This is a genomic window from Bacillus manliponensis (genome assembly GCF_000712595.1).
Taxonomy (GTDB): domain Bacteria; phylum Bacillota; class Bacilli; order Bacillales; family Bacillaceae_G; genus Bacillus_A; species Bacillus_A manliponensis.
The window spans coordinates 1-57671 of the sequence record NZ_JOTN01000004.1 but is presented as its reverse complement, the minus strand read 5'-3'; the positions used below and the strand labels follow the sequence as shown (position 1 = coordinate 57671).

At 35.4% G+C, this 57671-nt stretch carries 56 protein-coding genes and 2 pseudogenes (1 of these 58 running past the window's edge); 17 read left to right on the top strand and 41 right to left on the bottom strand.

Annotated features, from left to right (window positions below; all coding sequences use genetic code 11):
* On the top strand, positions 1 to 133 hold the final stretch of the coding sequence (locus BAMA_RS06295; protein WP_034637317.1) for a hypothetical protein. 248 nt of this gene lie to the left of the window's left edge; only the last 133 of its 381 coding nucleotides appear in the window; its start codon lies beyond the left edge, outside the window; its stop codon occupies positions 131 to 133.
* A 463-nt stretch (positions 134 to 596) separates the two neighbouring features.
* On the opposite strand, the gene BAMA_RS06290 is transcribed toward BAMA_RS06295, so the two are convergent.
* The 7 genes and pseudogenes from BAMA_RS06290 to BAMA_RS06260 form a co-directional block, all read right to left on the bottom strand.
* Positions 597 to 1835 carry an MFS transporter gene (locus BAMA_RS06290; RefSeq protein ID WP_034637316.1) on the bottom strand — a complete coding sequence of 413 codons (1239 nt, stop codon included), beginning with the start codon at positions 1833 to 1835 and terminating at the stop codon, positions 597 to 599.
* A gap of 13 nt (positions 1836 to 1848) precedes the next feature.
* Positions 1849 to 4104 carry a YcaO-like family protein gene (locus BAMA_RS06285; protein WP_034637315.1) on the bottom strand — a complete coding sequence of 752 codons (2256 nt, stop codon included), beginning with the start codon at positions 4102 to 4104 and terminating at the stop codon, positions 1849 to 1851.
* Between the two features lie 883 nt (positions 4105 to 4987).
* Positions 4988 to 5317 (bottom strand): annotated as a pseudogene (locus BAMA_RS06280) (IS4 family transposase); the annotation flags it as partial.
* A gap of 763 nt (positions 5318 to 6080) precedes the next feature.
* Positions 6081 to 6449, bottom strand: coding sequence for a DUF4180 domain-containing protein (locus BAMA_RS06275; protein ID WP_034637312.1), 369 nt, complete (start codon positions 6447 to 6449; stop codon positions 6081 to 6083).
* Positions 6450 to 6895: 446 nt separating this feature from the next.
* Positions 6896 to 7573, bottom strand: coding sequence for a DUF2711 family protein (locus BAMA_RS06270; RefSeq protein ID WP_034637311.1), 678 nt, complete (start codon positions 7571 to 7573; stop codon positions 6896 to 6898).
* Between the two features lie 351 nt (positions 7574 to 7924).
* Positions 7925 to 8893 carry a hypothetical protein gene (locus BAMA_RS06265; RefSeq protein ID WP_034637309.1) on the bottom strand — a complete coding sequence of 323 codons (969 nt, stop codon included), beginning with the start codon at positions 8891 to 8893 and terminating at the stop codon, positions 7925 to 7927.
* A gap of 112 nt (positions 8894 to 9005) precedes the next feature.
* Positions 9006 to 9941, bottom strand: a complete 936-nt coding sequence (locus tag BAMA_RS06260; RefSeq protein ID WP_034637308.1) for a helix-turn-helix transcriptional regulator — start codon at positions 9939 to 9941, stop codon at positions 9006 to 9008.
* A 105-nt stretch (positions 9942 to 10046) separates the two neighbouring features.
* On the opposite strand from BAMA_RS06260, the gene BAMA_RS06255 reads away from it, so the two are divergent.
* Entirely contained in the window at positions 10047 to 10571 is a 525-nt protein-coding gene (locus BAMA_RS06255) for a dihydrofolate reductase family protein (protein WP_034637307.1), read from the top strand.
* 80 nt (positions 10572 to 10651) lie between these two features.
* Here BAMA_RS06255 and BAMA_RS06250 read toward each other — a convergent pair whose 3' ends face one another.
* Entirely contained in the window at positions 10652 to 11959 is a 1308-nt protein-coding gene (locus BAMA_RS06250; RefSeq protein WP_034637301.1) for a PepSY-associated TM helix domain-containing protein, read from the bottom strand.
* A gap of 216 nt (positions 11960 to 12175) precedes the next feature.
* Here BAMA_RS06250 and edeQ point away from each other — a divergent pair, with 216 nt between their 5' ends.
* Positions 12176 to 12613 carry an edeine self-resistance N-acetyltransferase EdeQ gene (edeQ, locus tag BAMA_RS06245; RefSeq protein WP_034637299.1) on the top strand — a complete coding sequence of 146 codons (438 nt, stop codon included), beginning with the start codon at positions 12176 to 12178 and terminating at the stop codon, positions 12611 to 12613.
* 285 nt (positions 12614 to 12898) lie between these two features.
* On the opposite strand, the pseudogene BAMA_RS06240 reads toward edeQ, so the two are convergent.
* Positions 12899 to 13842, bottom strand: a pseudogene (locus BAMA_RS06240) (phosphotransferase enzyme family protein).
* Positions 13843 to 13955: 113 nt separating this feature from the next.
* Positions 13956 to 14243, bottom strand: coding sequence for a YfzA family protein (locus BAMA_RS06235; RefSeq protein ID WP_034637297.1), 288 nt, complete (start codon positions 14241 to 14243; stop codon positions 13956 to 13958).
* A gap of 263 nt (positions 14244 to 14506) precedes the next feature.
* Between BAMA_RS06235 and BAMA_RS06230 the strand changes: the two genes are divergently transcribed.
* Positions 14507 to 14689 (top strand): hypothetical protein, encoded by a 183-nt coding sequence (locus BAMA_RS06230; RefSeq protein ID WP_034637294.1) that lies wholly within the window; start codon positions 14507 to 14509, stop codon positions 14687 to 14689.
* A gap of 74 nt (positions 14690 to 14763) precedes the next feature.
* Complete coding sequence (locus BAMA_RS06225) at positions 14764 to 15105, top strand: hypothetical protein (protein ID WP_034637292.1); 342 nt, start codon at positions 14764 to 14766, stop codon at positions 15103 to 15105.
* A gap of 456 nt (positions 15106 to 15561) precedes the next feature.
* On the opposite strand, the gene BAMA_RS06220 is transcribed toward BAMA_RS06225, so the two are convergent.
* Complete coding sequence (locus BAMA_RS06220; RefSeq protein ID WP_034637290.1) at positions 15562 to 16269, bottom strand: DNA alkylation repair protein; 708 nt, start codon at positions 16267 to 16269, stop codon at positions 15562 to 15564.
* 511 nt (positions 16270 to 16780) lie between these two features.
* On the opposite strand from BAMA_RS06220, the gene helD reads away from it, so the two are divergent.
* Entirely contained in the window at positions 16781 to 19108 is a 2328-nt protein-coding gene (helD, locus tag BAMA_RS06215) for an RNA polymerase recycling motor HelD (protein ID WP_034637288.1), read from the top strand.
* A gap of 142 nt (positions 19109 to 19250) precedes the next feature.
* Here helD and BAMA_RS06210 read toward each other — a convergent pair whose 3' ends face one another.
* The 18 genes from BAMA_RS06210 to BAMA_RS06125 form a co-directional block, all read right to left on the bottom strand.
* Complete coding sequence (locus tag BAMA_RS06210; protein ID WP_034637286.1) at positions 19251 to 20933, bottom strand: glycerol-3-phosphate dehydrogenase/oxidase; 1683 nt, start codon at positions 20931 to 20933, stop codon at positions 19251 to 19253.
* Between the two features lie 131 nt (positions 20934 to 21064).
* Positions 21065 to 22555 (bottom strand): glycerol kinase GlpK, encoded by a 1491-nt coding sequence (glpK, locus tag BAMA_RS06205; protein ID WP_034637283.1) that lies wholly within the window; start codon positions 22553 to 22555, stop codon positions 21065 to 21067.
* A gap of 13 nt (positions 22556 to 22568) precedes the next feature.
* Entirely contained in the window at positions 22569 to 23390 is an 822-nt protein-coding gene (locus tag BAMA_RS06200) for an MIP/aquaporin family protein (RefSeq protein WP_034637282.1), read from the bottom strand.
* Positions 23391 to 23611: 221 nt separating this feature from the next.
* Positions 23612 to 24172 (bottom strand): glycerol-3-phosphate responsive antiterminator, encoded by a 561-nt coding sequence (locus tag BAMA_RS06195; protein WP_034637281.1) that lies wholly within the window; start codon positions 24170 to 24172, stop codon positions 23612 to 23614.
* A gap of 152 nt (positions 24173 to 24324) precedes the next feature.
* Entirely contained in the window at positions 24325 to 25323 is a 999-nt protein-coding gene (locus BAMA_RS06190; RefSeq protein ID WP_034637280.1) for an LLM class flavin-dependent oxidoreductase, read from the bottom strand.
* A 22-nt stretch (positions 25324 to 25345) separates the two neighbouring features.
* Positions 25346 to 25834: an RrF2 family transcriptional regulator gene (locus BAMA_RS06185; RefSeq protein ID WP_034637278.1), complete on the bottom strand. Its 489-nt coding sequence runs from the start codon at positions 25832 to 25834 to the stop codon at positions 25346 to 25348.
* Between the two features lie 170 nt (positions 25835 to 26004).
* Entirely contained in the window at positions 26005 to 26862 is an 858-nt protein-coding gene (locus BAMA_RS06180; RefSeq protein ID WP_034637276.1) for a YHYH domain-containing protein, read from the bottom strand.
* A 365-nt stretch (positions 26863 to 27227) separates the two neighbouring features.
* Positions 27228 to 27434: a sporulation YhaL family protein gene (locus tag BAMA_RS06175; RefSeq protein WP_034637274.1), complete on the bottom strand. Its 207-nt coding sequence runs from the start codon at positions 27432 to 27434 to the stop codon at positions 27228 to 27230.
* Between the two features lie 426 nt (positions 27435 to 27860).
* Complete coding sequence (locus BAMA_RS06170; RefSeq protein ID WP_051758880.1) at positions 27861 to 28583, bottom strand: LytR/AlgR family response regulator transcription factor; 723 nt, start codon at positions 28581 to 28583, stop codon at positions 27861 to 27863.
* Between the two features lie 3 nt (positions 28584 to 28586).
* Positions 28587 to 29873 carry a sensor histidine kinase gene (locus BAMA_RS06165; RefSeq protein ID WP_034637260.1) on the bottom strand — a complete coding sequence of 429 codons (1287 nt, stop codon included), beginning with the start codon at positions 29871 to 29873 and terminating at the stop codon, positions 28587 to 28589.
* Positions 29874 to 30112: 239 nt separating this feature from the next.
* Entirely contained in the window at positions 30113 to 30748 is a 636-nt protein-coding gene (locus tag BAMA_RS06160) for an ABC-2 transporter permease (RefSeq protein WP_034637258.1), read from the bottom strand.
* Positions 30745 to 31599: an ABC transporter ATP-binding protein gene (locus BAMA_RS06155; protein WP_034637256.1), complete on the bottom strand. Its 855-nt coding sequence runs from the start codon at positions 31597 to 31599 to the stop codon at positions 30745 to 30747. The genes BAMA_RS06160 and BAMA_RS06155 overlap by 4 nt, the downstream gene beginning before the upstream one ends.
* 206 nt (positions 31600 to 31805) lie before the next feature.
* Positions 31806 to 32711 carry a sigma factor regulator N-terminal domain-containing protein gene (locus BAMA_RS06150; RefSeq protein WP_034637253.1) on the bottom strand — a complete coding sequence of 302 codons (906 nt, stop codon included), beginning with the start codon at positions 32709 to 32711 and terminating at the stop codon, positions 31806 to 31808.
* A complete protein-coding gene (locus tag BAMA_RS06145; protein WP_034637252.1) occupies positions 32708 to 33202 on the bottom strand; it encodes an RNA polymerase sigma factor in 495 nt (164 codons plus the stop codon). The genes BAMA_RS06150 and BAMA_RS06145 overlap by 4 nt, the downstream gene beginning before the upstream one ends.
* Positions 33203 to 33307: 105 nt before the next feature.
* Positions 33308 to 34252 (bottom strand): 3'-5' exoribonuclease YhaM, encoded by a 945-nt coding sequence (gene yhaM / locus BAMA_RS06140; protein WP_034637249.1) that lies wholly within the window; start codon positions 34250 to 34252, stop codon positions 33308 to 33310.
* A 293-nt stretch (positions 34253 to 34545) separates the two neighbouring features.
* Entirely contained in the window at positions 34546 to 37395 is a 2850-nt protein-coding gene (locus BAMA_RS06135) for an ATP-binding protein (protein WP_034637248.1), read from the bottom strand.
* Positions 37392 to 38630 carry a DNA repair exonuclease gene (locus BAMA_RS06130; RefSeq protein ID WP_034637825.1) on the bottom strand — a complete coding sequence of 413 codons (1239 nt, stop codon included), beginning with the start codon at positions 38628 to 38630 and terminating at the stop codon, positions 37392 to 37394. The genes BAMA_RS06135 and BAMA_RS06130 overlap by 4 nt, the downstream gene beginning before the upstream one ends.
* 137 nt (positions 38631 to 38767) lie before the next feature.
* Entirely contained in the window at positions 38768 to 39064 is a 297-nt protein-coding gene (locus tag BAMA_RS06125) for a contact-dependent growth inhibition system immunity protein (protein ID WP_034637247.1), read from the bottom strand.
* Between the two features lie 450 nt (positions 39065 to 39514).
* On the opposite strand from BAMA_RS06125, the gene BAMA_RS06120 reads away from it, so the two are divergent.
* Positions 39515 to 39715 carry a hypothetical protein gene (locus BAMA_RS06120; RefSeq protein WP_235184430.1) on the top strand — a complete coding sequence of 67 codons (201 nt, stop codon included), beginning with the start codon at positions 39515 to 39517 and terminating at the stop codon, positions 39713 to 39715.
* A 172-nt stretch (positions 39716 to 39887) separates the two neighbouring features.
* On the opposite strand, the gene BAMA_RS24720 is transcribed toward BAMA_RS06120, so the two are convergent.
* Positions 39888 to 40019: a hypothetical protein gene (locus BAMA_RS24720; RefSeq protein WP_162176056.1), complete on the bottom strand. Its 132-nt coding sequence runs from the start codon at positions 40017 to 40019 to the stop codon at positions 39888 to 39890.
* A 225-nt stretch (positions 40020 to 40244) separates the two neighbouring features.
* Positions 40245 to 40532 (bottom strand): hypothetical protein, encoded by a 288-nt coding sequence (locus tag BAMA_RS06115; protein WP_034637246.1) that lies wholly within the window; start codon positions 40530 to 40532, stop codon positions 40245 to 40247.
* A 454-nt stretch (positions 40533 to 40986) separates the two neighbouring features.
* Between BAMA_RS06115 and BAMA_RS06110 the strand changes: the two genes are divergently transcribed.
* Both BAMA_RS06110 and BAMA_RS06105 read left to right on the top strand, forming a co-directional pair.
* Positions 40987 to 41463, top strand: a complete 477-nt coding sequence (locus tag BAMA_RS06110) for a GNAT family N-acetyltransferase (RefSeq protein WP_034637245.1) — start codon at positions 40987 to 40989, stop codon at positions 41461 to 41463.
* A 129-nt stretch (positions 41464 to 41592) separates the two neighbouring features.
* A complete protein-coding gene (locus tag BAMA_RS06105; RefSeq protein ID WP_034637244.1) occupies positions 41593 to 42009 on the top strand; it encodes a VOC family protein in 417 nt (138 codons plus the stop codon).
* A gap of 625 nt (positions 42010 to 42634) precedes the next feature.
* On the opposite strand, the gene BAMA_RS06100 is transcribed toward BAMA_RS06105, so the two are convergent.
* Both BAMA_RS06100 and BAMA_RS06095 read right to left on the bottom strand, forming a co-directional pair.
* Positions 42635 to 43093 carry a VOC family protein gene (locus BAMA_RS06100; protein WP_034637236.1) on the bottom strand — a complete coding sequence of 153 codons (459 nt, stop codon included), beginning with the start codon at positions 43091 to 43093 and terminating at the stop codon, positions 42635 to 42637.
* 449 nt (positions 43094 to 43542) lie between these two features.
* Complete coding sequence (locus BAMA_RS06095) at positions 43543 to 44580, bottom strand: SDR family oxidoreductase (protein WP_034637234.1); 1038 nt, start codon at positions 44578 to 44580, stop codon at positions 43543 to 43545.
* A gap of 435 nt (positions 44581 to 45015) precedes the next feature.
* Between BAMA_RS06095 and BAMA_RS06090 the strand changes: the two genes are divergently transcribed.
* Positions 45016 to 45216: a hypothetical protein gene (locus BAMA_RS06090; protein WP_034637231.1), complete on the top strand. Its 201-nt coding sequence runs from the start codon at positions 45016 to 45018 to the stop codon at positions 45214 to 45216.
* A 360-nt stretch (positions 45217 to 45576) separates the two neighbouring features.
* Here BAMA_RS06090 and BAMA_RS06085 read toward each other — a convergent pair whose 3' ends face one another.
* On the bottom strand, positions 45577 to 46038 hold the full coding sequence (locus tag BAMA_RS06085) for a hypothetical protein (protein ID WP_034637229.1): 462 nt from the start codon (positions 46036 to 46038) through the stop codon (positions 45577 to 45579).
* A 658-nt stretch (positions 46039 to 46696) separates the two neighbouring features.
* Here BAMA_RS06085 and BAMA_RS06080 point away from each other — a divergent pair.
* Complete coding sequence (locus tag BAMA_RS06080; RefSeq protein ID WP_235184422.1) at positions 46697 to 46900, top strand: hypothetical protein; 204 nt, start codon at positions 46697 to 46699, stop codon at positions 46898 to 46900.
* 18 nt (positions 46901 to 46918) lie between these two features.
* Positions 46919 to 46999 (top strand): LCI fold-containing protein, encoded by an 81-nt coding sequence (locus tag BAMA_RS25605; protein ID WP_415782869.1) that lies wholly within the window; start codon positions 46919 to 46921, stop codon positions 46997 to 46999.
* A 129-nt stretch (positions 47000 to 47128) separates the two neighbouring features.
* Here the strand turns inward: BAMA_RS25605 and BAMA_RS06075 are convergent, their stop codons facing one another.
* The 5 genes from BAMA_RS06075 to BAMA_RS23830 all read right to left on the bottom strand — a co-directional run bounded on the left by BAMA_RS06075 (position 47129) and on the right by BAMA_RS23830 (position 52269).
* Positions 47129 to 47425: a hypothetical protein gene (locus BAMA_RS06075; RefSeq protein WP_034637227.1), complete on the bottom strand. Its 297-nt coding sequence runs from the start codon at positions 47423 to 47425 to the stop codon at positions 47129 to 47131.
* Positions 47426 to 47749: 324 nt separating this feature from the next.
* Complete coding sequence (gene plsY / locus BAMA_RS06070; protein WP_034637224.1) at positions 47750 to 48322, bottom strand: glycerol-3-phosphate 1-O-acyltransferase PlsY; 573 nt, start codon at positions 48320 to 48322, stop codon at positions 47750 to 47752.
* Positions 48323 to 49217: 895 nt separating this feature from the next.
* Positions 49218 to 49889 carry a 5'-methylthioadenosine/S-adenosylhomocysteine nucleosidase family protein gene (locus BAMA_RS06065; RefSeq protein ID WP_034637222.1) on the bottom strand — a complete coding sequence of 224 codons (672 nt, stop codon included), beginning with the start codon at positions 49887 to 49889 and terminating at the stop codon, positions 49218 to 49220.
* A gap of 621 nt (positions 49890 to 50510) precedes the next feature.
* Positions 50511 to 50777, bottom strand: coding sequence for a hypothetical protein (locus BAMA_RS06060; protein WP_034637220.1), 267 nt, complete (start codon positions 50775 to 50777; stop codon positions 50511 to 50513).
* Between the two features lie 10 nt (positions 50778 to 50787).
* Positions 50788 to 52269, bottom strand: coding sequence for a T7SS effector LXG polymorphic toxin (locus BAMA_RS23830; protein ID WP_034637218.1), 1482 nt, complete (start codon positions 52267 to 52269; stop codon positions 50788 to 50790).
* A gap of 206 nt (positions 52270 to 52475) precedes the next feature.
* On the opposite strand from BAMA_RS23830, the gene BAMA_RS06050 reads away from it, so the two are divergent.
* On the top strand, positions 52476 to 52661 hold the full coding sequence (locus tag BAMA_RS06050) for a YhzD family protein (RefSeq protein ID WP_034637217.1): 186 nt from the start codon (positions 52476 to 52478) through the stop codon (positions 52659 to 52661).
* A 25-nt stretch (positions 52662 to 52686) separates the two neighbouring features.
* Here the strand turns inward: BAMA_RS06050 and BAMA_RS06045 are convergent, their stop codons facing one another.
* On the bottom strand, positions 52687 to 53046 hold the full coding sequence (locus tag BAMA_RS06045; RefSeq protein ID WP_034637216.1) for a hypothetical protein: 360 nt from the start codon (positions 53044 to 53046) through the stop codon (positions 52687 to 52689).
* 128 nt (positions 53047 to 53174) lie between these two features.
* Here BAMA_RS06045 and BAMA_RS23825 point away from each other — a divergent pair, with 128 nt between their 5' ends.
* The 4 genes from BAMA_RS23825 to BAMA_RS23440 all read left to right on the top strand — a co-directional run bounded on the left by BAMA_RS23825 (position 53175) and on the right by BAMA_RS23440 (position 55800).
* The gene (locus BAMA_RS23825; RefSeq protein WP_084157906.1) at positions 53175 to 53315 is read left to right on the top strand and encodes a YflJ family protein; all 141 of its coding nucleotides are present in this window, start codon (positions 53175 to 53177) and stop codon (positions 53313 to 53315) included.
* A gap of 74 nt (positions 53316 to 53389) precedes the next feature.
* The gene (locus BAMA_RS06040) at positions 53390 to 54280 is read left to right on the top strand and encodes an ABC transporter permease subunit (protein ID WP_034637214.1); all 891 of its coding nucleotides are present in this window, start codon (positions 53390 to 53392) and stop codon (positions 54278 to 54280) included.
* Entirely contained in the window at positions 54277 to 55320 is a 1044-nt protein-coding gene (locus tag BAMA_RS06035; RefSeq protein ID WP_034637212.1) for an ABC transporter permease subunit, read from the top strand. The genes BAMA_RS06040 and BAMA_RS06035 overlap by 4 nt, the downstream gene beginning before the upstream one ends.
* Before the next feature lie 123 nt (positions 55321 to 55443).
* The gene (locus BAMA_RS23440; RefSeq protein WP_051758879.1) at positions 55444 to 55800 is read left to right on the top strand and encodes a hypothetical protein; all 357 of its coding nucleotides are present in this window, start codon (positions 55444 to 55446) and stop codon (positions 55798 to 55800) included.
* A 231-nt stretch (positions 55801 to 56031) separates the two neighbouring features.
* Here BAMA_RS23440 and BAMA_RS06025 read toward each other — a convergent pair.
* On the bottom strand, positions 56032 to 57671 hold a 1640-nt coding region (locus BAMA_RS06025; RefSeq protein ID WP_034637211.1), incomplete at its 5' end, for a copper-translocating P-type ATPase.

Sequence of the window (57671 nt, the reverse complement as noted above, 5' to 3'; positions counted from 1 at the left end):
TATCTATGTATTTACACCCTCTATTTTTACTGGATCATCTCCTTTTTGGGGTTTTGTTGATTTTGTTAATTTTGTTACACCTGTTATTATGGGTTCTTTAGCTTTTTATTTAGTACGTAGAAAAATTAATTAATTTCCAATAACGATAATTATGTAAATGAGTTGTCCATATGGGTAGCTCATTGTATTTTTTGCTTAGCGTGGGTTTTTACACGTTATCTTAACTACGAAAATTAATAAACGAATTTATAAGGGCCCTTACGTTGAGTACATGTACTCAACGTAAGAGGAGATTATATAAAATGACATCTAAAACAAATAAATGGGTAACTTGTGCTTTTTACCATCTTCTGTTGACCGAATAGGAGCTTTTTTGTTTTTTCTTGGTTCTCGGTATAGGTGTTATGTTAAGTTGAATTTTAACTTTTTTTAATTTGTAGCAAAAGTTAAAGTATATTTTATAAATTGACATAGTATAAAAAAAGCACCTCCCTTAAATTAATACATTTATAGTACCAGGAGGCGCTGCCTGTTTAGATACATTGTTTGATTGAGGGCTTACTGTTAATCTCTATCTTTCTTCTAACACTGTATTTTCAATGTTTGTTTTGTGATTTAGTATTTTGAAAGAGCAATAAAAAGAAAAATGCACTTAATACTGCGGAAAAAGCTGCAATTAGAAAGGCTCCCTCATAGCTTACAAATGGTACAAGTACTAATAGCTGAGGGGCAAAGATTTTACTAATGGAATATCGCATATTGGCTGCAGCAAAATATTGCGCTTTTTGATTACTAGTAGCAATTCCCGCAATATATGCATCCTGTGTACTCACAACAAGTAGCTCAGCTACTGTAAAAACTATTATTCCTATAAAAAAAATGATATAACTTTGCGAAAATGAAAAGATAATCATAGAGAGAGCATACATTAAACTTGATCCTACGAAGCTAAACCTTGTACTATATTTAGATAAAAGCCTTCCTATAATACTCCCAAAGATGACTACTAAAATACCATTTGTCATTAATAAGGATGCGTAGTATTGAGAAGCGTTTATTGAAATACCCAACATGGATACTCCTTGAGTTAAGTCCTCAATTACTTTGGAAGGAAGCAATATTTCCAATTGCATGAAAGCCTGAGCTGCAAAGATACTGGCTAGTACAAAAATGAATAGTCGCTTATCTTTACCTATAAGAGCTAAAGTGGATAGGAAATTACTTTTATTAGATTTTTTTTCTATATTCAAGTTTTTATTACCTCTAAATTCCGGAGTTCCCCATAAAGAGATAAAAAGAAGCAAAAAAGCCGAAATTAAAGATATCCAAACAAACCATATCGGCATAGAATCAAATATAAAACTACCTATAAGTGGCCCGATGGTTACTGAAACACTAAATATTTGATAGGATAATATATAAGTTTTTTTCTGTTCTTTTTCATCAAGCCAATCCGAAATATAGGCTTTCCCTACTGGTAAATATGCGGCATATGTAAGACTCATTAAAGCGAAACTCATATAAATTATTAAATTACTTAATACTAATCTTCCAATAATAAACAATGCAGTAGCAACTAGAAATCCTATGCTTGTTATTATAATTAAAGGCTTCCTACCTAACCTATCAGCAAGAATCCCTCCCCAAATTCCAGAAAACATTCCTAAAACTGCAATAGTTGCTAAAGCAATAGAAACAATACCCGCATCCCATGCTTTGGTTAAATATAAAGTCATGAAAGGGAAAAGCATATAAAATAATATATTTTGAATACCTTCAGAAATAAGGCGTAAACGAATATGATTTTTTTTCATTGTTATTTGATTTGTAGACATGCTGATTACCTCTTTAATGCGGATAGTCTCCAAGATATAATTCTCTATATGTTGCTGGTGTATTAGAATACCCCATATTGATACCAAAATTAAGTGTTCTTGGGCTTACTGAAATAAGAGGATGGTTAAGTCTTTGTATATCACCAGTGACAATAACTCTAACAGTAGGTATATTAATTGAATCCTTTGTCAAATCGACATATAAAACATCACAACCAGGTATTTTTTTCTTCAGTTGTTTAATGATATGTTTAATCGCTTGGTTAACACTTTGTATTTTTAGGTTAGGTTTATCTAGCATTGAAATACTTGATGCTTTTCCCGCAATGTCTTTTTTATATAAATATGAGAGAGAATATATAGAGTTGACTCTTGATAACAACTTAGCTCCAGAAATGCTATTATTCAATGGATTATTGGGATCAACCAGTGCATCGCTTTGCATGGCTTCAGTAACGGAACGTTCCAATGCGATTTCAGGTGAAATTGAAGCACCAAAACCACTGAAAGCAAAATGCGTATCATTGTTAGGATTAACAATCCAAGTTCTGAATACAGGAATTTCTAAATCGTTTGTGTAATCTCTACTTATTACTTGATACCCCATATCCTTCACCATGTCTATACGCTCTTTCAATACTTTGTTTGTTGAAGTCATATAGTCTAAACGAGGCAGAACATGTTGATTGGCTTGTCCAATCATCCAAGCATCATGCTCAATAATCTCAAGCAGTGCATGAAGAATGGCATCCTCAATAGTAGTTGCAGAAGCGAGTCCAGTGGAGGATCCTCCATAGAAGCGACCTTTTGTATTTACATCATCCATAAACACCATTAAAGCTGGTACAAGTTTGTAATCATCCTTCACTAATGATTTCGCCCAAACCCAGTCAATTGCTGTATTAGGATTAAATTTATCATAACTTGTATTTTTATTTTGTATTGATTCGGCAATTGTATTCATTTCTATTGCGTTTTGCTCGACATCTTTATAAGATGCTTCTACAATGGGTATATCACCAACATATTGACGTCCAATATGCTCAAACATCTCAAAAGATGCAGAGAAGTATGACTGCATCTCAGTTAGACCTTTACCCCACGCTTTAGTTTTTCGGAAGGAATAAGGTGTTTTGTTACTATGGGAAGTATCCAATATAGCATTATAGCAAGGTACTACACGATTAAAAGGATTGCTTACAGCACGCTTGACATCAATTTTTAACCCGATTCGTTCAAGCGTCTCATCAATCAACTGCTTTGTTTCTTTTTCAGTTTTAGAACGCAATCCACCAGTAGTATAACAAATTTCTCTTTCTAAAGAATTTTTTGTATCTTTGAAATTCGGGAGAAGACCCTCTCTCCACTTCGTATAAGAATTATTCATAGCACGACAGCACTTACATTCTGTTGTCGGATAATAGGTATAGCTATTATCAAATGTAAGCGAATTCGCTTTGTAACACTTTCTAACATCTGCAAATTCCATATTCCCTTTTTGTAAATAACTAATTATGTCCTGACATATTAAATCAGCGACATATAATAATTGTGAATCTTTATAGGCATAAGGGAATTCATGTGAAAAATATAGCGATTTGATATCTTCTGTATCTATCAATTGTCCATTAAAAATTTTATTGTTAATATTTTTAATATGATACATGGTTTGGCATTCTAAGCATGCGGTTTTACCTGGAATAAAAAATGGACCGAGTCCTAGTTCACGACCATCAAAGTAACACTGTATAAATGGTTTATTTTTAGAAAGCATTTTTTTATTCAAACACAGTATATCTTCATAAGTACATTGATCTGGTGCAAACACGGCAACATCAAAATCAATCATAGACTGCCCTAACAAAAACTCATCTATAGTGAACGTTATCGTTTTAAACTCTTTATGATGGCTTAACCCTATTGCTTTATTCATTACAGATGCTAGTCGCCCTTTTCCGATAATACAAACAGTGGCACCCTCTAAAGTCTCATTACTTTCCGGAGTTGGATAAATGATTCTCTCATTTACCAAAGCGGATAAAAAATTTCTTATCTCATCTAAAGGATATAATTCTTCTAATTCATTCTCGATTTTTTCAAATGTTCGAGTCCCATTTATTAAAGATAGAACTTTTTCTAAAACTTCGTGTGAACATTGCAAAATCTTTATTTCTCCATCAACAGTAGAAATAACTTGCCCATTTCCTTTTGGTGTTTCATTGTATGTTTTGTTAATTACGGGTATGTCATTTAAATTGTAATTCATCATTATACATAGCCAATCTAAAGTAAATTAGCTTCCTCCTTCTTAAAAATTAGTTTTTAAACAGAAAAATAGAAAATACAGTATACAGAGAACTATCTGATAAATAGCTTTACTTTATGGTTTATCTCTATCGATTTATAAGTCACTCACATGCAAAAGACAGAACATTAGATAAACTCTTAAATATGTAACATATGAATCTTGCGATATTTAACTTCTTTCTCGAATTATTTATTGTTAATTAAGGTACATTTAAACTCATGCAAAGAAGGATACATAAGCACAGAAGTTCTTCTTTGAAGGAATTTTCAGAAAACCCATCTTGTGCTTATGCAATCAACATAGAAACAGCTTAATATTCAATTCCTATGGAGTAACCCCTTTGCTTTTACCTAGATTATGTAGCTTTGCACAATGCTACACTTCAAATGGGTATTGTTGCATGTTATTTTCAACTTCAACAACTGTGTTTGCTTCACTAATAATTTCCATTTTCATCCTTTGTCACCTCCTCTCATATAATCTTACTTTGCACAATACTACACTTCAAATGGGTATTGTTGCATGTTATTTTCAACTTCAACAACTGTGTTTGCTTCACTAATAATTTCCATTTTCATTGTTTTATCCCCCTTAAATGTATTTTTCTAACAATTTAAGTATAAAATGTATGTATTGAAAATGTAAATATTAAGAAAACTTTATAAAAATTTATTAGAATATTCTAATAAAAATATAAACTTTATTCTATATGGGTATCGCCACATCGCCATCAAGCTAAGATTATATAAGTTTAATTTCACGTGAGGTTTTTTCTATAGATCCAGTGTAAGTTCTTTAAAGATTTGCATACCAAATAAACCATATCGGGTTTCATTTTTTTGGATTACGCTACATGTTTGTGAGACATAGAAAAGTTGTATACGATGCCTAAGATATCAAAGACTGTTTTCTTCTCATATCTATGGGATTCTCGCCCATTTCTCTGTAGAAGATTAAACAAACGAAGTAGTATCTTTGATATCTCTGGGGTGTCTTTTTGTAAAGCTTGATAAAGAAGTGGAAAATAATCTTTGATAATATAAATCGCTTTATATTCACTCAACTCTCGTTTCTTCTTGGCGAGGAGTAATTGGCGCATTTGAAACATAGTGGAGGAACAAAGGAGGATACTAATTAACTGTCCGTATAAATGACACTCTAATCGTTCTAATTTTTTTGCCACGATTTCTATTTCTTTCATTGCTTTTTTTCCATAACCACGACCTTGATTACCTTCCCAGATGTTTATGTCATAAATAAATCCTTTTTCAGTTGACTGTTAAGCAAGCCAAATCATACCCATTTCTTGCTCTTCATCTCGAATTATACATAGCTTATTATTAACCGTTTTTTCCCCTTCTGGTAATAGCTTTTCAAATTCTTTAGTCGCCTTACTAATTGCTTCTAGCTCATTCCAATTACCAGCTTTTGCGTGATCATCTGCATAATTTTAAATTGCATAACTGAGATACCTTTGAAACTCATTTGATTTCATTTCTTCTAATCTAACCATTGTTTTCCCCCTAGCATTTATCAGAATTAAAAAATCCTCTCTTCAACTAACCTGCAGCTTTAGCTGAATAAGCTCCTGTAAATATAACACCATAAAAAGGGAATTTAATCGTATCTTATTGGGGTCTCGACACATGCCCATCAAGCTAACATTTTGATGGGTCTCTAAAGTGAAAATTTCATCTTTTCATAGGTGCCCACAAGAATTGAGCTCATTTTTATCGTTTTGGGGTAATCCTGAATTCTTGAATTGATGGCGATGTGGCGGTACCCCTCAAAGTAAACAACAATAAAGCCATTTAAAAACAATAATCTCCCACAAATATGATTAGTTGTGGAAGATTATTGTTTTTATTAACTAGTTAGCCTAGAATACTACTTACTTTACTCTGTACCTATCGGGTTTAATATAACCTTTCCATCTTCTACTTCAACGTGCTTAACTTTTCAATCGCTTGTTGTTCGGTTGGTAAGAAAAAGAAATCGTTTCCGAGGTTGCATTCATAGATAAAATCTTTTAAGCTTTGACTTGAATACGCAGAAAAATCTCCAATAATTGCAATTTTCACTTGATAATTGACGAACTTCTGAAAGATTTCGCCTGCAAGGCGTGTTTTCAAATCGAAAAAGCTTTCTTTTAGTAGAGATTTGTTTATAATGATGCGATTGCATCCTGCTTCATATTGTACGGTTGCCATAAAATCTAATGCTGACTGAACATCGTATATTAATATCTTACTGCTTCTCACGACGGCAATATTTCGCCCATCTACTTCTATCCTCTCTATATTCATAATCACCCTCCTAGTTTGCTTATACGTATATTCATCATTCATCGGTAAACCTTCTCTTTCCCCGGTTTTCATACTAAAAATCAATAATTTTAGCTAGGAAAATGTTACCTTTATAATGATTTATGGATATATAACAAGCATAATTCCTAATAGTACTATCCCTACATATACCACAAAACCACCGATATTTAAAACTGTAGCGATAATAATTAAATATAACTCCCCAATGACAGCAGTTTTATTACCATTTTTCCATTTCTCTCTAAATATGACTTCCTATTAAAATTAAAAATACTCCTATTATTTGCCCTGTAATCCCCATCTTGCCACACTTCCCAATATAACGCTTCATCATTAACCTGTTTCATTATCTTAATCAAGATCAGCGCCATCCATATCGCTATTGTCCGCTGCTATATTATATGCTCATTGTTTTCGTAGATTTATTAAAAATACCAGTTAATAGCCGTTTCTTGTTCACATATTATAGCTTCACAATCTAGCAACTGAACAATGTGCTCAATATTTTTATCCTTCGCAAACAATAAAGTTGTAAAAGAATCATACAAACTCATAAACGCGTAATCCATATTTTCATCAGTCACAATTAACTCCGGACCAAATAGGTTACATATGTCTAGCGAGTTAGTATCTTCTATATTTAATACTCCACTGTTATCGGATAGTGGGTCTGAAAAATATAATTTACTTGCTCCCTTTGAACCGACGACTTTCAATAAATTATCCAGTAAAAACACTGATGTACTATCTTCTGTTGGATAAAAGAGGTCTGAATTAAGATTTGAATTTAACTTATTAGCTAAATCCGTCCTTTTATATTCTTTCTTGAAAGCACCAATAGATGTTATTAAAGCTATCGCTAATTCGTTGTAAGAATTCAAACTACTCTGAGACATGATTTCCCGCCAAGGAACTGATTTTCCAATGTTCAATGCCTCTTCATCATTTGGATAAATATGTTGGTATTGTCTTTTTCTCATTGATTTTTCCCACCCTAAAGGCATTTGAACAAAAGGGTGAAGTAATATTGCTGCGGATTGGAACCCCTTTGGAACTTGTTGTAAGATAGGAGATTCGTCATCCAGCCAAATATAATCTAACAAATTATCATCTCCTTTTAAACACTCTATATTAAAATAAATAAAAATGCTCACCTATATTGTTAGATGAGCTATGTACAGAAATACCACTATATAGGTCTATTACAACCCGAATTCACATAAATTTTACAATGCTATTCTCATAACCATGTTACGATAAAATCAGCCATTCTTTGTTCCTGAGAAGGCTAGATCCCCTAGGTAAAGAGACTCAGTGTTGGGTCTCTTTTTTATTTCTCAACATCCAAATATTTAAAATGTGATATCATCAAAGTGTAAGAGCCTCTCCCTAGGCTTTTCAAAGTAAACTCCAATGTTAATGAGTACTCATTATGAGTACTTATCTTTTTTTATTCATTCAAATGGTGACGATTGGCCAATTACATATCGGAAATTTTCAAAATAGGTTTCTTTCAATTGTTCTACTCGTCGTAAATGGTCGTAGAAGCTATGAGAGAATTTAAATACGTGACCATAATCCCAATCTTCCTTACTGTAGTCCTTTTCCCAAAATGCAATCTCGCCTGGAAGCTCGGCTGCTCGTTTTGCTCGTTGTAAAGGTAGACGATCGACAGGTGAAACCAACTTGATCGAATCCTCATGTTTCATATCCCTACTGCTTCGGAGAACTTTCATTAATTTAAAAACAGGTAGTAATCCACGCTTAAAAAACGAAGTATGCCCAAGGTCAAATAAAATGTTTAACGCATGTGAAAAAGTCAGCATGTGACCAATTAAATCGTGATGCGATTCAGCTCGATAAATGACTGGGAACTGTGCTAACTCTTCCAAAACGAGTAAAGAAAGTTCACTTGGCTTTGATATAGTTGGAAATCCATCCTCATCTGTAATGGTCATCCTTTTTACTTCAGAAGCAGAAAACCCAATCCATGATCTTCCCGGAATTGTCCTTTCAAACGATTGAATAAGATCAGTTATTCCAGCAATATCCTCAGTACTGCCCCAACCTTTCAATTCATGAATAGCCGACAAACTCGCTGCCGCGTATATGACATTATGACCAACCCAATGAAGCTGATCTATCGTTTTATCGAGTGCTTCAAGTATAGCCATTACGGAACTTCCTTCGTCGCAATAGGTGCTGCGTCGTTCAATATTCCTATCTATTACTTTATTAGCCATCGTACCAGCTTGAGTAAAGACAAGCTGCGCAAGTTCTTGACTTAAATTTTCATTATTTTTCACAAAAAAGTAACTACCGATAGCTGCCGCACCATAATGAGCATGCCAAATGTCACCTGTTTGTTTTTTACATAACGACATAATCGTTAATCCATCTTCCAATATAGATGTATGTAACATATTATCTCCCCTCTCAGATCTCACTTGTTCAATATTAAGAAAGATTACTGCTAAAATCTATAAAAAATATAATGATACTAACTTAAGTATAAGTAGATCCTCTTACACCTTTTTATCCACTATACATATGTAAAATCTCCTCCGCATGTATACGTAAAGAATCTATTAATTCTTTAGGTTCTACAACCTTTGCATCTTTCCCAAGTCGATAAAATAACGGTGTAATAAAATGAATTTCATTCGCATCAATTGCCGAGTTAATATATCCTGTCCCGTCCTCATTTATCACTACGTACTCTTGGAGATAGGGCACACTTTTACATTGACGAACTCCTTCTTTTCTTAATTCGACGTGAAGCTGAGTTGGGTTCGTTACTGTGTAAGAGGAAAACCATTCTTCTAAATTAATAAATGTATCTTTACATTGTTCCGTAGATTGTATGGAAACAATGCGATCTACACGATATAGTAATATTTTTTCTTTATGAAAGTCATACGCTGGTAAATACCATAAACCATCATGTGCATATACACCGATAGGATGCACATACTTTTCCTTTATTCCAGCTTTCGATTCATATTGAAAACGGAAATTTTTATTTTCAATCGTTAATGTTAATACTTCTTTTAAAAGTGGTGTTTCAATGATTCTTTTTGGATTCCAAAAAGCAATGTAGGAACGAACCTTATCCACTTTTCGTTTCGCATCATTTTGAAGGGAATTATACAATTTATGAGTAACTGAGTTTATTTCAGCATCAAAAGGTAAATTCCGATAATATTGTAACGATTGAAAAGCAAAGAAAACGGAAACAGCTTCTTCTTCTGTAAATAAAAGAGGCGGAAGCATTTTACCTGTTAAAACTTTATAACCGCCGTTACGCCCTTGCTCAGCGTAAATCGGTAAGCCCATCTCACCCAAATCGATGATATATCTATGGACCGTACGAATTGATATGTTAAACTCATCTGCAATTTCTTGAGCAGTAAATTGTCTTTTTGTAGTAGCAAACAGAAGAATATCTAATAAACGTTTTGCTTTTGACATGTTTTTTCACCTTTTTTCTTTTAACATGACAATACTTGGCATGTTTTATCGTTAATATAGCACTGTAAACAACGATTATATTCATAATATATCAGGAGGGATTATATGACACGTGAAATTATTTTATTTATCGCCACGAGTTTAGATGGATTTATTGCAAAAGAGGATGACGATTTACGATGGTTAATGGAAACAGAAACAGGAGGCGAAAATGGTTGTTATGCAGAAATGTATGAATCCATTGATACTGTCATTATGGGAAAAAGGACGTATGATTGGATATTAAATGAAACAGACTCCTTCCCTTATCCCGATAAAAAATGTTACGTCTTTACGAGTTCTGAAACAGGTTCCAATGAACATGTAGAGTTTGTAAATGAAGATGTAGTACAATTTACAAAAAAGTTAAAAGAACAAGAAGGATCTAAAATATGGGTAGTTGGCGGCGGACATTTACTCGTGAATTTTCTAAAGGAAAATTTAATTGATGAGTATATTATTACGATTACCCCTCACATATTAGGTACTGGTATTCCATTATTTAAAGAAAAGAATCCAGAAATTGATTTAACGTTATTAAACGCAAAACATTACGGTCAGTTTGTTGAACTTCATTACAAAATAAAGTGAACTGCTTCATTTTTAACAACATGAGAAATTTGATAGTAGTTAATAATACGAAAAGACCACCCAAAGGTGGTCTTTTCATTTTATTTACGCCCTCGCACTTTCGAAAATCCCCATAATAAAAGCTCCAAAATAAAAATCAATAACACAGATAACCCAAATAAAGGCATGACAACCCCTAATAAAATCATAATGATAATGAAAGCAACCACGCTTTTCTTATCTTTTTGTTTTGGTGGTGCTGCTAATTTTCCTTTTGGCTTTCTTGCTAACCACATTTTTATTCCGAAATAAATAAGTAGTAATAAAGATAATGTCGTTAGTAAGCACAGTATTTTATTGGGCCAGCCGAATAAATGACCTTCATGAAGCGGAATGCCGTAAGAAAACCATTGTGCAAATAATCCGTAGTCACGATAATCAATTTTAGAAATCAATTCTCCACTATATTGATCAAAGTAAGCTGTAATTTCTTCATTTGGTGCTACGTGCATACCTGTGATACCAGAACCACTCGATTTTGAAACAACGAATACCCCTTTTGGATCATGCGGCAATGAAATGACATATGGTTTTTCAATTTGAATCGATTGCTGTAGCTCATCAATTGAGATTACGTGTTGCTCATTCATATGCGATTCAGGATGTGTTTCCTTCCTCGTTGCCCATGGCAGTTCTTTAAACTCTGACTCTGGCGGAGCCATATATAATTTTGGATATCCAAGTGATTCATTCGACGTAGCGATTTTGTAAACTTGATTTCCCATAAACGCTGACCACGGTAGCCCTGTAACAACTAAAAGTACGAGAGGAATTGTAAATATAATACCGATTATGGAATGACGGCGTTTCGCTCGTTCTCGTTTGCTTGATGCAGGTGTATTTTTAAATTGGCGTATACTCATGTATAAACCAGTGATAATTAAAAAGATTGTCCAGCACGCCGCAAGTTCTACTAAGTAGTTGACAACTGTACCGCCTACTAAGAGAGAACTGTGGAGTTCACGCATAATATTCGCAAACGTTTCACTCGCGTTTTGATCCCCAACAATTTGATTATTGTCATCTACATACACATATTTTTGCTGCCCTGTATATTCATTTGCGATTGTGAGCCTCGTATTATAATCCTCATCAAATTCACTGACTTTTGTCACACTGTAATGTGGATATTTCTCCTCTACTAATGAAATAGAATCAGACATCGAAATAGATTCTGTCTGTGAGCTCTTCCCAAAATATAAATCTTTATAGATGAAGTTTTCAACTTCCTCCCGAAATAAGTACCCAATCCCACTAAGCGACAATGTAATAAGAAGTGGCGTAATAAAAAGGCCTGCATAAAAATGCCACCTCCAAAAAATATAATGCAGCGAACGATTTAGTTTCATATTTTGTTCCCCTAACCTTCCCTATACGAATAAATTTCTTATTTAATATAGCGAGATTAAGTGTGGTTACTTTGAATAAATTGTGAAAAATGTTAAAAGTTTCGACAGGATTTTATCGTTCGATATTTAAGGTAGTTAATGTGATATACAACTCTATTGATTTTGGACACTTTTTTATCTAAGATAAAAACTCATGAAAGGGTGAATATAACCAAAATGTCTACAACACTTCGTGAAATAACGTTGGAAAACTGGGAAGAATGTATTGAGTTAAAAGCTACTCCGGAGCAAAGCGGATTTGTCGCATCAAACCTCTACTCCATCGCTGAATCAAAGTTTCAACCTACATTTGTTCCATTAGCTATCTACCATGATGATACAATGGTTGGATTTGTTATGTATGGACTTGACCCTGATGATGGAAACTACTGGATTTATAGACTTTTAATTGATGCGAAACATCAACGAAAAGGATACGGACGCGCTGCAATCTCTCAAGTAATTGAACTGCTGAAAGCAAAGGAAGATTGCCATAAAGTCCTTATTGGTTATGAACCTGCAAATAGCGAGGCTGAGAACTTATACACTTCACTTGGATTTCGAAAGAACGGCATGATTTTGTTTGGTGAGACGATTGCAGAATTGACATTTTAACTTCACATACGATTCAAGGTTGATAGATTTAAAAAACGTATATATATCCAACTTGACCATTTCACACAAAAGTAGCTGCCACGTATATAAGAATGACAACCGTACTCATTTCATCCATTTGTTGTAACATAGCGCGCGGTAGGAAAAAGCCCTGACCGCTACTGCACATGGAGGAACCCACTCTTCTACCGAAAAAGAAGAGTGGGTTGTTCGTTTTTTAACTTGTATTTATATACCTTTTTTTGCAAAGGTATACGTTTTGAATCATTATGGTAATCAAATATCTCATACAGTAAGAACAGAATAATTATTTTCAATCTTTATTCTATACAAATTCATAATTCGCACTTGCTCTTCCGACAATTCTTCTTTGTTCCAATACATATGCATTAAACTATATTCAAATATCTCTTTTAACTTCATAAATAGCGGCAGCTTGTCTATCATATCTTGAGATATTTCATATTCCTCTCGGTACCCTTCAATGATTGCCTCTGTAATAGCATTTCGATAATCCATTATGTTTCCATTTCCTGCAAACGAATACTCTAGTGCACTATAAATTGGAACTACTAAATCAAATACATAAAAGTGTTTCTCACAATCTTGAAAATCAATCATTGTTACATTCAGATTTTTTTCTACCAATACGTTTCTAACCATACATCACCGTGTATTAAGCCGTAATTTGAAGGACTCTTTGGTAACTCCTTAATTGCAGATAAAACGTCTTGCGCAATTTCTCGAATGATACTTTCTTCTTTTGGGATATAGTTAAGAAAAAAATATTCTTCATTGTCATGCCAATCGTTTATATATTTGATCGGCTCCATGCTTTCAAATGTTTGAGATATACGATGTAATTTACCTATTTCCTGACCTAACTTTTTGAATATAGAAGCATTCCACTCGCTTCTTGGTAAATGTATACCCGGAGCAGCTTTATACAATACAACAAATAGCTCTTTATCTACTATTATTTTTTCTACTAAATTTCCGTGTAAAGAAGTGATAATTTGCGGAACCCCTAAACCTTCCTGATATAAAAAGTCTGTATATGTCACTTCTTCTAACTGTTCTTCATACGTTTTATAGTTTGTAACTCTAGCGAAGTAATCTCCTTGCTTTGTCATACACTTGTACATTTCATTTGTTACTGCTTCAATTTTCGTAACATCCACTCGATATATTTCGTTTATACATGCCAGTATCTTCTCTTCTAAATTCATTATTTTGAATTCCTTTCTATTCAAAATAAAAATAACCCCTTTAGATACGTTCTACATAAGGAGTTATTTTTCTAAAAGACAATTTTATGTAACTACATAGGCTGTTTACAGCATCATTTTTTATCTGTTATCGCGCTTATACATGCAGCAGGAAGCAATATAACAGTCAAAATTGCTGTAAGTATGTTAAATTCTACAGTGTTATAAGGAGTGAACCACTGTGCAAAAAGCTTCCACTCAGAAAGTTTGTTCACTACTGATATTCCTTCGTCATTCAGGTTCGGTGCCCACGAAAACATATCACAAATAATAAAAATACACTGCAAAATTAGAAAAACCCCTATAATTTTCATCCAATTTCGCACTCGACTAGGACGCTCTTCTTTTTGTATTTGTGCCATTTGACTAGTTCTCCTTTTAATATTTATTAATTTCATTATACAATTGTTTCTTATTTAATTGTAAAAATATTCAATATAATAAACTTTATCAAGTGGGATATTAAGGGAATAAAAGAAATTAGATACGTTATAGTTATAGAAGGTCAAGTATTTATAGAGACGATTCTTTTTATTCTGAACGGGAAGCAGGAATATTCATTCTTATGCGTAAGATGCTTTAAAGGTAGTAAAATTACACATTTAAAAATGAAGGAGAAATTAAAATGAAATTTCATAGAAATCTCACCGTTAATACTTTATTAATTATATTAACCGTAATTCTATTAACAGCTTGCAACTCCAAAGTTGCAAACAAAAGTACAAATGTAAAAGAATACACTAGTCAAGAATTAAAAGTTGGTGTTGTAGGAGAAATACCAAAAGTGATGAAAAAAACATCAATCTAGTATCTATAGATTTTACTGATTTCCAAAAACAAAACTTAGCATCATATGATGGAATTATTATTACTAAGGAACATTTGACTCAAGCGTCTGAAAATCAATATGCAGACGTTTATAATCAGTCCAACATACCTTTCTTTTTTATGCAATCTGAAAAATCATATTTACCCTTTGCAGACAATCAAACAACATATGATCAAGCAATCAAAGTTAAAAATAAAAGTTATACTACCGGTTATATCAATACAAATGAAATCGTTAGGCACTGGGAACTATCGCTAAATGATAAATTAGACGATAAAAAAGCCGTTAATGAGGTTTATTCACGAATTTTTATGCTAATCGAGAAAATTAAAATTTCCAAGTCAGACCAATCTATTTCAGATGAAAGTGTGGAAATTAAGGCTGATTTGCCATAAATGCAATGTAATGGAGGGTGCCCCAAAGAAAAGTAAATGTACATCGTTCTCTTTATTTTTTTATCATGTGAACTTCCCTCTAATTATATTAGTTGTGGTGAACTCGGCCTTAACTTTTTGTCTAGTCCAGTTTAACTATCCATTTACTATCAGTTGGATAACATCGTCTTGCATCCTTACTAATACGAACTGCTCTCCATACCACGACAATTGCTTAATTCACTCACAAATAAAAGCTTTCGATGTATCTCTTGATCTCATTCCCTTTACCATCCTGTAAAATGACAATAAAGTTATTTCATTTTACAAACTCAAACAAGCATAACCCCGTTCTAAGTTTAGAACGGGGTTAAAAATCTAAGTTTTATTCAAAAAATAACGCTCTTTTCTGGGATAAAGAAATAGATGTATCTATACAAAGATTGAATATTTTACAGGATTCCCGAATCCTACTTTTTAACATCTTACATGTTTACGTTTGAAACCAAGTCTTCCTCTATCAATTTCTTTATGAATACTTTCGTAAGCATTTAGAAAGCTGCTTTTTTTCTTGTCCCGTTTTACTTCTACTATACCGACTGCCTTTGCGGTCTCGACTGCCTTTTCATGTAGCGGCAAATATGAAATCCCCGTGGTGTATAGAAAATTATTCATAGCGGATTTCGTTCGCTCTGGCGACTCATGAATCGTATTTTTCACAATTTCAAGCATATTGGAAATCTTACTTTCGGAAAATTCATTGTCTCGGCGATTCCCTAAAAGCCAGCAGTAGCAACTCCAGCCCGCTGACATTCTCAGCTCATCACCGCTTGCAATCCATTTATCAGCAACATCTTGTGCAAGATCTGACTCTGATAAAGTTACTGCCACCACAAAATCGGACAGCATATAAAAATATGCCCCATCCATCCAACGATCAAAATCCGACTCACTCATAGCTTTTGGGTTTGCAATAACGCCTGCAAAGTACATTGCGTCGTAGTTACCTGTAGAATAAAGCTCTTCAGCTAAACTTTGATTTATTTTTATTTTCTTTGCGATTGGTTTCATAGCACCTGTAGCTACACCAAAAAGCGGCTCATGCGCACCATTGGATATGTACGTTTTTTTAGTTCGTTCTTTACCGAGGGCTTCAAGCTCCTGCATAACTGTTTCGAAATCCATAGTTTTGCACTTCCTTCTTTAATATTAAGATCCTTTTAATTGTAGCCAACTAGTTTATCAAGTCTTCCATACTTCTCAATTTTACCATTAATCTTATTCAAGTAGGATGTCTACTGTCTATAATCCCTCAACAATTCGGTCCGATTGTTGAATAGAATGACTTGCATTTTTTAACGACTTTATCGTCACTTTACATATCCTAAATCAAAAAAGGGACGTCTACTCGACGTCCCTTTCATTAATTGTACTTATAAGTCCAAATTCATCATCATTTTGCAGTCAATTCAGTCACTTTAATACTTTTTTCAGTCACTTCCCTATTCAGAACCAAAACAAAAAACCCTAACTCCCAAAAACAAAAAAGGAAATTAGAGTTGTATCTCATTAAAAAATATGATAAATTAGAACAGAAACACTTTTTATATAAATAACTTCGTAGTTATCCTTATTCTAATTGTACAACAAAATCTCTCTTCAGTCAACATCTATTTTTTTAAAGGAGTGCGTAAATATGAATCATGAACTTCAAAAAGAACAAAAGCGATTAAATGGCGTCATCAAAACGATTACAGATCAAATTGATAAGTTAGAAAACGAAACTGGTAGACGACGTGCAGAAGTGATTAACATTCGTAAACACTTCTGGGATGACGTTAAAGTGAATACTGATACTTTTGATGACTACCTTGAAACAATTATTGGTTTAAGACAACAAGCTCAGTCCCTTGCTGTCACTCAAATTACTCATAAGCACACCTTTAATCGACTTGCTGCACTACGCCGTATGCATCATACACCTTATTTTGGACGAATCGACTTTACTGAAGAAGGAGAAACTTCACCAGAACAAGTGTATATCGGAGTCTCCACACTCACCGATGCAAGTGGAGAAAACTTTCTTATATACGATTGGCGCGCACCGATTTCGAGTGTTTATTACGACTATCCACCTGGTCCAGCTCAGTACACGACACCTGAAGGTATTATTCACGGAAATATCGAGAAAAAAATGCAATACATTATTCAAGGTGGCATGATTGATTCGATGTTCGATACAAGCATCACAATTGGTGATGAAATTTTACAACAAGCGCTTGGAAAAGGCACAAACAAACATATGCAAAGTATAGTTGCTACCATTCAGCGCGAGCAAAATCAAATTATTAGACACGATGAAGGACGCCTACTCATCGTTCAAGGCGCTGCCGGAAGCGGTAAAACATCTGCTGCCTTACAGCGCATTGCTTACTTACTTTATAAGTATCGCGAATGGATAAAAGCTGATCAAATTATTCTCTTCTCTCCTAACTCAATGTTTAACAGTTACGTATCTAACGTATTGCCAGAGCTTGGTGAAGAAAATATGCAGCAAGTTACATTCCAAGAATACTTAAATCATAGACTAAGCAAGTCATTTGATGTTGAAGATCCTTACGAGCAATTGGAGTATATATTAACAGAAACGAATAGTCCTTCCTATAAGACTAGAAATGCAAGCATTCGTTTTAAAGCATCGACTCACTTTTTCGAGACGATTAGAGCGTACAGACAATCTCTCGAATTTTCCGGTATGTTGTTTAAAGGAATGAAATTTAGAGGGAAAACAATTGTTTCTGCTAAACAAATTGCAGAAAGATTTTACCATACTGATACCTCCCTTCGCTTCCATAATAGAATCGAGAAATTAACAGAATGGCTCGATAAGCAAATAAATGAACTTGAAAAAACAGAACTAACGAAAACGTGGGTACAGGAGGAAATTGAGCTCCTTAGTAAAGACGAATACCAAAAAGCCTATAATTATTTACAGAAAAAAGGCGAATTTGATGAAAACTCCTTCAATGATTATGAAGAAGAAACGAAAGTACTTGGACGTATGATTGTCCGTAAAAAATTGAAACCACTGCGAAAAGGAATTCAAGCGTTACGTTTCATCAATTTCACAAGAATATATAAACAGCTCTTCACAGATCCAGCGTGGATTACTAGCGAAACACCTGAAGAATGGGACGATATTTGCTCGCTAACGATTAACATGATAGATGAAGGAAAACTATTTTACGAGGATGCGACTCCCTTTTTACTTTTAAAAGAGTTAATTGAAGGTTTCCAAATCAACACTTCAATTAAACATATGCTCGTAGACGAAGCACAAGATTATTCTCCGTTTCAATTTGAGTTTTTAAAACGTCTATTCCCAGCAGCAAAAATGACGGTACTCGGGGACTTTAACCAAGCAATATTTGCTCACGCTAGCGAAACAGTTGATTTCCATACACTTACTAACTTATACGGACCGGATGAAACGTACGGTATCAATTTAACTCGTAGCTACCGATCAACAAAACCAATCATTGAATTCACACGGAATCTCGTACCGGAAGGCAAAAAGATTACCGCCTTTGAACGTGACGGTGAAAAGCCTGTACTAACTAAAGTTTCAAATCATTCCGAACTGCACGAGCACATCATTTCTAAAGTCGCTGCATTACGAAAACAGCAGTACAATACGATTGCAATTATATGCAAATCCGCTGCTGAAAGCGTGGCTGCATATGATGCCCTCGGTAGTGTTGAGGATATGAAACTCGTGAAAAGTAACTCAGCTGAATACGAACAAGGCGTCGTCGTCATCCCTGCTTATTTAGCGAAGGGCATCGAATTTGATGCTGTTATTATTTATGACGCTTCTCAAGACGTGTACGGAGATGAGAGTCTTCGTAGATTATTCTACACTGCTTGTACACGGGCAATGCATGAATTACAGCTTTATAGTGTCGGTGAAGTGAGTCCTTTTGTGACGGGAGCTGGTTCGGAGAGTTTGGAGTGTATGAAATAGGAGCTATAGTTCAGTGTGGGATTCAGCGATTTTAAAGATTATCCAGCGATTCCTGTGTCGAATTCAGCGATTCACCTTTTCCATATAACAAAATGCACACACAACAAAACCACCTGAAGGAGAGCCCTCAGGTGGTTTTGTTTTAAGCTAATTCAGCTTTTTGTGCTTGCTGATCAACAGGAACAGCTGCATCAATTAAAGCAGCTTCTAGTTCTGCTGCGTATTTCATTTTCTCTTCTCCGCTCCAGCCTAAGCTGTCTGCCATGTAAGCGATAACTGCATCTTTCCATTTGTATACCCAGTCAATATTGAAAAGAATCGCTCCTGTGCGGCGCATGAAGAAGTCGATTGGTTTTGCAACCATTTCGTATTCCATACCGTATACAAGTGGTAGTAACACTTCTAGCGGCATGTTATAACGAGTCACTACTTCTTTATATTCTTTTGCTAAGCCAAATAAAATATCAACGTTTGAGCCGTAGAACTTCGCAAAGTGCTCTGCTTCTTCTTTCGTTAAGCCGAACGCTTTTCCTTCTTCTGCTTTCGATGCGATGAATGCTGGAAGGTTTTTCGATCCACCAACATGACCACCAGAGATTGGCATGTTTTTCGTTGCACTCGCCGGGTAAGAACCTTGACCTTCTTTTTGTAATAGAGATGTTACGTAGTCAAGAACCATTTCCGCCATTTTGCGGTATCCTGTTAACTTACCACCAGCAATTGTAATTAGACCAGAGTCAGACGTCCAAATTTCATCTTTACGAGAAATTTCAGATGCGTTCTTTCCTTCTTCGTAAATAAGTGGACGTACGCCTGCCCAGCTTGATTCTACGTCCTTCTCTGTAATTTTTACAGTTGGGAACATGTAGTTAATCGCATTGATGATATATGCACGGTCCTCTGTCGTCATTTTCGGAATCGCTGCATCTTTATCATAGAACGTATCTGTCGTTCCTACATATGTCTTATTACCGCGCGGAATCGCAAACACCATACGTCCATCTGGCGTATCAAAGTAAATTGCTTGCCCTAGTGGGAAACGTTTTTGATCGATTACAACGTGAACACCTTTTGATAACTGAAGTACTTTTCCTTTTTTCGAGTTATCTTTTTCACGAAGTGTATCTACCCAAGGACCAGCCGCATTTACAATTTTCTTACCGTACACTTCATATACTTCGCCATCTAATAAATCAACAACACGTACGCCACATACTTTACCATCTTTATATAAGAAGCCATCTACTTTTGCATAGTTTACCGCTTTTGCACCTTGTACAATCGCTTCTTTCATTACTTCAATTGTTAAACGAGCATCGTCCGTACGGTACTCTACGTAGTAACCGCCACCGTTTAAGCCCTCTTGTTTTACAAGCGGTTCTCTCTTCATCGTTTCTTCACGGCTGAACATTTTTCTGCGCTCGCTTTTCTTAACGCCTGCTAAGAAATCATATACACGTAAACCGATTGATGTACTGAATGCACCAAACGTTCCGCCTGTATGGAATGGAAGTAGCATCCACTCTGGTGTTGTTACATGGGGACCGTTCTCATATACGATCGCACGCTCCTTACCAACTTCCGCTACCATCTTCACTTCAAATTGTTTTAAATAACGTAAACCACCATGTACAAGCTTTGTAGAACGGCTTGATGTACCTGCTGCAAAGTCTTGCATTTCAAAGACAACTGTAGATAATCCTCGTTTTGCAGCATCAAATGCGATACCTGCTCCTGTAATTCCTCCGCCGATTACAACTACGTCTAACTCTTGTTTATGCACACCACGTAATACATCTTTACGTTCGTTAATTGAAAATTTCATGGTAATTCCTCCCTTAAAGTACAAAAAAGAGACCACAAACATCACTATAGAATCGCTTCCATAGTGCGCTGTGGTCTCTCCAAATCTCCTACCGATTTATTAACTTACCATCATTATAACACTATTTATGATTATTTAAAAGCCTTTGTTGCTTCAATTGCTTTTTTCCAGCCTGCATATAGCTCTTCGCTTGTATTCGTTTCCATTGCTGGTGTAAAGCTGCGATCCATGTTCCACTGCGTCGCAATTTCACTTTGATCTTTCCAGAAGCCAACCGCAAGACCCGCTAAGTAAGCTGCACCTAAAGCTGTCGTTTCATTTACAACTGGACGCTCTACTGGTACGCCTAAAATGTCTCCTTGGAACTGCATTAAGAAGTTATTTTTAACTGCGCCGCCGTCAACACGTAATGTTTTCAGTTCAATACCAGAATCTGCTTCCATTGCGCATAATACGTCTTTCGTTTGATATGCTAATGACTCAAGTGTTGCACGTACGAAATGCTCTTTCGACGTACCACGAGTTAAACCAAATACTGCGCCGCGTACTTCACTATCCCAGTACGGTGTGCCAAGTCCTACGAATGCAGGAACAACATATACACCTTCTGTTGATGCAACGCGTGACGCATACTCTTCACTCTCACTTGCATCTTGGAACATACGCATTCCATCACGTAACCATTGAATTGCAGAACCAGCTACGAAAATACTACCTTCTAATGCGTATTCTACTTTTCCATTTAAGCCCCATGCAATTGTTGTTAATAGGCCATGCTCAGACGCAACAGCTTTTTCACCTGTGTTCATTAACATGAAACAGCCTGTTCCGTATGTATTTTTCGCCATACCTTCGCCGAAGCACGCTTGTCCGAATAACGCTGCTTGTTGGTCACCTGCGATACCTGCAATTGGAATGTGTTGACCGAAGAAGTGATAGTCAACTGTATGACCGTATACTTCAGAAGATGGACGTACTTCTGGAAGCATGCTCTTTGGTACTGTTAACATTTCTAATAATTCTTCATCCCATTTTAATTCGTGGATGTTGTACATTAACGTACGAGATGCATTTGAGTAATCTGTTACGTGTACTTTACCGCCTGTTAACTTCCATACAAGCCACGTATCAATTGTTCCGAATAATAACTCACCGTTCTCAGCTTTTTCACGTGCACCTTCCACGTTGTCTAAAATCCATTTTACTTTCGTACCAGAGAAGTACGCATCGATTAATAGACCTGTTTTCGAACGAACCATGTCGTTATAGCCTTTTTCTTTTAACTCATCACAAATTTCAGATGTTTGACGAGATTGCCATACGATTGCGTTGTATATAGGCTTTGCTGTTTCCTTTTCCCATACAACTGTCGTTTCACGTTGGTTCGTAATACCGATACTTGCGATTTGCTCAGGCTTTACGTTTGCTTCACTTAAACAGCTAGCAACTACTGCTAAAATTGATCCCCAAATTTCTTGTGGGTTATGCTCAACCCAGCCCGGCTGTGGGAAATGTTGTGTAAACTCTTTTTGAGCTGTATGAACAATTTTCCCGTCCTTATTGAAAAGGATAGCGCGTGAACTTGTCGTTCCTTGGTCTAATGAAAGAATAAATTTTTCCATAATTACTTCCCCCTTATGCTACTTTTCTATTATTTGTATTTTGGCTATTTTTTTTCGTTGCCATATAAGAGATTGCTAGAACAACTACTGCTGCAATCGCTACGTAAATTAGTGCTGCATTTTCTTTTCCTTCGAATACAACTTGATGGAATAAACCTGCAAGGGAACCACCTAAGATTGGTCCAACTACCGGAATCCATGCATATTTCCAGTTCGATCCGCCTTTACCTGGGATTGGTAATAAGAAGTGCGCGATACGAGGTCCTAAGTCACGTGCTGGGTTGATCGCGTAACCTGTTGTCCCTCCTAATGATAAACCAATACTTACAATTAAGAAACCTACGATAAACGGATTTAAACCGTCTGCAAATTTGTTTGCACCAATTGCTAAAATACCAAGTACTAAAATAAATGTTCCAATCATTTCACTTAAAAGGTTTGCAAATGTATTTGGAATTGCTGGTCCTGTCGCAAATACGCCTAACTTTGTTCCAGCATCTTCTGTCTCTTTCCAATGAGGTAAATAATGTAAAAATACGATAAGTGCTCCAATCATAGCTCCAAGCATTTGTGCAACGATATAACCTGGTACATCGCTCCATGGGAACGCTCCCTTAAATGCAAGTCCCATCGTTACTGCCGGGTTCAAATGTGCCCCGCTAATTGATCCTACTGCATAAGCTGCAACCGCCACCGCTAGACCCCATCCCATTGTGATAACAATCCAGCCTGAGTTTTGCGCAAACGATTTCTTTAAACTAACGCCTGCACAAACGCCACCGCCAAGAATAATAAGTAATGCTGTACCAATTAATTCCCCTAAAAACGCTGACATATAAAATCCCTCCATAATCAAATTAAACGCTTTCATTAAGATGGAGTGAAAACGAATGGCCATTCACTTTTCAAAAAAGAAAAAGACCCACTCGCATATGCTTCTATAATTATATAGAAACAATGAAATGTGGATCTCTTCTTTTCTCCGTCACGTTTATTAACTTGTCTATAATGTTAACCGTTTGTGAAAGCGGTGTCAATCGCTTTTTCACATTTTGTTCAACTTTTTTCGTAATATTTCCACAGCTCTTTCTTTGACGTTGTAATTGCCGTTGCACCCGCTCCTAGCGCCTTTTCAACATCATCTACTGTACGAATGAAACCACCCGCTAAAATCGGAATACCTGTCCTCGTTTTCATTTCTGTAATAACTTCCGTTAACGCACCAGGAAGTACTTCAATATAATCTGGCTGTGTTTTCTCCAGTAAATTACAACTTTTCTCCATTGCACTTGAGTCAATTAAGAAAATACGTTGAATCGCAACAACGCCTTTTTGTTTCGCTTTCATAATCACGCTCGATTTCGTTGATAACACACCGTACGGACGAAACTCCTGACAAACATATTCCGTTGCATACCCATCACTTTGCAAGCCGTGAATTAAATCAATATGTAAAAATACTTTTTTACAATGCTGCTTCGCAAGTGCAATCACGCTTTTTAACTGCGCCACATGTAAGTCTAACACAACGATGTATTCAAAAGGGCTACATAATAATTTCTCTAAATCCTTAATTTGCCGAACCGCTGGTAATATTTTTTGTTCATGAAATTCCATAGAACGTTCCCTTCCTTCGAATCCTTTTCATCCTATAATACTACACATTTTTAAGGAAAAGAAAAGAGCTAAAAGCTTTCTTTTTTATAGGAAAACGGGACCCACCATACATTGTAAAAAACATGGAACAAGCAAGTACCTACATTATTACATTACAATAATTCTTTCGCTAATAAGCGATGCCCTTCCAAGCGTTTTTCTTGCGAATACGGTACGCTCATAATCATCGCTTCATCAAAACCATATATGAACTGTTCTTCCTGTAGAATCGATGCAACTTCTTTTGCTTCCCCAACTATGTGTAAGTTTCTTTGACGAAATTGTTGAATGGTCATTTTATCTATTTCTGTTAATGGATATTCTTGTGCTTCTTCAGGTGTTAATGCTTGCCTTATGTTTCCTTTCATTAACCATAGACGTGAAATATCGCCTGGCAATGCCTCATACTCCGCTTCTTCTTTCGTCTCCGCTACAGTCACCATATAAGTTACGATAATATTTGGCTCTTCTAAAAATGCTGTAGGTGTAAAGCTTCTTCTATATAAATCTAAAATATCTTCCGTCATACTGCCAGTGAAAAATTGTGCAAATGAATAACCAATCCCCATACGTCCTGCTTGCATTGCGCTATTTCCAGAAGAACCTAACAACCAAGCTTCCGGTAATACAATTTGAGATGGCATGGCAACGGTCTTATTGTATAAACGATCATTTGGCACTTCATCATTGATGTACTGCAATGTATACGCAAGCTTTTCATACATATTATCTAAATTCGGCTCGCGCCCTTCAGATAAAGCATAAATAGAATGACCGTCTCCACCAGGTGCTCGTCCAACGCCAAAATCAATCCGCCCCGGTGCATACGCGCTAAGCGTTTTAAATACTTCCGCTAACTTTAATGGTGAATAATGCATCATCATCGTCCCGCCCGTTCCAAGGCGAATATTCTTTGTCTTCGCAGCTAAATAAGCAATCGACACTTCAGGAGCTGAACTCGCAACAGCATCTATTCCATGATGTTCTGCCATCCACATGCGATGATAGCCTAACTCATCCGCTACAACCGCCAACTCTTCCGCATTTTTTAATGCTTCCACCGCAGTCTTTCCGCTCATAATACGTGCTTGATCCAATAAACTTAACTTCATCATGTACCCTCCCGCTCTCATATCATTTTTGCATAATCATTTTCTCGCGAATTGCTTTTTGTACAGCTGTAAATTTCTCTTCATATTTAGGTGCTTGCATTTTCTTATATAAAGATGCAATCGTTGCCCGCTTCAACACAGCTGTCCACGCAACTTCGGCCTCATCCATTAACTCCATTAACAAACAACAGCCAGCATCCTCATTCAAATCAAGCATATCTTTCAAAATACCACTTGGTGCATACAGCGACTGATTATCTGTTGTCGCTAAATACACATCATATACTGAAATATCTTCAGGCTTCTTATGCAGCCTGTAACCACCTTTTACACCCGGTATTGACAAAATTAAATTTGCATTCACTAACTTCCGTAACAACTTTAACGAATACGTACGAGAAGTTCCTAACTGACAACTGATCGCTTCCCCAGGCAATACCGCTCCTTTCGGCAACATATGTAACAACATTAACGTATATACGGATTGTTCTACTCCAGTTTTTATCTTCAATGCAATTACCTCTTTTACATGTAAATAAACGTGGATATTTATTATCCACGTTTATTAGTGTAATTGAAAAATGTATTTGAGTAAAATATTTAGCTTCATTCTAGTTATAAATTCACACAAAAAGAAACTCCAAAATTAGCCTTTAGAGTTTCTTTAACACATTATCACTTCTATTTTTTAGATTTTTTATTTGTAATAAATAGAATGCTTCCTAACCACAATAATACGCCAATTATAATAGTAAACAAAATATACTTTTGGAATACATAATAGTATATTTTCTCCCAAACCGTTCCACTTCCAGCCTCTATATAGCCAGCAAAATATCCTTTTTGATAAAATTTTTGTTCTTCTTTTGTTAAATCTGATTCAAAATCATCATATGTATAATCTAAGCCAGCAGCCTCATAACCTTCCTCATAACCATCATCAAATAACGCTTCTTGATCTACGGAGCTATCAACAAGAACGGAATCGATATCATCACTATCACTCGCGGAATCACTTAAAGAAATATCTTCTTCCCATTCACTTTCCGCTGTAGACCATCCTTCTGCATATCCGTCTTCATACGAATCATAGTCATATGTTTTATAAGGGGTATCGTCATATCCATCGTCATTAACATAATCTGAGTACCCCCTGTTTGATCCTGCTTGACGACTATTTTCATAGCAAATTGACAGTCCTTCTTCATGACCATCCTCTATCCCTTGTTCATAACCTTCACCGAAAGCTTTATGACCTTTCCACCACCAGTCATATTCCTCTTCACATTGTGAAGTATAACTATATGCTAGGTCAAAACCTTTATTATACCCTTCTTCATACTTATGTTCATAATCATATTCATACTCATACGATTTGTACGTAGCATCATGAAAATGATACTCCCCATACTCTAAACCCCACTCTTCGCAGTTTGTCCAGCAAGTATGCCCACCATTGGCATCCGTATTTCCTGGATGTGCATAAATAACATGAGGTGAAAGCATCCATATAAATATGCATAAAAATATTTTTTTCATAAAAGACACTCCTATGTTGGAAATTAATTGATCTGATCATTGAGAATGTCTATATAGTTAGAGAAAATCTTAAATACCATGGAGATAAATAATAATTAAGAAAAGGAAACTTACATGGTACAACCGATTTGAAGGTGGTATTACGAACTTTTATTACTATGTAGGACAATCCTTTAAAAATGATTTTGTATCAATATTCTTTTTCGTACTTAACAAATATAAAGGGAAAGAGATATATAGACAATAAGTTCGAAAGTGATTTGAGGAAAAAGTTTTTTCACATAGTAGGCTAATCTTATTTTTATAGAAAAAATAAAAATAACCAGCTCAGACAATACAACATCCAAACTGGTTATTACCTCATTTTATAAAAGCACAGAATGATCATCCTTCTCCTGCTGGCGGCGCTCCTTTTCTTCTTGCAAACGTTTCATATATACTTCGCCTTCTTTTTCAATAAATTCATTATCAATTTCCTGTTCTTGTTTTGAAGTATAAAGCACCATATAGCCACTAATAATAATGCCGATAATGACAAGATAAATCCACCACGGTAAAAATTCGACTCCCATTCCCTTATCTTCCTTTCTCATAGACAAGCTTTGTTAATTTTACTGTATGAAGGGAGGATAAGATTTATGACTATATATATCCAACTTGACCGTTTCACGCCAAAGTATCTGCCACGTATATAAGAATGGCAAACGCACTCACTTCATCCATTTGTTGTAACTCGGCGCGCGGTAGGAAAAGGTACTGACCGCTACTGCGCATGGAGGAATCCACTCTTCTACTGAAAAGGAAGGGAGTGTGTTCGTTTTTCAACTTGCATTTATATATAAAATCACCTTAGAAGTATTAAAATCTGCCAATCTCATTAACTAACCCACCTAAAATTTCTACCATGTTTTGCAGTGTTTTATTAATTTGAAGCAAAGCGATTGTCATGATGCCTAACAACACGGTTATCGTTAATTTTAAAAAGATATCAAATTTGTTCATTTTAAATTTCGCATTCCTCGAATTGAAACGAAACAACTCTCACCATTTCTCATCACAACTTGTTTGTTTGCTTTATCGATATGTTGAATATTATTTTTATTTACAACAAAAGATTTGTGACACCGGCAAAAATCTTCTCCTAAGTCTTCTAACTCTTTCATCGTTCCGTAAAACTCTATATGCGTATCTTCAAGATGCATAATAATCTTATGTGGTATGACAGATGACTCGAAGAAATATATATCAGTATAATTTACCGTTCGAATAGTACTCCCCACTTTATATTGAAATGTATGTTGCTTTCCAGCTCGATCACTCGCGTATCGCTTTAAAGCTACCTCCATACAATCTCGAATTCTTCTTGTTAATTCATCGGTATTTCCTTTAATGATATAGTCCATTGCTTCAATTTTATAAGTAAAAGTCATGTAAGATAGTTCACTATGTGTTGTAATGAATACAATTTTACCAGTAGGGTCCATATCTCTTATTTTAGATGCTAATTGCAATCCATTCATATCGGTTTGCAAGTTTACATCAATGAAATATAGACCTGTATTACCTATGTTTGTGTGCAACGTTTCAATAAGCGTATGAGGATTCCCTGTTGATAACATCAATTTCGCATCTGCTTCCTCAATCATAATATAATTTTTCACACACGTTTCGACATACTCTCTTTGCATGCGATCATCTTCGCAAATATACACGAACAGCATATATTAATCCTCCAGCTGAATATGAATTTTTTGAACAAATAGATGCTCTCGCACCATCGTTTCAGTCGTAACATTATCTAGAGGGGATAATAATTCATGCAGATTATTTAACCCTAATCCTCTACCTTCTCCTTTTGTAGAAAACCCTGCCTGTTTTAGTAAATATAACTTTGGAACATCAGGTCTACACGTGTTTTGAATGACAATTGAAATGTTTCCTTCATCTGTAATCACACCCGTTAATAACTCACCATTTTCTATATGCTCCAATTCTTCAATTGCATTATCTAGTAAAATACCTACAGATGTGATTAAAGCAAATGAATCGATTGGAAGTTTTTCAATTGATTCATTCGCTTCAAACTTTGCGTTAATCCCTAACTCTTGTGCTAACATTAACTTAGAAGCAAATATACTTTTTAATTCTTTTATTTTTATTTTGCTTAAGTTTTCTAACTTAAAGTTGTTTTCGTCCAAATAGATAGATGTTGGTTTCAAAACTTCCTCATAATACTTTTTTAACCCTTCTACATCTTTCTCTAAAATAAACATTTCAATCGATAGAAGAATATTTTGATAATCGTGCCGAAATTTCCTCATATTTTGGTACTGCATTTCTATTTCGCTCGTATATTTTTTCAAACTATCATACTCTTCTTCTTTTCTTTTTGTTTCAAATTGCTTCTTTACATGTCGGGAATAGATCGTAATCGTAAAAATCAAAAGCATTAAATATAAAAAGAAGAACAATAAATTTAATCGAATTAATTCAAATGTATTGCCCATTGAAGCCGCAGTAAAAATTAATGTGTAGTAAATCACCACTGTAACAAGACCAATAAAAGTAATAAACCGCTTTACTTGCTGATTAATTACATCTAACTTCCGAAACAACTTATGTACGATAATAGAAAGACAGATTCCTAACACTCCCCAAACGAACAGGTGAACAATCATTTGAACATCTGTCAAATTCGGAAGATAGCCAAAAATAATTACATCTATATAAGAAGAAACATGGTCACTAATGAGTAAAATAATAAAAGTATACGAAGCATACAATAATGCATGTATCATTTCTTTTTCATAGTAGTAACTCATACAATAAGTGAATACAAGTAATATACCTGCAGAGTACGTACCGTATTCCTCATAAACAATAGTTGCAAGAATGCTAGTTGCGACGAGCATCATTATTTCTAACAAATTGATTTTTTTGTGACCAGAAATGATTTTTAATGAGACAATTGTTATAAAAGTCTGTGCCAATAATACACCAAATGTAGACATACTCTTCTCCACCTTGACAATAAAAGGATATGTAAGGTAAGTATATCTCTTTTCTAAATATTACGTCTACTTAATATATGGTTATTTCTTCAATCTCTTCATTTTTTTAGTTCATCATAGCTTGTAGTTGATTTTTTGAAAAGAATTCATCTTTTATATACGGAACGGAGAGTGGCGACTCGGAGTGGGGTGTATCCCTTCTCTATTTGCCACCCACGCCTTTTCGTAATGAACCATCTTTAAAATTCCTTCCTTTTATATGCGCTTACCGATATAAAATATGAAAGAATGAAAATGACAAATGATACAAATAAAAAATTCACCGAAAATAATTGATCAAAACCTTCTATTTCTCCTACTATCATCTTTTGTAAAAAAGAAATACCTCCAAACATGGAAAAAGCAAAAATAATACTAACGATTCGAATTACTTCTGATTTGTCTCCCCCAAGTATGTAAGTTAATGAATAAGTAACCGAAGCTACGCAAAGTACAATTCCTATCGCTCGAAATAGCGCATGTACAATTAGTCCTTCAGAAAAGGTCACAAATATGGAACTTACGATAAAAATTCCAATTGTTACAACAACGCTGAACAAAAGCATAAGCAAAAACGTGACATATTTACTTTGAACGACTTGTTGTCTTTTTAACGGAAGAATAGATTCAAACTTGTCCCATCCGGATTGACTATCTTGCTTTAATACTTCAAATGCACCAACTGTCATGAGTGCTATCGGCAAAAAGAAAGCTAACCTTAATGCCGTTTGATTTCCAGTTGAAATTAAAATCGCATCACCTACAATAGCTAGAATACAAGCTAGCATCATACTTTCTCTAATGGAATAAAAATTATTTAAAACAAGCCCTTTCATCGCTTTTCTCCTTTCAACAATAGCATCGTCATATCATCAATTGAAACGTTCCTCATCGTAACTCCATCTGGAATACTATGTCTATTCGACACGAGCACTTCAACGTGTTCTCCGTTCTTTTTATATGTAGTAACAGCAAGGTGATCTAATTCATGCAACTCCTTTTCATCACATGTTACAATGCCATAGTTCTGTAATAACTCTTCTTTATCTACTTTTAAAATAACCTCACCTTTTTTAATAAATACAAGATGATCAGCAACTTTTTGAATATCACTTATAATATGTGACGATAGCAAAATTGCATGTTTTTTGTCTTGGACAAACTGTAAAAACACATCTAATATTTCTTCCCTTACAATTGGATCCAATCCTGATGTTGCTTCGTCTAAAATTAATAATTTTGGTTCATGAGAAAGCGCAACTGCTATTGAAAGTTTCATTGACATACCACGAGAGAAACTTTTTATCCTTTGACTTTGCGGAAGGGAAAACTCACATATGTAATGAAAGAACTTCTCTTCATTCCACTTCTTATAAATATTCTTCATAACCTTTGCTAGTTTCTGTATATCTAAACTGCCAGAGAAGTTCATATCGTCAAATACAACACCGATATCCTCCCTATGCGCAATCTTATTATCTATTTCCTCCCCAAAGATTTTAATAGATCCACTATCTTTTTTCAGCCCACCAATTATCGTTCCCATCGTCGTAGTCTTTCCTGCACCGTTCTCACCAATGAAACCTACAATAGATCCGTATGGTACTGAAAAGGAAACATCCTTTAGCGCAAAACGAGAACCAGTATATGATTTTTGTAAATGTTGAATTTCTAAAATATGTTCCATGCCTACTCCTCCAGATCGTTCATCTAATATACATCCCGTTACATATAAAACTTTATCATACAAACTAAAAAAGGCTGTGCTTTGCTCATAACATGCAGAAAACACCCCAGAAATGTACGACATAAATGAAAACATAACGGTTTTGATATCAAAACCGTTTCTATAGAATGAAAAAGAGACCAAAACGGCATCTGGTCTCTCCTTTACTACTTCTCTGGCTGAATATAAGGAACAATTGGTGCAGTTGCCCCTACAGAAGCACCGCGAATGAAATCTTGATTTTCTAACGCTTTAAAGTTTTGCGTTTGTCCCGTTAACATGACTCCTAATATTTCTACTTTATCTAATGGTTTATTTTTATTTGAACGTAAGAACTTTTGAATTTCTTCGCCATCTGCATCATATTTTTCAAGTGAATCCATGAAACTATCATATGCTTCTTTTGGTGAATCGGATGGATGAAACCCATAAACTGGCATACCTGCAGGCCCTTTACTTTCATCCGCAATTTCTGATGTCATATACAGCCATACGATATTTAAATTATCGGGAATTTTCTCTTCAATTTCTTGAAATGTATAAGGCTGATCGAACGAAATTGCCACTTCTGCAACGTGATTCTCCATTTGTGAAATTTCACCTAGTTCATTTTGCACACCATCATGGTACTTTTTAATAGACGGATGATAAAAGGTTGCCACCTTCTTCTTTGTTTGTTTATCATACTCATAAAACTCCGTATCAGACCAATGAAATCCCGGTATTAGCTCGTTATGATCAATATCAGAACCAATCCAGCCGTACGAACTTGTCAGTGTACTCCACTGTACAACATAACCGTTAATATTTTTCGAGCGATTCGTTACAATATTGCCACCAAACATAGAAGAATTGCTCATAACTTGAGAATCAATTTGAACATTAGGCTGGGCAATTTCATTATGTACAAAGAGCCAATCATGAAGTTTTGTAGAACTTTTCGCCGCAAAATAATTGCCCACTCTATAAAAAATGAGTAATAAAACTGGTATGACGATAATGGAAGTAATGATAATTGTTAGTAATTGTTTTCGCTTTGCTTTCTTTAAGGCATCTTGTATCGAATCATTCATTCCTCTTTTCCTCCTATTTTCGATTGAATCGATTTACGTGCGCGATATACATTTTGTTTCACACTATTTACTTTCACATCTAAAATAGCCGCAATTTCTTCATATGAAAAATCATAATAATATTTCAAAAAGAACACTTCTTTATATTCCTTTTTCACATCTTTTAGCAAACAGAAAATCTCATCCTCATTTAAAATGGCGTCAAATTCATTTTCTGTATATTGTAACTTCGAGTAAACCCCCTCTGTTAAATGAATATTTTGCTGTTCTTTCTTTCGTTTCAAATCAATATATTCATTCAGTGCTACTCTAAAAAACCAAGGGCGTATCATATGCTCTGTTAGATTATTTAATAATGTGTATACTTTGTAAAAAGTATTTTGAATGATATCTTCCGCATCCTCTTTTTTTGCTCCTTTCGCAAGTAATAAATGGAACACTTCCTCTCCTAAGTTGATAAGGTAGGAGGTCAGTGCATCTTCTTTTTTCATCATTTTTCCTCCCTACACTTATACAACGAATGAATGACAATAAATGTATACAGTAAAATTTAAAAAACGGAAAATAAAAAGCCCCGCACATAGCGGAGCTCTTGCTTATTCATGAAACGTCGGCTTATAAAACGCTCGATTCTCAAGCGCAAAGACACGTTCTGTATATTCACCTGGCTTCGTGCGGCCTAGGGCACGATCCATCATATTCATCTTCGCATCTAAATTATCAATGTAGTGAAGAATTTCTGCTTCTCGCACAAGCGGTGGTTTCGGACTTCCCCACTCTGCTTTTCCGTGATGCGACAGAACGATATGCTGAAGGATTAATACTTCTTCTCCTTCAATTTGCAGTTCTTCTGCTGCTTTTCCAATCTCATTCACCATAATCGAAATGTGACCAAGTAAATTTCCTTCTAACGTATACGTTGTTGAAATTGGTCCCGATAATTCAATGACTTTTCCAAGGTCATGTAAAATGACACCTGCGTATAGTAAATCTTTATCAAGAGATGGATATAAGTTTCCAATCGCCTTTGCTAAATCAAGCATCGATACAACGTGATAAGCAAGACCCGATACAAATTCATGATGGTTTTTCGTCGCTGCAGGGTATTCTAAAAATTGTTGTTGATACTTGTTTAACAAATGTCTTGTAAGACGCTGAATGTTTGAATTCTTCATCTCAAATATGTACTGTGTAATCTTTTCAACCATTTCTTCTTTCGCAACTGGTGCTTTTTCTACAAAGTTAGAAATGTCCTGTACTTCATTTTCGTTTGCAACGCGAATTTGTTTCACACGAAGCTGAATACGCCCTTTGTAGTTTTGAATATCTCCGGCAACTTTTACAATCGTTTCCGCAACATATTGTTGCTCTACTTCCGGTGATACGTCCCATAACTTCGCTTCAATGTCACCGCTTTGATCTTGTAAAATCACTGTTAAAAATGGTTTCCCGTTACTGGCGATTCCTTTCGTTGCTGTTTTAATTAATAAATATACGTCAACTTGTTCGCCAACCTCATATTGTGCAATTTTCTTTTTCATCTAATCCCTCCAACGACCATCGTCTATATGTAGTATAGCATATCCATACGTGAATAAAGCTATTGAAAAGCCTTAAAAACCTCCTCTTTTTAAGGAGGAAGAGAGCAACTAGCCGTGTATAGTAACGGTCAGGGCCTTTAACTGCCACTTGTCATGTTTGCAACAAAAGGAGCGTGTGCGTGCGTTTCTCTTTTTGTTTACGTGGCCGTTTATATAGTTGCTCAAAACCTATTACGAACAAAAGAGTGATTAGCTACGTATTTAATATCTCTATCTTCTTACATAGTTATAGTTTAACTGCTCAGCCTTTTCACTTGCTCTTCTTCAAACAATGAAAGCAAATGCGCATGACACGTAAAAAAGATAACTTGCCTTTCTGCCGCAAATTTCTTGATGAGTTGTATTGTTCGCTTCGTTCTTCCTTCATCAAAATGGACAAATCCATCGTCGATAATAAACGGATACACATGTTCAAACGTGTTTGCTAACGCAAAGCGTAGTGATAAATATAATTGCTCCGCTGTCGCTTGGCTTAGTTCGTCACTATAAAACTGCGTGCCGTCTTTTCTTACGACAATAAATGGTTCTTCTGCTGAAGGTGAAAATACTTTCGTATAGTTCTCATCTGTTAAATAGATGAAATACTCCTCTGCCTTTTGTAAAATACGCGGCAGCTGCACTTCGTGATAATATTTCTTCGTTTTCGTTAACACAGACTTTGCGACCGCAAATGTTGCCCACTTCTTCACTTGTTGACGAAGGTTCGATACTTTCATTTCCCATTCATGAAGTAAATCTCCGTATGCTTTTCCATCTTCAAGCGCAGCAATTTCAAGCTTTAGCTTGGCAGCTGTTTCTGTCAGTGTTTTTTCTTCTTTCCCTAACTGCTCCAGGCGTTGTTCTTCCTTGAAACTCTCTTCTTCATACCCTTCAGGACGATAACCATCAGAAAGAACATCTGTCGTTAATCTTTCTTGTAATAAATCAATTTGCGGCAATAATTGATGAAGCTGCTTCTTTTTTTCCGCTATTTCATCCGCTTTTTTTGCAGCACTGAAATAATCCTCTTCCTCCGTCACACCTGCAATCTGAAATAAATTTGCACGCTCCTCAGTAAAACGAATCATTTGCTGCTGTACTTCATCGAACTCTTCTTTCAGCGCTGCTACCTTTTCGATAAGCTGCTTTCTCTTTAATTGCTTCTCTTTTTCCTTCTGAAGCTCTTTACTTACACTATGTAAAAACAATGATGGCGCTTCTGCACTGCGATCAGAAAATACAGTTAGCTTCATTAGTTTATGTTCAAACTGCGAAATCATGTCTTGCTGTAACTCTTTTCGCTCTGTTTGCTTCACTTGTTCCCGATAAAGCTGCTGCATTTTCTCAATTCGCTCAAAAGCAGGCAACATGTGAGCGTACGTAAAACTTTTCGGAAGCTTGTAAATTCCTTGGTATAGCTCTACCTGTTCTCCTATGGAAAACATATCACGCTCCCACTCTTCATACTCCGAAATAATGCGGTCATACCCGCGCTCAAGTTGCTGTAACTTAAACATCTCATGCTCAAGGCGTTTTCTTATTTCATCATCTTTTTCAAGCAAGTACCGCTTTTCTAGTTGCTCTGTATTTTCTCCCGTCTGCACCGGTTGCTTCATAAAGATTACATAAAATAAAACGAGGCCTACTAATAAAAAGATGCTGACGAATAAAAGCGGACGATAATTAAAGAAGAGACCAGCTAACAATAATACGCCATTAAAAAGAAACAAACTTTGCAGCATCGTATTCGAAACGAGCGGTTTCTTTTGCCCCGCACCACTTCGGCTTTGCCTTTGATTCGACGCCGCACTTTGCACACTCGATAAATAACGCTCCCGCTCTTCCTCTGGCATCATTTCATGCTTTAATCGTTTTACAGTTTCTTCTTGCTCTTCTAACTGCTCTTGTGACAATTTAAAACGATCGTCTAACTGCACTTTTCGTTTCTCAAGCTCTGTTCCTTTTTGCATGAAAGCTGTCATTGCTTCTTTCGTCGCTAAGTTCATATTGAAAGAAAGAACCTCTTCACGTGTAAATGCCACACCAATTTGTTGCTGAAGCTCGGAAATTTCCTCCTCTATATGAACGAGGTTATTCGTTATATCTCTTACTTCTTGCTGAGCATTTTCGTAAGACATTTGCTGCATTCTAAGTTCTTCTATATATTCTTCTTGCTCAAGTAACTCTTCATTCACCTGTAACGACTGGATTTCATTTTGCGCTGAAGCGATTTTTTTATGAAGCATACTTCCTTGCAGCGCTAATGGTTCCATTCGTACTTGCAACGCTTCATAACGTTTTAATCCATCTGCTGGAAATGCATGTCCATCATGTTCAGCTAAAAAACGTTCACACGCTAGTTTTTCTACAAATAATGGCTGAAGTGTTTGCAGCACTTCGTAATCTTGCTTTCTCTTCGACGCCTCTTGCTGCTCAGCACGAAGCTCTACAAGTCGGTCTTCCGCCTCTTTCTTTTGCTTTACAACACTTTCATACGTTTCGATTTTCCCTTGCCACGTTGCCAGTTCATCTTGCAATCCTTTTAGCTCTTGAAGCGACACGTTAATTTCCGGCTTACGACCACTCGCTTTAAAGCGCTGCTCCATCTCTTTATCGAGCATCTTTTCCAGCTGTAAAATCCCATCGCCACCAACTGCGCTTGCGGAAAATAAATAATTCCCAATGTCCGCTTCGCCAACTCTATGAATATTTTGCAAACCATGCATATCAAAGGAAAAAATCGAATCAAATAACTTCTCATTCATTCCGTGGAGAAGCTGCTGTAAAACATCTTCATCGCCTGTTTTTCCATCATCAAAATAAACGGTTACTTCCCCCACCGCTGTTTTCGGAAGGCGTTCGATTTTCACTCTTCCGTATTCTTTCGTCAAAACCGTAATCGCTCCGCCATACTTGCCGCCATCTTTCGGCTCATAGCGCCGCTGTCCTCTCGTTGGAAAGCCAAATAAAATACTTTTTATAAATGAGCGAATTGTTGACTTCCCAGCTTCATTTTCACCGTACAAAACGGTCAAATGAGACAAATCAATTTCTCTATTTTCCAGTTTTCCATATCCGTAAATATGAAGCGTTTCAAACTTCATCCTTTTCTCCTTTCTTCTTGTAATAACTGCTCTAAAATTAAATTTTCAGCATCCTTTTGAATCTCTTTCATCTCTTCTTCCGAAAACGAATGAAGTACCCTCCTAGCAACAGGTGAACTCCAAATCGGACGAAGAACACCATCCATATTCGAAAAGGATTCTAACTCTTGCAGCGCTGTTCCGATAAAATGATTTTCCTCTTTTAATTTCGCAATTTCCGTAAACGAAACCGTCTCATTTTTCCATTTTACCGCGTATACAAAATCATCTCGCTCTTCACTTTGCGAAAGAATATGAAATAGCTCTTCCACCCGTTTTTCATCACGTAAATACGGGGCAAGCTCTCCTTGACCAGTAAATGTGACTGTGAGAAGTACACCTTCTTCTCTCCTTACATTGTTCATACTTTCTGCACAAGTATTTAGAAGATCATCAACAGTTTCTAAACTATCGATAGGAATAAACAGCTCTTCAATCACAACGTCCGCTGTGTGGAAAAAGGTAAGCTCCGCTCCTTGTTTTGATAACGAAACGACATAAGCTCCCTTTTCACCTATTTCCTTTCGGTGCCTTCCTTGAATATTACCAGAATACACAATGTACGGCTCTTCTGCTAACACTTCACGTTTATGTATATGTCCAAGCGCCCAGTAATCAAACATCTTTTCCTTTAATTCACGAAGATGAAACGGGGCATAACGATTATGTTCCGCATCGCCTTCCACACTACCGTGAAGCATGCCAATATGAAACGGGGCATCACTCATCTTCTTATACTGCTCCGTCATATTATCGGTAACAGCTTGCTGATGATAACTAAATCCATAAATTGAAGCAAGCAGTTCACCATCTTTATAAAATGGCTGTTCTTCTACATACGATTCATGAAACACATGCACATTGGCTGGAAACTCAATCGCCGCCCAGCTTCCGCCTAAATGATCGTGGTTCCCATGAATGATGTACACAAGAATGTCATACTCCGCAAGCCGCTTCATTTGCTCACGCACAAACACTTGCGCCCGCAAACTACGCGTCGCCCCATCATACAAATCACCAGCAATGAGGACAAAATCAACTCTCTCTTGAATAGCCTTATCAACAATGCGCGCAAACGAACGAAACGTACTCTCCTTCATTCTTTCCCATATAAACTTAGGTACGTTTAGCTCCATCCCTTTAAACGGACTATCTAAATGCAAATCTGCCGCATGAATAAATTTTAACTCTGTCACGAAGTAACGCCCTTTCTTTTTCTTCCTATATGTAGGATAACTTTCTTTCATTGTAACATTTGCCTTATGGTGAATTCTCTAACAGAAACATATTTTCTAAAAGGATAGGGGATTACATATACGTTTGCACATCAAAATTAAGCATCATAAGCTTTTTTCATTTGTTTCACTACATTTATTAGCCATTGCACCGAAGTTAATGCGATTGCTGGAAAATAAATTTCCACATTTGATTCTATGAACTTTTCCTTTTCTTGCATTGTTATTTCGCTGTTTAAAAATGCTTCACAACACTTAATTGTAAATAACAAACATTCCTTACTAGATTCATATATAAACCCTTCCATTGCTTCTTCAGGCGAATTCATATCTTGATGAAAAGTTCCACCCAAGAAATCACTTAATTCTTCAAAAACATCATATCTATTACCCATACAAAAATCTCCCTCTATATATCCAACTTGATTATTTAACACCAAAGCGTCTGCCACGTATATAAGAATGCAAACGTACTCACTTTATCCATCTGTTGTAATTCGGCACGCGGTAGAAAAAGACACTGACCGCTACTACACATGGAGGAACCTACTCTTCGACCGAAAAGAAAGAGAGTAGGTTAGTTTTTCAATTTGTATTTATATATTTAAAGCAGAACACGGAGATTATGGTGGTTAATTTACTTGAAAACCAGTTAGTAAAAAAGGATCGAAGCTTAACGATTGGGACCCTTTTTTATGACAGTTGAATCATCTGATGTCATATCACTATATCGTACTAAATTTTGATACGGTATCCAAAGAGGCTATATTATAACCATACTAGTAACTGAGGGCGTGTGGTGGGAGGTTATACCTTTTCTTTCTCTGATTTTAGAGAGAACGGAGGTGAAACCGCTATGGATTTTTTCACTACAATTATTGCATGATAGTGCGAAACTATTCGTAACAGTGTTCATAACAGCTTTTGCAACTGCTTATACAAATAAGCTTGTTGCAAAAGGTAATATAATAAACGTAAAAGAACCACCTCCACGTCAGCCAAACGTAATAAAGGTGGTTCAAAACGTAAAGAATACTTTTTTGTAATCAACCACCAAACAGCAGCAGTTACAGATTAGACGGGATGTTCGCAGCATTCCGTCTTTTATTTATTATGCACTGAATTAATCAGTTAAAACCTGTAGGGTGTTAATTTTTCACTCTTATTATACTACATATAAAAAAACAGACAATGAACTGTTTTTTCACCCTAGTGAAGCTATTTTTTTGTCTCCATATACTTCTCCAATTCCTCTAATAGTGTCTTCGCTCCTTTAGAACTTAAATTATCCTTATCGTTGCATAGTGAGATGTTTTCGTTAGAAAGCTCGCCGGTAATTATACATGCCATTTGAGATTCATACTTTTGAGGAGTAATGACAGTCACCCTGTCACTACCCCATAAAGTGAAACTTTAATCAGTGGATATTTTCTTCATCCCCTACTGATTGTTAGCCCGACCAATCGGGCTTTTACGGGTTGTTTATCTCCCACCTAAACTTCTCTGAATCCTCTAAGTTTTGAGGTGGGAGTATTACAGCACGCAAATAGCGGGATAAATCAAGTTTTATTATATTTAGGGAGTCCTGAAAGCAAATAGGCCAATATAAACAATAACAATATTTAACAAGAAAAATATAACATTAATAAAGATTAAATTCCGTTTAAGATCCCCCCGCTTTGACAATAGCGCAAAGATTAAGCCAATAAAACTATAAACAATAGGTATCACTAGTCCGACAACCCTATCTTGACCAAGAGTTATTAATGGTGCAATATGTCCAAGGTCTAATTGTATCAATATGAAAGGGATAATACTAAGTATTGCAAAAAGCATAGAAATTTTTGAATACATTTTTTTCATTTTACCTCCTACTTTCATATTCTAAAAAATAAAATACATCGAAATGGGTTAACATCACATCACTATCAAGCTAAGGAAAGCAAACAGCCCATAACAGCTTTTGAGATTACGAATTTCTTACTTAGATAGTACTAAAAGTCCATTTCCTATTAGATTTAGATACGTTATAATTCTATAAATTCAAGTAATCTTCCTGTTTCATAACCTCTAACACCTGACGCATAACCAAAAAACGGAAGCAGTTCTAATAATTGTACAGAGATAATAAAGTTGTTTAAAAAACGCCAGTCATGTTATTCAACAATCTGGCCATTTAATGGAGTAAAGCTTTGAGGGAATCTTTGTGGATTGAAGTGATTTTTATTAAGCTGCTGTTACAGGTTAGTTTAAAAATATTTACATCATTGGTTTAATATAATTACAGTAGAATTTAAAAAGTTTAGGGGGATTTGAAATGAGAATATGGATAAATAAAGACTTTTCGATTTCTACTAATAAAGAGTATTTGGATGTGGATTTAATACATAATTTTTTGAGTCAAGAAGCTTACTGGTCAAAGGGAATACCCAAGGAAACAGTAAAAGAGTCAATTGAAAATACTCCCTTATGTTTTGGTGTTTATAAAGGTGAAAATGGTAATGAAGTTATTGAACAAGTTGGTTTTGCAAGGGTAATAACAGATTCAGCAACATTTGCGTATCTTTGTGATGTGTTTATATTACCGAACTATCGTAAATTAGGATTATCAAAATGGTTAATGAACATTATCACCAAACATCCCGAACTACAAGGAGTTCGTAGGTTTATGTTAGCTACTAATGATGCACATTCATTATATAACCAATATGGTTTTGAACAGCTTGATAATCCAGAACTATTTATGCAAAAAATCCGTAAATCCCCTTCTTCAATAAATGGACGCCATTCTTAAGTAAGAAGGCGTCTTCTTTTATTCGGCCATTTTCTTGAATAAGAGAAGGGAGTATCCCTAAGTAAATCGAAGTTAATCAGAAGATGTTATTTAGTTTAGCACTACTCAATATTGAGGAGGAAATCGATTATGAGCGATACACAGACATTAAGAGGACTCACCACAGTCAGTTTTTGGACGGATGATTTAACTGCGGCAAAGAAGTGGTACGCCGAGCTATTAGGCATCGAACCATACTTCGAACGTCCGGGATATGCCGAGTTTCGCCTCGGCGACTACCAGCACGAGCTGGGCCTGATTGATAGCCGCTACGCGCCCGATGGTTCAGCGACCGGTCCGGCTGGTGCTGTAGTGTACTGGCACGTCAACGATGTAACAGCAACTTTCAAGAAGCTGCTGTCTATGGGAGCGAAAGAGTACGAGGCACCCACAGAGCGCGGCAAGGGGTTCACCACTGCTTCCGTGGTCGATCCCTTTGGGAACATCCTAGGCATTATGTATAATCAGCACTATTTGGAGGTTCTGGATTCGACCAGAAAAACGTGATCCTCGCGACGACATCCACAGTTCACCGAGGCTTGAGTTGACTGTGGGGCGTAGCGATTATCTATGCAGTGGCAGCTGTCTCGATTTATGTTATGCTTACCTCAACTGTTCGGTATTCACCTACTATTTTAGGGACAAAAAGCACAAGAAAAGTACAAAGGTGAAAAGGGCTTCACGAGGTAATGTTAGTAAAGGACTATTCCAGAATAGGGCGCTATTGTTAAATAAAACTTAGATTTCCAAACGACTTTATTGTTATATTTTTAAGTACAGTGAAGTATCTTATATCGAAAATTAAACAACTATATTTTAACCCCGCCCTAAATTTATAGCGGGGTTATGCTTGTTTTAGGTTTTAAAATTAAATACCTTTATTGTCTTTTTACAATAATCCGGAACTTCTTTCATTTTTATAAGGATAACCATCTTAATTTCACTGATGCGCTGCTTTAGTCATCAACTTAAATTTGCTGCTCTCTACAATTATGAGGATAGGTTTTTATACAAAACTTTCACTTTGAAAGTACTTCAGAATATTAGCTTGATGTGTATGGGGTACCGTTACATGCCCATCAACTTAAGAGCGGAAATATAATGAACTTTCGTTTTATAGATACAATTTCATTCATTTTTCTTGGTGCTCCGCATCCCATTCACTTAAATAAGATGCATACTCTAATTCATCTGGATCATCATGTAACATAGAAATAAATTCTAGTTTATTTCCATCACAATCCAGAAAGTATACACTTGCAGCGGGCATCCACCTTTGAACAATTGGCTCTTGATTTCCTTTCCCCTGACTTCCTACCACTTCTATTCCACGCCCCTCTAACCACAATTTAGAAGTCTTTAAAAACTCTAAATCTACACCAAAAGCAAAATGTTTCGGCTCAAAATCTTTAATATTATGCACTTCCCATAGTCCAAGCATTTGTTTTTTATTTTCCCCTACCCAAAAGAAAGCCACTCTTCTTTTAGATAGTTTTCTCGCTAATGCTAACCCTAATTTATTTTGATAGAAATCTATTGCTTTTTCTAAATTTCTTACATGTAAATGAGTTTCGTATATATTCTGTATCATTATGCTTATTCCTTTCTTTATCCCGCTATTTGCGGGCTGTAAGACGCCCACCTCAATCGATTAACAGCCCGTAAAAGCCCGATTGGTCGGGCTGACAATCAGTGAGGGGTGGAGAAAACCCCACTGATTGAAGTTTCACTTTATTGGTAACTACGTGTTCAGTAGTTACTGTAATTCTAAATTTGAAATATGTATAATCATTGTAATGTACATCCATATCCGATATACCTACTTACTATTATATTGAGATTGAAATACGATAAATCCAACTGAGGTAGCAAATTCAAATAAAAATCCTATTACTTTTGTAGGAGAAATCTCCATTAAATTCGGATAAAATCATATTTAAATAATGAAAAAAACGCTATTCTTTTGGTAAGAATAGCGTTTTTTTCTCTTGGGGGTAGTTCATATTCTTAACTTGATGGGCATGTGAGTATATACCCTCATCACAATTTCTCTTTCTGAAACCAAACTTCTAGCAATTCCCGCTCTCTTCCTCTTAATATACCTGCTTTTCGCTCTGTATCTTCTCTCGATTTCTCCCATTGATACACATCACAAATTGTATCTTCAATAGGTCTAAAAGACAGACCGGCGTTAACAGCTTTTTCTATACTAATGAAAAAGCTACCTTTCCACGGTTCTGTTTCTCCTTCTAACGGGAAAGATGTAGGAATCCATAAAGGCATCTCCGTCCAAGGCTGCACTTTATTTTCCAGTAGAAATTGCTCTTCTACCCATACAAATTCAGCATCGCTGTTTGTTACTGCTTTACAAGTATTTAATAGCTCTTCTATCGTCAATTCATCATTCGGTCCTGTTACATTGAACTTGCCTACTTTTCTGTTTTCTGCCATATCGAGCGCCCAAGTTGCTACATCTTTTACGTCAATCAATTGAACAGGACGGTCTGAACGCCCCGGCACCATTATTTTTCCACCTTGTGCTACACGCTGAACCCAGTACGGGAGTCGATCTGAATAGTCAAATGGTCCAACAAGTAGTCCTGCTCTTATATGCAAAACACGATTCGGCCAATGTTTCTCCGCTTCCGCTTCACATAAAACTTTCAATGCTCCATAATACTCATATGGTGAGATTTCCCCCTCCTCAACCGCCTTCAACTTATCGCTAGGCGGCATAGATTGTAAATGATAGTCTTCCTTAATATGAAGTGGAATCCAATCTTTATAAGTAGAGATACTTGATACAAAAGTATAATGTTCGATGTTGTCCCCAAGTACAGCGGCAATTTTTTTAATTTGATGGGGCGCAAATCCACATGTGTCCATTACAACATCCCATTTTCGATTTTCTAAGACTGATACATCACTGTCTCTATTACCGATTAGCTGCTCCACTTCAGGAAATACATCTTTATTCGTGCCACGATTAAATAAGGTAACTTCATGCCCTCTTTTCAACGCTTCTTCTACTAAAGCTCTTCCTAAAAAGCGAGTACCTCCTAATATAAGGACTTTCATAATTTTCCCCCATTCATTTTAATAATTTATAAAATTAGTATTCATCTAATTTAACGATTTTCCTACTTAAAAAGTTATGGGGATGACGAAAAAATAAATGATATTTTTGCACCAGAACCGAAAAATTTATACCTCTACAGTTATTTATAAGAATTCAGCTCAACTTTTTCGTTTTGGGGAAGAATGTATTTCTTAATTTGATGGCGATGTATTACTCCCCCATAAAAACCAACTTGAGGGTTCAATTTATAATTTTTAAAATCGAGATTCATAGTTTACATAGTACTCTTTGTACAAACCATAAGTAAAAAACCTTGAATATTTTTTTGTGTATCGGAATCAAAACTATACAATTTGACAAAACTAAACTATATACCCAATAAAAAAGCAACAAATCAATTCAGGGTAAATTTTAAATGTAGGAGGAAGGCATTTATGAAGCAACATGTTAAGGAGTTTATGAAAAGATTACAGGAAAATATTCTAATTCAGATTTTAGGACTTCTTGGAATTGTGGGTTGGATTTTTCCAGATGAAATGATTCGTAAACACTTCTTTGAGATAATTATCATCTTGTTGCTACTCTTTATCATTTTCTTATTTATAAAGAAGGAAAAAGGAAGTACCGATGTTTAAAAATCGGAGTCGCAATCCGATAAATCATTACTCCCTAAAAAGCTTGTCCTAAGTCCTAACTTCAGTAAATAGTGTTTCCAGTAATACCAAGGTTTAAACGCAAAAAATAATCCCAGAGGATATTACCATGTAATACCTCTGGGATTACGCATTGTTCTAATCAAAATAACAATTCAGGTATGATACAAGTCATAGCAGGGGGCCACCTCATGCAAACTCATCAGAGGTGGTCCCAGAAGTTCGAATTTTCCTCCTAGGGTTATCTATGGGAGTTAATGTTGTGTAAAATGGTGATTTTGTGGCAAATTCGAAAGGTTCCATCATGGAACTTTTCGAATTAAGATCATTCAATAAGTATTATTAATTAGTTGTTGAAGTAAAATCCCCAGAGCTAATAATTGTATACTCGTCAGTACCAAAATCCCCTTCTGGATCGGCTTCTATTTCTATATAATAATTACCTAGTTCTACATCACCTGCATTAATTTTAATAGATTTTGAGCCACTGTTGACTTCATAATTTTTGATTGTTTTCGTTTTTATTGTTTTATCTGGCCCTCTTCTTTCTTCCTTAAAAGAAATGGTCAGAGTCAATTCCCCAGGATTTGGATGGGTTGATTTTACTTTAATACTTCCATCCGTAACTAGATTCCCTGCACAAATTGCTTGTTCTTTACTATAGTCTTTAGTACCATCATATGGGTTGCTACTATGTACTATATCCCACGTCCCTGAATCATAACAATCCACTGCTAATGCTGTTGGTGAAGATAGGCTAAAAGCTATTCCTAACGTTGCGAAAATGGTTGAAAATTTCTTCATTTCACAATATCCCCCTTTCTTTGTTTTAAACACAATCCCAATGTAGTCTATTTCACCTGAAATTGTGATATTTTGGTTATATTTATCAATAAAATATTCAATTTTTGTATAGACCTAGTACCAGCGTTATTGTAACCAGTAGAAAACGAAAAAGGCTCGTAGAACTAATAGTAATGTAAATCTTACTGTAAAGCATGTAAGTAGTGGCCATAAGTACATTTCAACTAAAATAGGACCAGGTCAAAATCAGTGGGCAAATCATAAAGCGGGATATTCACAAGGTATGAGAGCGGGCATGTATGAAATTTCGTATGGCAGCGATAGAAATTTAAATATTGATTTTGAAGCAATATCAGGTACTAATATAAATGATGTTGATTGGTAAAAAGAAAAGCCACTAATATAGTGGCTTTTCTTTTTGGGTTTCTTTGGGTATAAGTATTATCCATCTCATTTGCATGAGCAGTAAGCTTATGGAAGGGACAGCCTACTAAATGTATTATATCACTTCTATTAATGTAATTATTTTCTAAAAATTATACAGAAAACGGTGAATGTTCTACTTATTATTTCTAAATTTTCTAAATATTTAAACATTTGGTTAAAAGGAATATGCTTGAATTGTACCAAAAAAATTAAGTGTAAAGGGGATAGTTATATGTTTAAAAAATTAATAGCAGGTGCATTAGCAACTGGATTTGCATTAACGGGAGGTATGGGAGTTTCAGCTTCTACACCTACAGTCGATAGTGTGAAAACTCTTTCTTCATCAAATTTACCATACTCATCAGTTTGTCCTCCAAGTAGCCATACTTTAAAAATGTCAATGCAAAATACACATGGTTCTTTTGCAAATTATTGAACAGATGGACCTAATCGTATTACGTGGTATTTTAAAGCTATGCATTATGATTATAATACTGGGGTTTATACTAGATGCTACGAGGGAAATAGATATTAATCAAAGAACCGCGCTTATGTTTAAGCGCGGTTTCTATTTATCTACCATATCCTTCGGCACTTCTCGTCCCCCAAACACATCAGCTTTGACTTCGCCGTGTTCTACATAACGTTCAGGAGATACTCTATACTAATTAGTATAGAGTATATAAGTTAGTGGTATAAGAATTAAATGTGAAATAAAAATAGCCCATGAGTATTTGGTGTTCTTATCTAAATTTGTACCATTTTTAAAAACAACATTTAAGCACCCCGCGCCTAAAATTGTAACAGATGCACAAAGAATAAAAAAACCTAAACCCACTGTATTTTTAGATAATTCAGGGTTTGATAACCACATTCCAATAGGGAATATGATTGGAAACGAAAATGGATAAACAAGAAAATAAGAAAAGAAATATAGAATGTATTTTAGTTTTAAGCTCATGAATAGTCCTCCAACAAAAAATATAAGAGCACTCTCTAGAGTGCTCCCTTTGACTTGAAACCACCTGCAATATGTATGATTCGTTGAGATTATATCAGGAAAGTGTTTAGTGGTATGTCGTTTCCTGTCGAAAAACAAAAGAAAACCAAATTCCCAGTCGGGGTACCGCCAGCATTTTGGAACAAAACCACGCTAAGCAAAAAATACAATAAGCCGCCCATATGGACAGCTCATTTACATAATTCTCGAAAGCGGAAGTTAAAAGTTTTTAGTTTCTTGCTCAATTAAAGCACCCGTTAGCTTAACAAATAATACTCAATATTTTTAGACTATTTTGTTCTCTGTTCCATTTAGAATTCTCTTTATATTTTGTCGATGAAGAATGATTATTGATACGATTATTAGTAGAGAAAGTGCTATGATAACTTTATCTTCAAATATTAGACTATAAATAAATAATGCTATACCAGCCAACATTGAACTTAGTGATACATACTTAGTAAATAACAAAGTTAGCACAAACACAACAAAACCAACCAAAACACCTAAAGGTGACAAAAATAAAAAAACTCCAGTTGCTGTCGCAACAGCTTTTCCACCTTTAAAACTAGCAAATACAGAAAATATGTGTCCCAATATGACTAATAAACCACATACAATAGGGTTAATCGTAGAACTAAGTATTAGTGGAAGTAAACAAGCAAATGTACCTTTTAATATATCAGCAATTGCAACAATTACTCCTGCTTTTATGCCTAAAACTCTATAAGCATTAGTTGCACCAAGATTACCACTACCATAATCACGAATATCTTTCTTATAAAACATTTTACCGACTATTAAAGCAAATGAAATTGAGCCTATTAAATAACTTAAAATCAGAGTTAAAATGTTCAAAGTAGTATTATCTCCTCACTTAGTTTATTATTTTAAGTATTTCTAATTGTTGTATATTTTTTCCTGCAATCCTTCTTGCGTTAAACTGCACCTTTAGTTGAATAAGAAACAGTGTATATCCTATACATGTTAGGTTGACATAACGCATCATTATCAGAAGTTCTCCTCATCAACAATCCCCGGCTTATCAACATTCTGTGAAACATCCTCTTCACCTACGTATGCAGCTTCGTATTCATCCCATTATATCAGTGGTTAAAAGTAATCATTGTCTTTATTTCCTTTACTCCATATGGATAAAATTCCGCATGAACTCAAGGCCAATTTATGCTTCCAATTCCGTTAGATAATTAGATAATCGTCTATAAAAGTAAGTGTTTTCTTGTCAACTTATGGGTAAAGTGGCATTTATACGAAAGTTTAAATGTCATACCCTATCCACTATAAGATCGTCAATATTAATAATACTCTTATTACTAAAAAAGATAAATTTTAAATTATTAAATAAATTAAACTATGTAAAAGCTTTTTCAAAGGAATTCATAATCGCCAGTTGGCAGGAACAAACGGTTGTTTGTTCCTGCCAACTGGGTTCCGGTGTAGTGAGTTTGTCAACGCCATAGTGGGCAATACTAGCCCCTGCTAGAGTGTTGCCTTATAAAGAGTGCCAATAAAGTGAAACTTCACTCAGTGGGGGTTTTCTTCATCCCCCACTGAGTGTTAGCCCGACCAATCGGGCTTTTACGGGCTGTTTATCTCCCACCTAAACTTCTTCGCTTTTTCTTAAGTTTTGAGGTGGGAGTCTTACAGCCCGTTAATGCGGGATAAAAATAGCCGATCTCCTAATACACTGGAAATCGACTATTTCTATCTTTTTTATTAACTTTAAATTTATTTAAATAAATCTTTTTAAATATTCACCAAATATTTTATTCATAACTTTGGGGGTGTTTTCTAAATAAACATTAATTTGTTCAATGTTCGATTCAAATTTATCAGAGTTACTTTCATCTGTTGGAAAATCAGATATTCCTTTTATAATAATGCACTCAACATCATTCTTCTTACAGATATAAGCAATTGCACCCGCTTCTGTATCGGCTATTATTATTTCGTTTTCTTTAAGTTCTAAATAGTCCTTCCACATAACTACTGCTTTATCCGCGGTGCCAATTGTTCCGTTATAAAATTCATTTCCATATTTTGATAGATCAATATCGACTATGAAGGATTGTTTAATAAAAGGCTCAATTTCTTTTACTGTGCAATCATATTGAACGGCTTTATTGGGTACAAAAATATCCAAATTACTGAACTTATCATCTATTCCTGCACATGTTCCAGCAATGATTACTTTAGTTAAATTAAATTTAGAAATCATATACTGATTACCACCAACACCATTTACTTTTCTTACACCGGTACTATAAAAAACAAGTTCAGTATCATTAATTGTTCTCATGAAATACTCGCCATAAGGATAACCGAAACGTTCGTTATCTTTTACGCTAAAGTATTCCAATGTCGCTTCATATTCCCACTTCGTTGCTATACTTATTCCTATCATCGACTTATCACCCTACAAATTCTATTCTAAATTAAGCTCAATACTTTCCATAGCTTATTCTCCTCCTTAGATAAATTATCCTGCTCCCGAAAGGCAAATAGAACGGATTAAAGAATATTAAACATAGAGCATTAAAGTTTAATTACATGACCCATGTATTTCGCATTACAATAAAAAGGAGGAGTCTGTATGGTTATTTTTTTTACTTATTTCAATCATTGAGTTTTCATGAAAGAGGAATGAATACATGGAATTCCAACAGAACATCCAAAAAACGGAAAACCAATACGGAAAGTTACTTTAAATTTTGATGAAGTGTTAAATAACAATCAAATTTATCAAGATATACTAAAACTCTCAGCAACTCGTATCCAAGATTTGAAATTTAGTCTATATATATATTAGATCAATTAAAAGAAAAATATAAGTAAGCATCAAGTAACTCCAAAATATACAATAAAAGTTGATAATGACCTTTTCTTTTTCTATCCACTTCTCATATGCTTTGCTTTTCAATTATCTGTATATGTTTTCAATTAATTGCTACGAGCTTTGTTATTCTCTTTATACAAAGCTATGAGTATATTGGTGGCTTTTACAAAACATCAATAAATACTTTCATCATAATTCTTTAATTATCTTTTCAGCCTTATGCAATTCTCCTAATAGTGTATTTTGATAGTCATTGTAGCTATCCATATATGCACGTACACCACCTAAAATATTTATCCCTTTAATATCCTCATTATTTTCTAATATTTCTAACGCCTTCTTATATCTTATATATATAAGCTGTAAAACACCACTATTTATATCTTTAGCATACTCTTCCTCAAATTTATTTATCACAACTTTTATTTGGTCAATTAACTGCTTTTTCTTATCCATTTATATTCTCCTATCTACTCGGAACCTCTCGTGTCTCTTTTATCCATTCAGAGGGCCATCCTTGTGGTAGTAATATTTGGTCTCCATCGCCTTCTAGTAATGCTCCAGTTTTTGTATACTGTTTCTCCACTCTACCTATATTTAAAATTTGTCCTTTTGGTACTTCTATAACTGCTTCATATTGCCTAGAATTTTTCCAATCAGGCACTAATGCTGTACTTATTTTTGCATTTATTCTATTTCCAGCTGGGCTAGTAGTGACAAATGCTCCACCTGCTTTTGCACCGCCACCATAAGTCCTATAGAATGTGATATTTTCTTCTGTAACCACAGTTCTGTAGTTGCCGTCAGTAAATGACTCACTTATCCAATCTGCTAAATCTACTTTTTCAATGACTTTTACTTTATCATCAATAGCTGTTGAATACTTACCAAATGGTTTATCCTTAACCGTGCCCTTATCACCATCAACACTCCCAGAAGAATCCTTCTTCACATTCCCAGACTTTTTCAAACCATTTAGTTTATCTAATGTTTTCCCAAGCTTTCCCTGCGGTGTCATGAACCCCATTGCTAAAAGTTTCTCTTCCGGAGTAGCCTCTGAATCGAAGAGCGTGAGAAGGTCACTGATGAAAAAGTCAAAACCAAATTGTGCTATGTTGACTAAGTATGGATCGAGCGTTGGCTTTCCACCACCGACGGGACGGCCAAAAATGTTATGTTCCATTTCATAAGCATCTGTTTCAACGTGGAAATCTTTGTCTATATTCCCTTTTATTGTACCATCTTTTATTCCCTCAAGGTATTGTTGTACTGCTTGTACTTCTTCTTCTGTAAACTCTTTATTCTCCCCCGTTTTATTGTCAGCTTTTCGGGCTTTCTCTTCTGTAATGAGTTGAATTGGCTTTGCCCACTCCATATTTAGCCTTTCAGTATGAAATGTTCCGCTGACAGCTTGAAATCCTTTTCCACTTTGTACTTCTGCAAGCCCTTTTGCAATACTGGAAGCTAATTCAATTGCTGTACGATAATTCTCACTAGAAGAATAATTGAATTGATATAACCGTTCTAGTTTATCTTCCAGTTTCCTTTTCATTGCGTGATAAATTTGTAGCATTGCTGCCGTCTCAGGTGTTTGTTCATCCATTGCTGCAATTGCTGCAATCATTTGCTCCAGTTCTCGAATTTGTTCGCGTATTTCTTGTTCAACTACATCAACTGTCGCGACCTCTGCTTGAAAGTCAGCTGGAAAGGCGTTGTTTTGGACGATTAGTTCTTCACATAAATAAATGATACCTTGTGCTAACTGGCGATACGTTTGCATAAAAAACGTTTTCGCACTTTCATATGTCTTTCCTTTCAGCGTGACATCTAGTGCGAAAGCATCGATGGAACGAATGACTTCTTCCATCCCTTGAATTGTCGCGTTACAAAAAGCGTTCATACTTTCTGTTTGTGCCTCTACTTCCCCTATGTACATGTTTAAACTCATAATTTCACCTTTACACCCTTTCTACTTTTTAAACACAACAAGATGTAAATAAATCTCAAATTTGTAAATACACATAATAATTATATAATTATTTCAATTGCATAAATAGGATAAATCATTTTATAACACTCTTTTCTTTGCATAATTCACCATTTTATGCCACAATAGTTATAACATTCTGATTATTTGTTTTGGAGGGAAATTTCATGGGAACTTACACACTAACAGTTTTCGAAAAAGACGGCACAAAACTACTTGATGAAGCGTTTGAGGCAGCGACAGAAGCAGAAGCGAAGCAAAAGGGCGAGGCAATCTTGCGAGAAAAAGAATTGTATGAGCGCACCCATCGCTGCACATCTGCAAGCGGAAAGCTTGTTTTATTTAAAAACTAAAAAAGAAGCGTCATATCGCTTCTTTTTACGCATTATCTTCTTCACACCAAAGAAAATCTACTTCAATTATGCAATTCCCAAGATGGACACGCTTATTCCACTTTCCAGTTTGAATAAGACGTTTTAGTTCATCCTTCATTTTATCCGTCCAACTTAGAATACTCTCTTGTCCGTCATACGGATAAATGGTCGGAAATTCTTCATGTAACAGACGCAAACTTTCCGCATCAAGGTGAAACGGAAAGAAATAATTTGCAACGAGCGAAGGCTCCTGCAATTGTAAAAATGGATGGTCAATTTGCTTTTTATTCCGATAAAACGTAAAGATATTGACTTTCCCACTCGTAACTTGATCAATTTGTATTTCGTGCTTCTCTATAATCACGGCTGTCCACCTCAATATATACTACTTCCAGTATATATTGCTTTCATCAAGAAGTTAACCTTTTTCAACTGGAAATTCCTATAACCAAAGCAATCAGAATATCTTTAAATACGAAAGGAAGCGATCACATGCATTTCGGAAGCAAAGGTTGGTACGTAAACGAACTAAAAAAATTAGGAATCCGTTATTACGAAGGTAGAAAGCTAGAATCATATCGTACACATGTGTTAGCTAGTTTATTAGAGAAGGCGAAAACAAAATCCGCTTAATGAGGGAGCAACGTCATCTTGGCGTTGCTTTTTTATGAATATACACAATGGAAAAACTATGTCGGAGGTGCATTATGCTGAAAAACCTACTTTTCTCATTCATACAAGCAATCATCGCAATATTTACACTGCTCATACTATGGGCACTCCCCTCTTTATTTGCAGGTGATGGAAAAATAACATTCCAGCCGAATCAATTTATTGAACGTTTTTCACTCCTTATTAAGGAATTATCTACACCAGAATCTTTAACTTATACTGCTATGTCTGTTAGAGGACCTCAAGAAGTCCCTTTATTCCCAGCAGTTTGGGATCCTTATTTTTACTCATTCACCATTTTATTCGGAGGGTTCATTCTTGCATTATTTGTTTCAAGTATTCTATCTTACTTGTTTTACTTGTCTTCATCTTGGATAAAGAGCATCATACATAAAGTTGTATTTGTGTTAGAGGCGATACCAGATGTGATGATTATGTGTGGGTTACAGCTATTTTTCATATGGATGGTACGAACAACTGGCGATTCTCCTGTTCAAATTTTTACTTTTAATGAAAAACGGGCATATTTACTTCCTATTTTTTGTTTATCGATACTACCAGCCTTACAAATGTTTCGAATGATGATTTTATATATAGAAGAAGAACATAAAAAACAATATATTGAAGTTGCGTATGGTAAAGGATTCAGCCCTGGATATATTATGCGAGTACACCTCTTTAAAAATATTATGATTCATCTCTTTAATCATTTAAAAACAATTTTTGTCTTTTTACTCTCTAACTTATTTATACTTGAGTTTATTTTTAATATAGATGGGATCATTAAATTTTTACTGACTACGTATTCCTCACCGACTATACCTGTTGTGCTCATTATGATTCTTCTACCTTTCTACATCATCTTTCAGGCGGTTACCTACTGCATAAAAAGATGGCAAAAACAAATAGGAGGAGAAATAATATGAAGCACATTTGGAAATCAAAACGATTTTTAATTGGATTTACTTACCTTTTCGTATTTATTAGTGCTAGCTTTATTTACAGCTTGTATTTTAAAGAAGACACTTTAAACCCAATGCGACTTTTATATGACGAAAACGAAAATTTAATTGCAGCATCTCCTTTTGAACCACATGAGATGCCTCCGCTTGGCTCAGATCGCTTCGGAATCTCTATTTTCTATCAAATATTAGATGGAGCCAAATTTACAATTTTATTTGCGATTGGCATTAGCTTCTTGCGCATATTTTTCAGCGCTATTTTCGGTGTATTACTAAGCTTATATATGGAAAAACTCAAAAAGGTATGGCAATCTTGCACAGAAGTGTTTTACTATGTACCAACTGTCTTTATCGCGGCGATTTTGATCTTCCCTGTACAGCTAACGGTTTATTCAAATCAAGATGCCTTCATAAAACCTGATTTATCACTCGTTTTCTATCAATCTGCCATTCTTATATTTGTGGCAATTCCTACTTTAACGATGTATATTTCATCAGAAGTAAACGAATTTATGAAGCGGGAATATATACTAAGCGCCAAAATAATGGGAGCAAGTAGATTTCATATTATTGTAAAACATATACGGGCACTCTTAAGCGAGCGACTCTTTCTACTATTTATGCAACATATTGTACAAACATTGTTACTAATGATCCACTTATCATTACTTAACATTGTCATTGGTGGTGTACAAATGAAAGAAGCAACAGACTTTGGTGAACCAAGGCCAGTCTCACTTTCAAACGACTGGGCAGGATTAATTGGTTTAAATTACCATGAACTACACAACTCAATGTGGATTGTGACGAGTACACTATTCGCTTTCTTCTTTACCATTTTAATGATTAAACTCATGACTGCTGGTATTCAAGACTCATTACAAGCAAAAGAATCTGTAAAAAAAGAGCGTACTAAACAACAAACATATCAACAAAATGAAAAAGAGTCTTTTACATTTGCACATACTCAAAATGATAAGAAGCGCTCTTCTATTTCGATATAAAAAGGCAATCTTCAAAGCAAGATTGCCTTTTTACTTGCCTTCTATAAATAAATTCACTTTAAAGAAAATTAAATCTATTTATAGTATAATTAGGAAATAACTAGAAAAATAAGGAGGTTATTTATGAAAAAGCAAACCTTAAAACTCACACTTATTACTGTAGCATCCACCTGCTTATTTCTTGTAGCATGTTCGTCAGATTCAAACAAGAAAAACACTTCAAAGCCTAATGAAGAACAAGCGCAGTCTACTAATTCCATAACACTAGAGCAATTTGCGAAAGTAGAATCAGGTATGACTTATGAAGAAGTTAAAGATATTTTGGGCGCAGATGGAGACCTTTTCTCTGAAACTGGTGAAAAAGGAACCTCTACCTACTCTGTTACATATGTTTGGCCAGGGATAAAACCCCAATCCCTTGCAGAAATTACTTTTTTAGATGGAAAGGTAAGGGGAATGTATCAGCAACGGTTACAGTAAGTTCCCTACTATGTTGTAACACGTAAAGCCATAAGTACACGCATGAAAGCTATCATATATGTTAATTTTTCCTAAATTACATATGGAAATAGATTATTAAAAGTAATATGAATGAAGAGAATCCATTATTTATGAAATAATAAAAATAGAAAACAATCCATTTTATATCAAAATTTTTATTTAATTAAGAAAGAGGATAGTATATTTCCCTATCCTCTCTTCCTTACAATATTACAACTTCACTCGTTGAAGTCTTAAAGCATTCAGTACAACCGATACAGAACTAAACGCCATTGCTGCTCCTGCTAACCATGGTGCAAGGAATCCTGCTGCTGCAATTGGAATACCTAATGTGTTATAAATTAATGCCCAGAATAAGTTTTGTTTAATGTTGCGCATCGTTTTCTTACTCATAAAGATGGCATCTGCAATGCTTCGTAAATCACCGCGCATAAGTGTTACATCGGCAGCTTCCATTGCTACGTCTGTACCTGTTCCCATTGCCATACCGATGTCAGCGACTGCAAGAGCCGGCGCATCGTTAATACCGTCACCAACCATTGCGACATGTTTTCCTTCTACTTGGAACTTTTTCACTTCATTCGCTTTATCTTCTGGTAATACTCCCGCGCGAACATGATCAATTCCTACTTGCTTTGCAATTGCATGTGCCGTTCTTTCGTTGTCACCTGTAATCATAACAACTTGAATACCCATTTCTTTTAATTTCGAAACTGCTTCTTTTGATGTTTCTTTAATTGTATCTGCAACTGCAACAACCCCAGCATATGCACCGTCAATACCAACTAACATTGCTGTTTTCCCTTCATTTTCAAGCTGCTCCATAAAGGAATAAGCGTGCGTTGCTTTCACATGATATTTCTCCATTAACTTCCTTGTACCAATTAAGATTTCACGATTTTCTACAACCGCTTTTATACCGTACCCAGGTATCGCTTCAAACTCTGTCGTATTGCCTAATGCAATACCTTTTTGTTTCACACCTTCGACAATTGCTTCTGCAAGTGGATGCTCTGAATTTCTTTCAGCACTTCCAACAAAGTATAAAAATTGTTCTTCATCGATATTTTCTACTGATACATCTGTTAGTTCTGGTTTTCCTTTTGTAACTGTACCTGTTTTATCAACTAACACTGTATTAATTTTTTGTGTACCTTCTAAATGTTCTCCGCCTTTAAATAAAATGCCGTATTCAGCCGCGCGCCCAGATCCAGCCATAATTGATGTTGGCGTTGCAAGACCTAACGCACACGGACAAGCAATAACAAGAACTGCAATTAGTTTTTCAAGCGCACTTGCAAAGTTACCAGGGTCGACAATTGTAAACCATACGATAAAAGTAACAATTGCAATCCCAACAACAATCGGAACGAAAATACCAGAAATGACATCTGCCACTCGCTGAATTGGTGCCTTTGACCCTTGTGCATCTTCAACAACCTTAATAATTTGTGCAAGTGCTGTATCTTTTCCAACTTTAGTCGCTTCTATTTTTAAAGAACCATTTTTATTTACTGTTGCCCCAATAACTTCATCACCAATTTGCTTTTCTACCGGAATACTTTCGCCAGTTAACATCGATTCATCAATTGCCGATGTCCCTTCTATTACGATACCATCTACAGGTATCTTCTCACCCGGTTTTACAACTACAATATCACCTGTAACAACTTCTTCTAATGGAATACTCATTTCTTGATCGTTTCGAATAACCGTTGCCGTCTTTGCTTGTAATCCCATTAATTTTTTAATTGCTTCTGATGACTTCCCTTTTGCAAGTGACTCAAACAATTTACCAAGTAAAATTAATGTAATTAGGACCGCACTTGTTTCAAAATATAAACCAACTG

What these genes read in the sequence shown, in the direction of transcription:
- BAMA_RS06290 (WP_034637316.1), bottom strand. Translation starts at nt 1,835, where the DNA reads ATGTCTACAAATCAAATAACAATGAAAAAAAATCATATTCGTTTACGC.
- BAMA_RS06285 (WP_034637315.1), bottom strand. Translation starts at nt 4,104, where the DNA reads ATGATGAATTACAATTTAAATGACATACCCGTAATTAACAAAACATAC.
- BAMA_RS06275 (WP_034637312.1), bottom strand. Translation starts at nt 6,449, where the DNA reads ATGAATATAGAGAGGATAGAAGTAGATGGGCGAAATATTGCCGTCGTG.
- BAMA_RS06265 (WP_034637309.1), bottom strand. Translation starts at nt 8,893, where the DNA reads ATGTTACATACATCTATATTGGAAGATGGATTAACGATTATGTCGTTA.
- BAMA_RS06260 (WP_034637308.1), bottom strand. Translation starts at nt 9,941, where the DNA reads ATGTCAAAAGCAAAACGTTTATTAGATATTCTTCTGTTTGCTACTACA.
- BAMA_RS06255 (WP_034637307.1), top strand. Translation starts at nt 10,047, where the DNA reads ATGACACGTGAAATTATTTTATTTATCGCCACGAGTTTAGATGGATTT.
- BAMA_RS06250 (WP_034637301.1), bottom strand. Translation starts at nt 11,959, where the DNA reads ATGAAACTAAATCGTTCGCTGCATTATATTTTTTGGAGGTGGCATTTT.
- edeQ (WP_034637299.1), top strand. Translation starts at nt 12,176, where the DNA reads ATGTCTACAACACTTCGTGAAATAACGTTGGAAAACTGGGAAGAATGT.
- BAMA_RS06235 (WP_034637297.1), bottom strand. Translation starts at nt 14,243, where the DNA reads ATGGCACAAATACAAAAAGAAGAGCGTCCTAGTCGAGTGCGAAATTGG.
- BAMA_RS06230 (WP_034637294.1), top strand. Translation starts at nt 14,507, where the DNA reads ATGAAATTTCATAGAAATCTCACCGTTAATACTTTATTAATTATATTA.
- BAMA_RS06220 (WP_034637290.1), bottom strand. Translation starts at nt 16,269, where the DNA reads ATGGATTTCGAAACAGTTATGCAGGAGCTTGAAGCCCTCGGTAAAGAA.
- helD (WP_034637288.1), top strand. Translation starts at nt 16,781, where the DNA reads ATGAATCATGAACTTCAAAAAGAACAAAAGCGATTAAATGGCGTCATC.
- BAMA_RS06210 (WP_034637286.1), bottom strand. Translation starts at nt 20,933, where the DNA reads ATGAAATTTTCAATTAACGAACGTAAAGATGTATTACGTGGTGTGCAT.
- glpK (WP_034637283.1), bottom strand. Translation starts at nt 22,555, where the DNA reads ATGGAAAAATTTATTCTTTCATTAGACCAAGGAACGACAAGTTCACGC.
- BAMA_RS06200 (WP_034637282.1), bottom strand. Translation starts at nt 23,390, where the DNA reads ATGTCAGCGTTTTTAGGGGAATTAATTGGTACAGCATTACTTATTATT.
- BAMA_RS06195 (WP_034637281.1), bottom strand. Translation starts at nt 24,172, where the DNA reads ATGGAATTTCATGAACAAAAAATATTACCAGCGGTTCGGCAAATTAAG.
- BAMA_RS06190 (WP_034637280.1), bottom strand. Translation starts at nt 25,323, where the DNA reads ATGAAGTTAAGTTTATTGGATCAAGCACGTATTATGAGCGGAAAGACT.
- BAMA_RS06180 (WP_034637276.1), bottom strand. Translation starts at nt 26,862, where the DNA reads ATGAAAAAAATATTTTTATGCATATTTATATGGATGCTTTCACCTCAT.
- BAMA_RS06175 (WP_034637274.1), bottom strand. Translation starts at nt 27,434, where the DNA reads ATGGGAGTCGAATTTTTACCGTGGTGGATTTATCTTGTCATTATCGGC.
- BAMA_RS06170 (WP_051758880.1), bottom strand. Translation starts at nt 28,583, where the DNA reads ATGCTGTTCGTGTATATTTGCGAAGATGATCGCATGCAAAGAGAGTAT.
- BAMA_RS06165 (WP_034637260.1), bottom strand. Translation starts at nt 29,873, where the DNA reads ATGTCTACATTTGGTGTATTATTGGCACAGACTTTTATAACAATTGTC.
- BAMA_RS06160 (WP_034637258.1), bottom strand. Translation starts at nt 30,748, where the DNA reads ATGAAAGGGCTTGTTTTAAATAATTTTTATTCCATTAGAGAAAGTATG.
- BAMA_RS06155 (WP_034637256.1), bottom strand. Translation starts at nt 31,599, where the DNA reads ATGGAACATATTTTAGAAATTCAACATTTACAAAAATCATATACTGGT.
- BAMA_RS06150 (WP_034637253.1), bottom strand. Translation starts at nt 32,711, where the DNA reads ATGAATGATTCGATACAAGATGCCTTAAAGAAAGCAAAGCGAAAACAA.
- BAMA_RS06145 (WP_034637252.1), bottom strand. Translation starts at nt 33,202, where the DNA reads ATGAAAAAAGAAGATGCACTGACCTCCTACCTTATCAACTTAGGAGAG.
- yhaM (WP_034637249.1), bottom strand. Translation starts at nt 34,252, where the DNA reads ATGAAAAAGAAAATTGCACAATATGAGGTTGGCGAACAAGTTGACGTA.
- BAMA_RS06135 (WP_034637248.1), bottom strand. Translation starts at nt 37,395, where the DNA reads ATGAAGTTTGAAACGCTTCATATTTACGGATATGGAAAACTGGAAAAT.
- BAMA_RS06125 (WP_034637247.1), bottom strand. Translation starts at nt 39,064, where the DNA reads ATGGGTAATAGATATGATGTTTTTGAAGAATTAAGTGATTTCTTGGGT.
- BAMA_RS24720 (WP_162176056.1), bottom strand. Translation starts at nt 40,019, where the DNA reads ATGGCATGTATAATTACCGGCGAGCTTTCTAACGAAAACATCTCACTA.
- BAMA_RS06115 (WP_034637246.1), bottom strand. Translation starts at nt 40,532, where the DNA reads ATGAAAAAAATGTATTCAAAAATTTCTATGCTTTTTGCAATACTTAGT.
- BAMA_RS06110 (WP_034637245.1), top strand. Translation starts at nt 40,987, where the DNA reads ATGAGAATATGGATAAATAAAGACTTTTCGATTTCTACTAATAAAGAG.
- BAMA_RS06105 (WP_034637244.1), top strand. Translation starts at nt 41,593, where the DNA reads ATGAGCGATACACAGACATTAAGAGGACTCACCACAGTCAGTTTTTGG.
- BAMA_RS06100 (WP_034637236.1), bottom strand. Translation starts at nt 43,093, where the DNA reads ATGATACAGAATATATACGAAACTCATTTACATGTAAGAAATTTAGAA.
- BAMA_RS06095 (WP_034637234.1), bottom strand. Translation starts at nt 44,580, where the DNA reads ATGAAAGTCCTTATATTAGGAGGTACTCGCTTTTTAGGAAGAGCTTTA.
- BAMA_RS06090 (WP_034637231.1), top strand. Translation starts at nt 45,016, where the DNA reads ATGAAGCAACATGTTAAGGAGTTTATGAAAAGATTACAGGAAAATATT.
- BAMA_RS06085 (WP_034637229.1), bottom strand. Translation starts at nt 46,038, where the DNA reads ATGAAGAAATTTTCAACCATTTTCGCAACGTTAGGAATAGCTTTTAGC.
- BAMA_RS06080 (WP_235184422.1), top strand. Translation starts at nt 46,697, where the DNA reads ATGTTTAAAAAATTAATAGCAGGTGCATTAGCAACTGGATTTGCATTA.
- BAMA_RS06075 (WP_034637227.1), bottom strand. Translation starts at nt 47,425, where the DNA reads ATGAGCTTAAAACTAAAATACATTCTATATTTCTTTTCTTATTTTCTT.
- BAMA_RS06065 (WP_034637222.1), bottom strand. Translation starts at nt 49,889, where the DNA reads ATGATAGGAATAAGTATAGCAACGAAGTGGGAATATGAAGCGACATTG.
- BAMA_RS06060 (WP_034637220.1), bottom strand. Translation starts at nt 50,777, where the DNA reads ATGGATAAGAAAAAGCAGTTAATTGACCAAATAAAAGTTGTGATAAAT.
- BAMA_RS23830 (WP_034637218.1), bottom strand. Translation starts at nt 52,269, where the DNA reads ATGAGTTTAAACATGTACATAGGGGAAGTAGAGGCACAAACAGAAAGT.
- BAMA_RS06050 (WP_034637217.1), top strand. Translation starts at nt 52,476, where the DNA reads ATGGGAACTTACACACTAACAGTTTTCGAAAAAGACGGCACAAAACTA.
- BAMA_RS23825 (WP_084157906.1), top strand. Translation starts at nt 53,175, where the DNA reads ATGCATTTCGGAAGCAAAGGTTGGTACGTAAACGAACTAAAAAAATTA.
- BAMA_RS06040 (WP_034637214.1), top strand. Translation starts at nt 53,390, where the DNA reads ATGCTGAAAAACCTACTTTTCTCATTCATACAAGCAATCATCGCAATA.
- BAMA_RS06035 (WP_034637212.1), top strand. Translation starts at nt 54,277, where the DNA reads ATGAAGCACATTTGGAAATCAAAACGATTTTTAATTGGATTTACTTAC.
- BAMA_RS23440 (WP_051758879.1), top strand. Translation starts at nt 55,444, where the DNA reads ATGAAAAAGCAAACCTTAAAACTCACACTTATTACTGTAGCATCCACC.